Raw genomic sequence first — 54,290 nt, forward strand, 5'->3', positions numbered from 1 at the left:
GATCCTCGTACCGAAAAAGGTGGGTGACGGCAGTCCCGTTGTTCTGCGGCTCGAGAAACTTGGTCTGCGAGCCGACCTGCGCAAAGGCGGCGCGCTTGCCCTTCATGTACTCGGTCACGAAGTCATCGAAGCTGATGCCGTGGGTCGAGTTGCGGGCCTGTTCCTGGCCCGGACGCTGACGGTAGCGATACCACGACCCCAGCCAGTCGAGCGGCTCGCGCATGACCGCCAGCACGTCGAATCCCTCGCCCATGAATTTCTCGATGGCGGGGCGGAAGAAGCGGTTGTAGCGAAAGACCGGCGCGTGTTTCAGCTCGGGCGGCTGGCGCACGACGATGGCCGCGCGGGGCGCAAGGGCAGCCTCATAGGCCGTTGTGCCTGTCTTCGGCACTGACAGGAATACAAGCTTTTCGTTTGAAAACACCAGCATAGAAGATTTCGCCTGTTTGCCTGCCGTTGGTAACCCCTCTTTAACCCATCGCTGCAAACATCGGAAAGGAACAAATTCATTGAAATGTTCCCCTTTTGTCTCCATAACATGCGGAACAAGAGGTGAACGAAAGCAGCGGCCAGACAGCGGGAAGACAGCGATAGACGCCCCGTCTGGCGTGTGAAATAAGGGAAATGACAGGTATGGCAACGGCAGATCTTTTGAACATGGACAGCAAGAAGAAAGAAGACCGCCAGAAGGCGCTGGACAGCGCGCTGGCGCAGATCGAACGGCAGTTCGGCAAAGGGTCGATCATGAAACTGGGCGCCGATAATCCGGCGCAGGACATCGAATCGACGTCGACCGGCTCGCTGGGTCTGGACATCGCGCTTGGCATCGGCGGGCTGCCCAAGGGCCGGATCGTGGAAATCTACGGCCCCGAAAGCTCGGGCAAGACGACGCTGACGCTGCATTGCGTGGCCGAGGAACAGAAAAAGGGCGGCGTCTGCGCCTTTGTCGACGCCGAGCACGCGCTGGACCCGATCTACGCCAAGAAACTGGGCGTGGACCTGGACGAATTGCTGATTTCGCAGCCCGACACGGGCGAGCAGAGCCTGGAGATCGTGGACACGCTGGTGCGCTCGGGCGCGGTCAGCATGGTGGTGGTCGATTCCGTCGCGGCGCTGACGCCGAAATCGGAGCTGGAAGGCGACATGGGCGACAGCAGCGTGGGCGTCCACGCCCGCCTCATGAGCCAGGCCATGCGCAAGTTGACCGGCTCGATCAGCCGCAGCAAGTGCACGGTGATCTTCATCAACCAGATCCGCATGAAGATCGGCGTGATGTTCGGCAGCCCCGAGACGACGACCGGCGGCAACGCGCTGAAATTCTACAGCTCGGTGCGCCTGGACATCCGCCGGATCGGGTCGATCAAGGACCGCGACGAGGTGGTGGGCAACCAGACCCGCGTGAAAGTGGTCAAGAACAAAGTGGCGCCGCCGTTCAAGCAAGTCGAGTTCGACATCATGTATGGCGAGGGTGTGTCCAAGACAGGCGAGCTTCTGGACCTCGGAGTCGCGGCCGGCGTGGTCGAAAAGTCCGGCAGCTGGTTCAGCTATGGCGACGAGCGCATTGGCCAGGGCCGCGAGAATGCCAAGAACTTCCTGAAGGAAAACAAGAAGATCGCCTACGACATCGAGGACAAGATCCGTGGCGCGCATGGCCTTGATTTCAACATTCCGGGCGGCGCGGACGAGGCCGCCGAGGACGTACTGGACGACTGACGGAACGGAGATGGCCCACTCCGGAAAGGGCCCGCGCCACTGACGGGTGGCGGAGAATATCCGGGAAAGGCCATCCGACGGGATGGCCTTTCTTCGTAGGTCAACGCAACCTCGACCTTTGAAGTGCCCGCCTTCTGTGGACAGACAAAAAGCTTGGCGTTACACGGGTTCGACGCAACTTTCTCCTTCGGACCAGACCTTCATGCCCACGCTCAACGAGATCCGCTCGACCTTCCTTAGTTTCTTTGAACGCAACGGCCACGAGGTGGTGCCGAGCAGCCCGCTCGTGCCGCGCAACGACCCGACGCTGATGTTCACCAATTCGGGCATGGTTCAGTTCAAGAACCTGTTCACCGGAGTCGAGAAACGCGACTATTCCCGCGCCACCACCAGCCAGAAATGCGTGCGCGCGGGCGGCAAGCACAATGATCTCGACAACGTGGGCTACACCGCGCGGCACCACACGTTTTTCGAGATGCTGGGGAATTTCAGTTTCGGCGATTACTTCAAGTCCGAGGCGATCCCCTATGCCTGGGACCTGCTGACCAAGGATTTCGGGATCGACAAGTCCAAGCTGCTGGTCACCGTCTATCACACCGATGACGAGGCGGCGGAGATCTGGAAGAAGCATGCGGGCCTGAGCGATGACCGCATCATTCGGATCGCGACGGATGACAATTTCTGGTCGATGGGGGCCACGGGGCCTTGCGGGCCGTGCACCGAGATCTTCTATGACCACGGGCCCGAGATCTGGGGTGGTCCTCCGGGCAGCGCGGAAGAGGATGGCGACCGGTTCATCGAGATCTGGAACCTGGTTTTCATGCAGAACGAGCGGTTCGAGGATGGCAGCCAGGTGGACCTGGACATGCAGTCGATCGACACCGGCATGGGTCTGGAACGGATCGGCGCGCTGTTGCAGGGCAAGCACGACAATTACGACACCGACCTGATGCGCAGCCTGATCGAGGCGAGCGCGCATGTGACGGATGGGGCGCCGGACGGGCTGGGCAACGTGCATCACCGGGTGATCGCGGACCATTTGCGCTCGACCTCGTTCCTGATTGCCGACGGGGTGATGCCGTCGAACGAGGGGCGTGGTTACGTGCTGCGCCGGATCATGCGGCGGGCGATGCGGCACGCGCACCTTCTGGGCGCGCAGGATCCGGTGATGTACCGGCTGGTGCCGAACCTTGTGGGCCTGATGGGGCAGGCCTTCCCCGAGCTGGGCCGGGCGCAGCCGCTGATCGAAGAGACGCTCGAGCTGGAGGAGAAGCGGTTCAAACAGACGCTGGACCGGGGCCTGCGCCTGTTGGACGACGAGCTGGGCAAGCTGGGCGATGGCGCGGCGTTGCCGGGCGAGGCGGCGTTCAAGCTCTATGACACTTACGGCTTTCCGCTGGACCTGACGCAGGATGCGTTGCGCGAGAAGGGCCGCGCGGTGGATGTGGCCGGGTTCGATGCGGCGATGGCGGAACAGAAGGCCAAGGCCCGCGCGGCGTGGTCCGGCAGCGGCGAGGCAGCGGACGCGACCGTATGGTTTGACCTGGCCGAGACGCATAGCGCGACGGATTTTCTTGGCTACGACACCGAGACAGCCGAGGGCGTCGTGCAGGCGATCGTCGTCGACGGCGATGCCGTGGACAAGCTGGGTGCCAACAAGGCCACCGGCTGGGTCGTGGTGAACCAGACGCCGTTCTATGCCGAAGCCGGTGGGCAGGTGGCGGACCATGGCTACCTGCGCAGCCTGGACGGCGCGCGCGAGCCGGGCGAGGCGCGGTTTGCGGGGCATGTGAGCGACGTGCAGAAGCGGGCCGGGGGCCTGTCGGCGCATTTCGTCACTGTCGAGGCGGGCGAACTGGAAGTGGGCGACCCGGTGAAGCTGGAGGTGGATCACGGCCGCCGGACGGCGATCCGGTCGAACCATTCGGCCACGCACCTTTTGCACGAGGCGTTGCGCAAGGCGTTGGGCGATCACGTGGCGCAGCGCGGGAGCCTCAATGCGCCCGACCGGCTGCGGTTCGATTTCAGCCACGCCAAGGGCATGACGCTGGAGGAAATCAAGCAGGTCGAGGAAGAGGTCAACGCCTTCATCCGCCAGAACGGCAAGGTCGAGACCCGGATCATGACGCCGGACGATGCGCGCGCCATCGGGGCGCAGGCGCTGTTTGGCGAGAAATACGGCGACGAGGTGCGCGTGGTGTCGATGGGGTCCGAGGACGGCTCTGGCAAGGGGCTGGACGGGCAGACCTATTCGATCGAGCTGTGCGGCGGCACCCATGTGCGGCAGACCGGCGATATCGGCCTGTTCGTCATGGTGGGCGAAAGCGCGTCCAGTTCCGGCGTGCGGCGGATCGAGGCGCTGACCGGGCCGGAGGCGTTCAAGTACCTGAGCGCGCAGGATCACCGCATGGCGGCATTGGCCTCGGAACTGAAAGCGCAGCCGGACGATGTGCTGGCCCGTGTGCGCGCGCTGATGGACGAGCGCAAGGCGCTGGCCAACGAGGTGACGCAGCTGAAGCGCGAGCTGGCCATGGGCGGCGGCGGTGCCGCAGGGCCGGAGGCCAAGGACGTGAACGGCGTGAAGTTCGTGGCGCAGGTTCTGTCGGGCGTGTCGGGGCGCGACCTGCCGCCCTTGATGGACGAGATGAAGACGCGGATCGGATCGGGCGCGGTGCTGCTGATCGCCGATGCCGATGGCAAGGCCGCCGTGGCCGCAGGCGTGACGCAGGACTTGACCACGACGCTCTCGGCAGTCGATCTTGTCCGCGCCGCCGTGGCGGAACTCGGCGGCAAGGGCGGCGGGGGCCGTCCGGACATGGCGCAGGGTGGCGCGGCGAGCACCGACAATGCCGAGGCCGCCATTGCGGCGGCTGAACAGGTGTTGCAGGGCTGAGGCCCGTCTTGGAAGGGGAACGACATGGCGGCCTACCTGATTGCGCGGATCAACGTGACCGATCCCGAGGATTACAAGGCCTATGCCAGCCAGACCGTGGCGCTGGCCGAGCAATTCGGCGGGCGGTTCCTGGCCAAGGGCGGGCCCCAGACGCAGGTCGAGGGGATCAGCCCCGAGCGGCACGTGATCATCGAGTTCCCCGACCACCAGGCGGCGCTGGATTGGTACAATTCGGATGCGTATCAGCGCATCCTGCCCATCGCGACCTCGTCGAGCGAGCGCGATATCGTCATCGTGGACGGAGTTTGAGGAGGTAAAGACATGCCCGCATTGTGGATTGCCCATGTGACCGTGACCGACGAGGAGGCCTATGGCCGCTATGCGAAGCTGGCGGGGCCCGCGATCGAGGCGCATGGTGGGCATTTCATCGCTCGCGGCGCGCGGTATGTGCAACTGGAAGGCAACGACCGGGCGCGCAACGTGGTGGCCAAGTTCCCGTCGCTGGAGGCGGCGGAGGAGTGCTATCGCTCGGACGCCTACCAAGAGGCGCTGGACCACGCTCGGAACGCGTCGGAACGTGACCTGGTGATCGTGGAAACCTCGGAATAGTGCAGGGCCAGCTGGCCGAGATCATGGCGCGGCACGCGGGCGAGGGCCGCGTGGCGTGGATCGGGCTGCGGCCGGAGCGATTAGCCGATCTGGTGCCGGTCGAGGCAGCGGATCTGGGCGAGGCGGGGCTTGACGGAGACCATGCACGGGCCGGGAAACGCGCGTTGACGCTGATCCAGGCGGAGCATCTACAGGTGATCGCGGCGCTGGCCGGAATCAGCGAGGTACCGCCCGAGTTGTTGCGGCGCAACGTGGTGGTCTCTGGCATCAACCTGACCGCTTTGCGCAATCATCCCGTTCGGATCGGCAAGGCCGTGATCGAGGTCACCGCGCCTTGTGCGCCCTGTACGCGGATGGAAGCCGCGCTTGGGCACGGTGGGTATAACGCCATGCGCGGGCATGGCGGGTGGTGCGCAAGAGTGCTGACACTCGGGCGGATCGCGGTGGGCGATAGCGTCGCACGGGCTGGAAGCGCAGATCGGGCGATCTAGGCTTTCCTTCGATCTGAACGGAGGTGCCGATGCGACTGATTTCCCTGATCCTGATGCTGATCCTGCCCGGAGCCGTGGCCGCGCAGGACTGGAGCCTGCTGAAAGAGCCGGGCACGGTGGCCCTGATGCGCCACGCGCTGGCGCCCGGCGTGGGCGATCCGTCAAATTTCGACCTGGAAGATTGCAGCACGCAACGGAATCTGGATGACCGGGGGCGTGAACAGGCGAGGCAGATCGGCGCGGCGATGCGTGAGGCGGGCGTTCAATTCGATGCCGTATGGACCAGCCAGTGGTGCCGCTGCACCGAGACGGCGGAACTTCTCGACATGGGCACGCCCGAGGAATTCCCCGCGCTCAATTCGCATTTCGCGGGGCAGGGCGACCCCGAGGGGCAGGCGGCGGAGGTCATGGCGCGGATCAAGGACATGCCCCCCGAGGCGCGGCTGCTCTTGGTGACGCACCAAGTGAACGTTTCGGAGTTGACCGGCACAGGCACGACCTCGGGCGAGATTGTCGTCGCGAGGCGTACCGGCACCGGTCTTGACGTTGTCGGGCGGATCTCGGTCGCGCCCTGAGGGCCGGCTTATACGCCGCAGCGCAGGAACACCGCGCCGTCGTTGCCGGAAATGTCGACTCCGCCAAGGGTCACGTCCCGGTCGTCCGAGATGACGGCCATCTTGCCTTCGCCCCGGTTTTCCATCGGAAAGGCGCGATAGGGTTGATCGAACACCGCCGCCGACCCGTTGTCATTAAGCTTTACCCGTCCGGTGCGCGGCGCGCCGTCGAGGCTGGTTTCAATGGTCAGGCGGCCCTGCTGGCCGGTGATGTCAAAATCGGGTTGGGCGCAATTGCCGGCCATGCGCACCCAAGGGCCTTTGACGCCCTCGGCCGTCAGGCTCGATGTGTCATCGGGCAGGTTGCCCGGGGCGCGGACCTCTTCGTAGCTGTCGACCGCGACGGTGCCGACGCCCTGTTGGCAGAACGACATCTCGGCGCGGGTGCCACGGACCTCGGCATACTCACCGGGGGTGAACTCCATGTCGCCGGTCAGGGACCATACGTCGCCGTCGGGCGTGGTCAGCGTGGCGCATTCGACGCCCTGCCGCACGCGACCTTCGAGCGAGACCTGCTTTCCATCGCCATCGCTGGTGTCTTGCGACACCACGTCGAAGGCGCGGGATTTGAGCGTCACGCCGCGGTCGGTATCCACCACGAAGATCAGATTGTCACCGGGCGAGGCCCAGTCGGGAAGGTCGACAGACGCGGAAACCTCGCCGTCCGCGGCGACCTGCGCCTGGTCCACGGCGCGCCATTCCGAGGCCATGCGGCCGACGCCGATGGTCACGTAATCCTCGGGGCGCAGGTTGCTGGCGTTGACGCGCACCTCGGTGCCGGGCGGGCCAGCCAAGGGCTGCACACGCACCGAGGCCGACGGCTCGGACGCGTCGGGAAGGCTCAGCGCGTCACCCACCGCCATGGCCAACGGGTCAAGATCGGGGTTCTCGTTCAGCAATTCCACAACGGAAATGCCAAGTTCCTGCGCAATGGAGAAGGCGGTGTCGCCGTCGCGAACCTCGTAGGTGTCCCGGTCGGGTGCGGCGGTATTTCTGCCGTCGGTATCCGTATCTGATGCGGCAAGGGTGATTGCTTCGCCCACTGGCAGGTCGCGTGGATCGAGGCCGGGGTTGAGATCCATGATCAGGCTCAACGGCACACGACAGCTTTGCGAGACACGGTAGAGCGTGTCACCGGGTTGCAGGCGGTAGGCATCGCCGCAACGGCTTTGGGCCTCTGCTGCGGGGGCGAGAGCAAGACCGGCCGCGCTGGTCGCTGTGGTGAAAATGAGTGTGCGGAGCATCGGGGCCTCCTTTCGGAAATCGCGTTGGTCCATTTGGTAAAAACGCGAACGAGCGGGACGATGTTCCGATGCCGCGCACGGCGCGGGGTAGACAAGGTCACTCCAAGTCGGTCTGGATCCATTCGGGGCTGAGGTGAATATCCGTCGATACCAGCCGTCCCGGGCCGAGGTTGACGAATTTATGTGGCACCTCTGCCGGGGCCAGCAGGACATCGCCCGCTTCGGCCTCGATCACGTCATCGCCGATGCTGTACCGGGCGCGGCCCTCGCGCAGAATGAACACCTCGTCATACGGATGCGTATGCAGGGGCGGGCCCTTGCCCGTTTCTTCGAACTCCACGAAGAGCACGGTGATATCGGTGCCGAGATCCTTGCCCTCGAAGTGACCCGCCCAGCTGTCGGCGTTCTTGGCCCAGTCGGCGCGGGTCAGTTTGCGAGGGGTGTTGGCCATGCGTTACGCGGTCTTGGCGGCGCGCTTGCGTTCATGCGGGTCGAGGTGGCGCTTGCGCAGGCGCAGGGCGTTGGGCGTGACCTCGACCAGTTCGTCGTCGTCGATATAGGCGATGGCCTCTTCCAGCGACATCTGGACATGCGGGGTCAGGCGCACGGCCTCGTCGGTGCCGGACGCGCGGACGTTGGTCAGCTTCTTGCCCTTGAGCGGGTTCACTTCCAGGTCGTTCTCGCGGCTGTGCTCGCCGATGATCATGCCCTGATAGATCTTTTCCTGCGGGCCGATGAACATGCGGCCGCGGTCCTCGAGGTTCCACAGCGCATAGGCCACGGCCTCGCCCGACTCCATGGAGATCAGCACACCGGCGCGGCGGCCCGGGATCGGGCCCTTGTGCGGCGCCCACGAATGGAAGACGCGGTTCAGAACGCCGGTGCCGCGCGTGTCGGTGAGGAATTCGCCGTGATAGCCGATCAGGCCGCGCGACGGGACCAGAGCGATGATGCGGGTCTTGCCGGCACCGGCGGGTTTCATCTCGGTCATCTCGCCCTTGCGCGGGCCGGTCAGTTTCTCGATCACCGCACCGGAATGGTCGTCGTCGACGTCGATGGTGACCTCTTCGATGGGCTCCAGCTGTTCGCCGTTCTCGCCTTCGCGCATCAGGACGCGGGGGCGGGAAATGCTGAGCTCGAAACCCTCGCGGCGCATGTTCTCGATCAGGACGCCCATCTGCAATTCGCCCCGGCCTGCGACGTCGAACGCCTCGCCGCCGGGCGTGTCGGTGACCTTGATGGCGACGTTGGTTTCGGCCTCTTTCATCAGGCGCTCGCGGATGACGCGGGATTGCACCTTCTTGCCGTCGCGGCCCGCGAGCGGGCTGTCGTTGATCCCGAAGGTGACAGAGATCGTGGGCGGGTCGATGGGCTGGGCCGACAGCGGCTCGTCCACTGCCAGCGCGCAGATCGTGTCGGCCACGGTGGCCTTGGACATGCCCGCAAGGCTGACGATATCGCCCGCTGCGGCTTCGTCGATATCCGTCAAGGTCAGGCCGCGGAAGGCCTGAATCTTGGTCACGCGGAACTGTTCGATCTTTTGCCCCACGCGGCTGAGCGCCTGGACCGTCGCGCCGACCTTGAGCCGGCCCGATTCGACGCGGCCGGTCAGCAGACGGCCCACGAAGGGATCGGCACCGAGGGTCACGGCCAGCATCCGGAAATCGTCATCGGCCTTCTTGACCTGTTTTGGGGCCGGCACGTGGTTGACGATCAGATCGAACAGCGCCGAGAGGTCCTTGCGCGGGCCGTCAAGCTCATGATCGGCCCAGCCGGAACGGCCCGAGGCGTACATGTGCGGGAAATCGAGCTGGTCTTCATCGGCATCCAGCGCGGCGAAAAGGTCGAAGCACTCGTCGAGCGCGCGGTCGGGCTCGGCATCGGGCTTGTCGACCTTGTTGAGCACCACGATGGGACGCAGGCCGAGGGCGAGCGCCTTGGAGGTGACGAACTTGGTCTGGGGCATCGGGCCTTCGGCGGCGTCGACCAGCAGGACCACGCCGTCGACCATGCTGAGGATGCGCTCCACCTCGCCGCCGAAATCGGCGTGGCCGGGGGTGTCGACGATGTTGATGCGGGTTTTCTTCCACTCCACGCTGGTGGCCTTGGCCAGGATGGTAATGCCGCGCTCGCGTTCCAGATCGTTGCTGTCCATCGCGCGTTCGGCCACGGCCTGGCCCACGCGGAAGGCGCCCGACTGCTTCAAGAGCTCGTCCACGAGGGTGGTCTTGCCGTGGTCGACGTGGGCGATGATTGCGATATTGCGCAGGTCCATTGGGATATCCTTGGTGGTTTGGAGGTGGCCCTAAGGGCTTTGCGCGTCAATTGCCAGAGGGAAAACGGCGTTACGCGGCGATGGCGGTGCCGCGGTGCGGCAAAAGCCGCAGGAGCGTGGGGCCAAGCGGGCGGGCCGTGGCCCCGGTGCCCAATTTGAAGCGGGCAAGTCCTGGTGCGGCCTCGGTGTCGATGGACCCGAGGTCGAGCCGGGTGACGCCACGCTGGTGCAGATGCGTGATGGCCTGCCACATCAGCAGGGTATGGGCGTGGCCGCGGCGCGCGGCGGGGGCGGCCCAGCCGATATGGTATGTGGCGACGGTCCCGTGCAGCAGGAAAAGCAGGTAGGCCAGCATCCCGGCGCAGTCATGCGCGGTGAAAAGCCGCGTGGCCTGCCGGTGGGTGGAGGCAAAGGCAAGCGTGAAGCCCGGCGGCAGGGCGCGATAGCCGCGGGCGCGTTGCTGGTGCCGGTCGAGGATCAGCAGGTCGGCGTCGCGGTCGGGATCGAACGGGCGATGATGGGTGCGCAGCGGTCCGGCCTGCGCGGCGTGCAGCCGGTTGCGCCACTTGCCGTGCAGACAGGCAAAGAGGGTCTTGGGGTCTGGGGTGAGGTCTAGTTCCGCCACATGCGCCGGGGTAAACAGGGCGCGGTAGCCGCAGCTTTGGTAAAGACGGGCGGTCTCAGGCGTATCGGGCTGAAGAACGGCAGGCCCGGGCAGGGGCATCATCGCATTCGCCGGGTCCACGCCGGGTGCAAGAACCGGACCGCGCGGCAGCCACGTAAGGCGCAGCGGGCCAACGCGGCGGTGCAGAAGTTGCGCGGTGCCATGCGTGTCGGTGCCGTCTTTCAGCGCGCGCCACGCAACCTCGGCCCCGATGGCCCGCATAGCGGCACCATAGCGCGGGTGCTGGTGCAGCGCGCAAGGTCCGGGCGGGTTGGGGGCGGTGTCGCATGGAAGCCAGGCAAGGGACATGCGCCGATTAAGACGATGATAACCTAAGTCATGGTTAATGCCGCCCATGGCAAAGAAGTCCAATCCCGTGCGCGGCGTGACCGCGCCGAGCGTGCGGCCCACGGCCTATGCCGCGTGGCTGGTGGCGGTGGCGCTGTCGGTGCCGGTTTTCGTGGTGCTGAGCGTGATCGACTGGATCTGGTAACGCGTCAGTCCCAGTTCATGCCGTGGCGACGCACGTACCACAGCATCAGCGGTGTCTCGATCACCAGGGCGATCACGATGGTGAAAACGACCCAGTTGGTGTCGAAAAGCCAGAGCGAAAACCGCGTGCCGGTGCCCCAGAAGAGCCAGCCGTTGATCACCAGCATCACGCCCGTGACGCCCAGATCGTAGAGCGCCATGCGCGACACGTGGCGCGGCCGCAGCGCAGGGTAGAGCATGAAGTAGGCCACCGCCAGGCAGGCGATCACCGTGACCAAAGCCTGTCCCTCGGGTGAAAGAGTGGACAGCATCGGTCAGCCCCCGATCAGAACGGGATCTCGTCGTCGTAATCGCGCGAGGGCGAAGGTTGCGAGCGGCCCTGGTCGGACGGACCCGAAGAGCCGCCGCCGTAATCCTGGTCATAGCCGCCGCCGCTGCCGCCGCCATAGTTGCCACCACCGCCGCCGCCGCTGTCGCGGCCGTCGAGGAAGGTCATCTCGCCCGCATAGGGACGCAGAACCACCTCGGTCGAATAGCGGTCCTGGCCGGACTGGTCCTGCCATTTGCGGGTTTCCAGCTTGCCCTCGATATAGACCTTGGAGCCTTTTTTCAGGTATTGCTCGGCCAGCCGCACCAGCGCCTCGTTGAAGATGGCGACCGTGTGCCATTCGGTGCGTTCGCGCCGTTCGCCGGTGTTGCGGTCCTTCCAGTTCTCGGAGGTGGCGATGCGCAGGTTGCACACCTTTCCGCCGTTCTGGAACGTGCGCACCTCGGGGTCGCGGCCCAGGTTGCCAATGAGAATGACTTTGTTGACGGAACCGGCCATGGCGCCCTCCTGCTGCTGTCTCTTGATTAACGTTCACCTTACATCACCCCGAAGGGATGAAGAAAAGCCTAAAATTCGAGGAAAACCGGGCGAACCGGGGTGCCGGACGGAATGCGCGCCGCGAGTCTGGCATTTTGACACGAGTTCGGTATAGTGCGCCGCAAGACGGTTCAGCCGGGGCCAGGCAAATGGCGTGCAGGCGAACCGCAGTGGGACAGTCAAGGGGCGGTGTTCAGTATGCGGAAGCTCGCGATTGCGGTGACGTGCGTGTCACTGGCCTGGCCGATGGCGGCCACGGCGGATATTCTCTCGACCCAGGGCAAGAAAAGGATCTTCAGCTCTCAGACGCGGGTGCTGGATAGCCGGGCCAAGCAGCAATACAACGCCTCTGTGCGGCTTCAGCCGCAGAAGGTGCACACGCCCAGCAAGTGGGACGAGGCCGCGCCCGCGATCGGCTACAGCGGCAAGTACAAGGGCCAGTACCTGAACGTCGCCAAGGAGTCGGCGCGGCGGCATGGCATCCCGGAAACCCTGTTCCTGCGGCTGGTGCAGCAGGAATCGGGCTGGAACCCGCGGGCCGTGTCGCACAAGGGCGCGATCGGGCTAGCGCAGCTGATGCCGGGCACGGCGAACTATCTGGGGGTCGATCCCAACGATCCGCACCAGAACCTGGACGGCGGGGCGCGGTACCTGGCCGAGCAGTACCGCACGTTCAAGTCCTGGCGGCTGGCGCTGGCGGCATACAACGCGGGACCGAAGGCGGTGCAGAAATACAATGGCATTCCGCCCTACAAGGAAACCCGCAACTACGTGAAGATCATCTACGGGCAGTAGGCGGCGCCGCGCCTCTCAGCCCTCGTAATCTTCGTCCATAACTTTTTCCATCCACGTCACGGCACTGCCGTCGATCTTTTCCTGAATGGCGATATGGCTCATGCCCGTGTCGGGCGCGGCCCCGTGCCAGTGCTTTTCGCCCGCCGCAAACCACACCACGTCGCCTTGCCGGATCTCCTCGACCGGGCCGCCCTCGCGCTGGACAAGGCCCCGCCCGAAGGTGACGATCAAGGTCTGGCCCGCCGGATGGGTGTGCCACGCGGTGCGCGCGCCCGGCTCGAACGTGACATGAAGGCCGACGGCGCGGCCCGGCTCCTCGGCGGTGAACAGCGGATCCAGCCGCACGGCGCCGGTAAAATACTCGGCAGGGCCGGGGGAGGATGGAGTGGCACCAGGGCGGGTGATCTTCATGGGCTGCTCTTTCGCGATATCGTGGCGGTTGGTCTGCGCCGTGCTCAGCCAGTAAAGCCGATCTTGTGCAGGTGAATTTCGTTCGACGGGTGTTTTTCGGCCCCGACCAGCCGGCCGTTGTGATGGTTGTAGAGCGTGCGCCAGTAGGGCTGGATGATCACGCCTTCCTCGCGCAGGATGGATTGCAGGCGTTCCATCGTCTGCCGCCGCGTGTCGACATCGGTGATCGACAGGGCGCGGTCCAGCAGGCGGTCGAATTCCTCGTTGGCAAAGCCGGTCTCGTTCCACACCGCATCCGAGCGATAGGCCAGGTCCAGGATCTGCACACCGAGAGGGCGGTGATTCCACTGGGTGGCCGAGAAGGGATAATCGCGCCAGTTCTGCCAGAAGGTGGCGCCGGGCTGCACCGTGCGGCGCACGTTGAGGCCCGCGTCGCGCAGTTGGGCCGCCACGGCATCGGCGGTGTTGCGCTGCCATTCGTCGTCGACGGTGATCAGCTCGTGCTCGAAGCCAAGCATCCCGATCTCTTCCAGGTCGGCGCGGGCCTGGGCGGCGTCGAACGGTGCGGGTCCCAGATCGGCATGGGCGGGATGGATCGGGCTGACATGATCGTTGGCCGCCACGGTGCCATAGCCGGAATAGCCCAGTTCCAAACAGGTTTCGTTGCGCACGGCCAGCGCCAGCGCCCGGCGCAGGGTGGCGTCGGCATAGGGGCGCGCGCCCTCCAGCTCTGCCTTGGCGTTGCCGCGGATGACGATGGTCGCGGCGCTTTCGGTTTCGGTGCGAGTCCAGCCGACGGTGTCCAGCACCTCGATGAAATTGCCGACGGATTCGTAAAGCAGGTCAATGTTGCCCGCCTCGGCCGCGGCGATCCAGCGCGCGGGATCGGTGCCGAGGTCGATGAACTCCACCCGGTCCACGTAAGGTCCGCCCAGCACGTCCGTGCCCCACCAGGTATGATCTGTGTTGCGCTCCAGCACGCAGCGCTGGCCGACGTTCAGTTCGACCGGGCGGAAAGGGCCGGTACCGATGCCATGCTCGAACGGATCACCGCCGTCGTAGCTGGAATGCATCACCGCCGCGGGATAGTCCGACAGGTTGGCCATCAGCGCGATATCGGGGCTGGCGAGGGTCAGCACCAGCGCGGCGTCGTCGACGACGCGGATCGCGTCCTCGCGGATCTGGCCCGAGGCCGGATCGCAAAGGCTCTTGAGGCGCGAGGCCATGGAATTGCCCTCGACGCTGGCGTCGCACCAGCGTTCGAGGTTGCGCGCCACGTCGCGGGCGGTGAAGGGATCGCCGTTGTTCCAAGTCACGCCAGCGCGCACGTTCAGGCGGTATTCGGTGGCATCCGCATTCACGTCCCAGTTTTCCAACAGCATTCCGCGCACGGTGCCGTCGCGGCCGTATTCCACCAAGTACTCCAGGAAACCACGGGTCTGATTGCCCATCTCGCTCCAGTCATATGTGCGCGGGTCGCGCAGCGCCTTGACGTTCTGCTGAATGCGCAGCGTGCCGCCGGGGACGATGTCGGCCTGCGCCTGCGCCGGGCCGGGCAGGCCGGCCAGCGACAGGGCCAGCGGTGCGGTGACGCCCAGGCCACAGGCGCGGGTCAGGAACTCGCGCCGGTCCATCGCGCCGCGCCTGAATGCGCGGTTCAGCGCGGGCAGGGCGGGATGCGGCGGGACGTCGGGGCGAGAGGACATGGGCGCGGGCCTTGAAACGAGCGGTGTGAATAGAAATGAGGCGGCAGGTCTCACTTTCCATACCGGCCGCGTGGAAATCAACCGGGTGGCGCTGAAATACGTGTGAGCGGCGCGTCTCAGGCGGCCTTTCGCGGCGCGGCGCGGCGCAGGTCCGAGGGTGACTTGCCGGTATGGCGAAGAATGAAGCGCGAGAAATAGGCCGCACTGCTGAAGCCCAACTCGGCGGCAACCTGGTTGGCCGGTATATGGGAGGTTTCCAGCATGTCGCGGGCGGCGTGCAGAACCCGGCCCGTCAGCATGGCCGAGGCGGTCAGACCCGAGGTGGACTTGCACACCCGGCTAAGATGGGTGGGCGTGACGCCGAGGTGCCGGGCGAAATCCTGCATCGAGGCGCCGGTGCGGTAGTCGCGCTCGATCAGCGCGGCATAGGCCTGAACCAACCGGTGCGCCGCGGTCGGATCGGCGGCCTCGTCATGTGTGGTCAGCATGGCACGGCGCAGCCAGACCGTCAGAAGCTGGGCATGGGCGGTCATCGCCTCGTCCATGAAATCGCGCGCCTCGTTCTGTTCGCGCTGCATGGTTTCCAAGAGGGTGGTCAGATCGGCCTGCGCACGCGGATCGCGGACGCGCAGCAGGACGGGTTCGTCGGGCATCAGGATGCCGGTGCGGGGCGGGATGCGGCAGGCCAGGCCAAAGCTTTGCGCGCCGGGATCGAGCGCGAAAAGCGCGCCCGCGGGCAGCACCAGGGCAGTATGCACCGCCAGCCCGCGCCGCCGCCCGCCCACCAGGCAGCGGCCCTGACCGCGCGTGATCCACAGAAACACATGATGCGGGTCGCTGTGCGGCAGGCTGGCCCGCCATGCGCCCGGCCCGATCCATTGCGCGAGCGTCTGGAGTTGCGGATGGGATGTCACTGTCCGGGGCCTCGATTGTCGTGATTCTGCACGGATCGCGCAGGGATTGCATCGAATTGAGGTCAGGAATGTCCGATTCTGTACAGGGCTGACAAGGTCAAATCCCGGTCAGAGCGTGGCGGCGGCGAGGGTTTGCCAGTTTTTCATGCGGGCGCGGAACCAGCTGCGCTGACGCTTGGCATATTGCCGCGTGGCGATGATGGCGGCGGCGCGGGCCGCGTCTAGCGTGATTTCGCCATTGAGATGGGCAATAAGTTCGGGGGCGCCAATGGCCTTGGAAGATTGATGCGCAGGCGACCAGGTTGCGAGGTTGTCGCGCGCCTCGTCCAGCGCGCCCGCGTCGAGCATCGCATCGAAGCGGCGCTCGATTCGCGGGGTCAGCCAGTCCTTGGGCGCGTCGATCAGAATGCGCGTCGCGCCATCGGGTGGCAAAAGCGGGGCAGGGGTGGCGTCCTGCCACTGGGCCAGGGGTTTGCCGGTGGCGCACTGCACTTCCCAGGCGCGTTGCACGCGCATCGGGTTGGCGGTGTCGATGCGCGACCGTGTCTCGGGGTCGAGATCGTCGAGCAAGTTTTTCAGGCCTTGGCGTGCCAGCCGCGCGTCGGCCTCGGCGCGGATCTCGGGCGGGGTGGCGGGGATCTCGGCCAACCCTTCGGTCAGCGCCGAAAAGTAAAGCCCGGTGCCGCCGACGATGATCGGACGGGGGCCGTCGCGCAGCAATGGTGCCAGATCGCGCAGCCAGTGGCCCACGGAATAGGCCGCGTCGCCCGGCACGTGACCATAAAGCGCGTGGGGCGCGCGGGCCTCTTCCTCGGGCGAGGGGCGCGCGGTCAGCACGCGCCAGTTGGCAAAGACCTGCAGCGCGTCGACATTGATGATCCGCCCGCCATCGCGTTCTGCCAGCGCCATGGCCAGCGCCGACTTGCCCGAGGCGGTCGGCCCCGCGATCAGTACGGGCCGGTCAGGGGGAATGCCGGGCGGGATATCGGGCAGGGCTGTCATCGCCCCGGTTTAGGACGTTTCCGCGCCGGTTTTAAGCGTCTTCGGCGGAAATCGCGCGTGTCCACTCCGCCCGGTCCGGTTTGGCGATTGAACCCCGGGACGTTTTCCCTCATTTTGCGCGCCAAGAGACGACCCGCACCGGGACCGTTCCAAGACCGCGCCAAAGGAGCCGCCCCATGCCCGACACAGCCGCCCCCGAAACCACGTTCAAGCGGGTCTTGCTGAAGATCTCCGGCGAGGCGCTGATGGGCGACGCGAGCTATGGTCTGAACCCGCCCACGGTCGAGCGCATCGCGCGCGAGGTGAAATCGGTCCACGACATGGGGGTCGAGATCTGTATGGTGATCGGCGGCGGCAACATCTTTCGCGGGCTGCAAGGCAGCGCGCAGGGGATGGAGCGGACGACCGCCGATTACATGGGGATGCTGGCCACGGTGATGAACGCGCTGGCGATGCAGAGCGCGCTGGAAAAGCTGGGCGTCTTCTGCCGGGTGATCACGGCCATCCGCATGGACGAGGTCGCGGAGCCCTATATTCGCCGCCGCGCGGTGCGGCACCTCGAGAAAAAGCGGGTGTGCATTTTCGCCGCCGGCACCGGCAACCCCTATTTCACCACCGACACGGCCGCCACGCTGCGCGCCAACGAGATGGCCTGCGAGGCGATTTTCAAGGGCACCAAGGTGGATGGGGTCTATGACAAGGACCCGATGAAACACGACGATGCCAAGCGGTTCGACGAGGTGAGCTATGACGAGGTGCTGGCCAAGCATCTGGGCGTGATGGACGCCAGCGCCATCGCCCTGGCGCGCGACAACAGCCTGCCGATCATCGTCTTCAGCCTGGACGAGCCGGGCGGCTTCCGCTCGATCCTCGACGGGACGGGCACCTACACACGGGTCGGCGGCTAGGGTCGGCTGCACGCAAACTGCACGGAACATGGAGGTTTCCTGCCGGACAGGGGCCTATACATTGGGCGCGACTTGCCGGTATAGAGTCCCAACCACCGTCCGGCAGAACAAGGGATGTAATATGAGCGACGACTTCGAACTGGACACCAAGGACCTGGAGCGGCGCATGGACGGCGCGATGACCAGCCTGCGCACGGAATTCGCCTCCTTGCGGACGGGCCGCGCCTCGGCCTCGATGCTGGAGCCGGTGATGGTGGACGCCTATGGCGCGATGACGCCGATCAACCAGGTGGGCACCGTCAACGTGCCCGAGCCGCGCATGGTGACGATCAATGTCTGGGACAAGGGCCTTGTGAACAAGGTGGAAAAGGCCATCCGTGAAAGCGGGCTGGGCATCAACCCGCAGATGAACGGCACGATCATCATGCTGCCCATCCCCGAGTTGAACGAGGAGCGCCGCAAGGAGCTGACGAAAGTGGCCGCGCAATATGCCGAGAACGCCCGCGTCGCCATCCGCAACGTGCGCCGCGACGGCATGGACCAGATCAAGAAGGCCAAGGCCGACGGCATGTCCGAGGATGACCAGAAATTCTGGGAAACCGAGGTGCAGGAGATGACCAACCTGCACATCAAGTCCGTGGACGACGCGCTGGAGGCCAAGCAGGCCGAAATCATGCAGGTCTGAAATGGCAGAGGCGCGCGACATGCAGGAGCAATCCGCCGGGCGTGGCCCGCGCCATGTGGCGATCATCATGGACGGCAACGGCCGCTGGGCGCAAAAGCGCGGGCGGCCGCGTCTTTTCGGGCACCATGCGGGCGCGCGCCGGGTCAAGGAGATAGTCACCGCCTGTCCCGATTTCGGGGTGGAGTACGTTACGATCTTCGCCTTTTCGACCGAGAACTGGAAACGCACCCAGACCGAGGTCGCCGGGCTGATGAGCCTCTTTCGCCGCTACATCATTAAGGAAATGCAGGAATTCGTGCGCGAGAACGTGCGCGTGCGCTTCATCGGCGACCGGCCACGGCTGGACGCCAAGTTGCGCCAGCTGATGGACGATGCCGAAGCGATGACCCAGGCCTGCACCGGCACGAACCTGACCATCGCGCTGAACTATGGCGGGCGCGACGAGGTCAGCCGTGCCACCCAACGTCTGGCCCATGACGTGGCCGAGGGCCGGCTGCGCCCCGAAGACGTGAACGAGGAAACCCTGCCCAAGTATCTCGACACCTGCGTGCTGCCCGATCCCGATCTGGTGATCCGAACCTCGGGCGAGGCGCGGATCTCGAACTTTCTGCTGTGGCAGTCGGCCTATGCGGAATACGAGTTCATCGACACGCTTTGGCCCGATTTCACGCCCGAGATCTTTGGCGAGTTGTTGCGCGGTTATGGCGCGCGCGACCGGCGCTTCGGGGCCGTGACCGCATGAGCGCAGGCGGCGCGAAGTGGTCCGACCTGCGCCGGCGGGCGCTGTCTGGCGTGCTGCTGCTGGTGCTGGGGGCCTTTGGCGTCTACCAGGGCGGGCTGTTCTTTGTCGTGCTGATCTGCATCATATGCGGCGTCATGGTGTGGGAGACCGCGCGCATGTTCGAAACCCGCCAGGCCGTGGGCCTGGGCATTGCCGCCACGGTGGTGATGGTCGCGCTGAACTTTTTGCCCGGCACCTTCGCGCTGCCTTTGATGCTGGGGCTGGCGCTGGTGGCGGCCAGCCAGACCGAGCATGACGGGCCGCTGTCCTTCGTTGTCGTCGCCTGGGTGCTTCTGGCCTGCTTTGCGCTGCTCTGGCTGCGCGCGGGCCATGAAACGCTGTGGATCCTGTGGCTGATCCTGGTCGTCATCGCCTCGGACGTGGCGGGGTATTTCGCCGGGCGGATGCTGGGCGGGCCGAAATTCTGGCCCCGCATCAGCCCCAAGAAAACCTGGTCGGGCACCATCGCGGGCTGGCTTCTGGCCGGGATCGTGGGGCTGTTCTTTCTGCAACCCCTGGGCATGGGCCTGGAACTGGTGCCGATGTCGATGGTCGTGGGCTTTGCCGGGCAGATGGGGGACATCGCCGAAAGTGCTGTGAAGCGCCGCAAGGGAATCAAGGACAGCTCCAGCCTCATCCCCGGTCATGGCGGCGTCTTCGACCGGTTCGACGCCATGCTGGGCAGCAGCGCCGCGGCGCTGCTGTTCTGGGCCGTGGGCCTGATGCCGGGCGCGGGCGCGTGAAGCGTGTGAGCATCCTGGGCGCTACCGGCTCGATCGGGCAAAACACGCTGGACCTGGTGCGGCGCGACCGCAGCGCGTTCCAGGTCGTCGCCCTGACCGGCGGGCGCAACATCGCGAAACTGGCGCAGGATGCCATCGCGTGCGACGCCGAGATTGCCGTCACCGCGCATGACAGCCTGCTGGAGGATCTGCGCGCGGCCTTGCGCGGCACGGGGATCGAGGCCGCCGCGGGCGCGACCGCGCTGACCGAAGCGGGCGCGCGGCCCGCAGACTGGGTGATGTCGGCCATCGTGGGCTTTGCCGGGCTGGCGCCGGGGCTGGCGGCGCTGCGCACGGGCGCGACGCTGGCGCTGGCCAACAAGGAATCGCTGGTCGCCGCCGGGCAGCTTCTGATGGGCACCGCCCGGCGGGCGGGCGCGCGCATCCTGCCCGTGGACAGCGAGCATTCCGGGATCTTCCAGGCGCTGGTGGGCGAAGACGCCGCCGCCGTGCAGCGCATCATCATCACCGCCAGCGGCGGCGCGTTCCGCGACTGGCCGATGGATCAGTTAATCCACGCTACCCCCGCCGAGGCCGCGACCCACCCCAACTGGGACATGGGCCAGCGGATCACCATCGACAGCGCCTCGATGTTCAACAAGGCGATGGAGATGATCGAGACGCGCGAGTTTTTCGGCGTACGGCCCGACCAGATCGAGGTGCTGATCCATCCCGAATCCCTGGTGCACGCCATGATCCATTACGTCGACGGCGCGATGATGGCGCATATGGGCCCGCACGACATGCGCCACGCCATCGGCTATGCGCTGAACTGGCCCGAACGGCGCGACCTGCCGGTCGCCCCGCTGGACCTTGCCCGGGTGGGACAGCTGACCTTCGAGGCACCGGACCCGGACCGTTTTCCCGCCCTGCGGCTGGCGCGCGACGTGATGGAGGCGCGGGGCCTGATGGGCGCGGTGTTCAACGGCGCCAAGGAGCGGGCACTGGACCATTTCATCGCCGGCAAGATCGGATTCATGCAGATGAACACCATCGTCGAAGAGGTGTTGGCCCGCCTGGAGGGGCATGACAAGATCGCCCAAAGGCCGATGACCCTTGATACAACAGCCCGCGCGGACCATCTGGCAAGGATGTACGTCGACAGCGTGGCAAAAGAGCAGAACGGATAACAGACCTTGGACGGATTAAACTTTCTCCCGCAATTCGGCGGCCTTGCACTGACGCTTCTGGCCTTTTTCGCCGCGCTTTCGGTGATCGTGGCGATCCACGAATACGGCCATTACATCGTCGGGCGCTGGTGCGGGATCAAGGCGGACGTGTTCTCGCTGGGGTTCGGGCCGGTCCTGTTCAGCCGGGTGGACAAACATGGCACGCGCTGGCAATTGGCGGCCCTTCCGTTCGGCGGCTACGTCAAGTTCATGGGCGATGCCAACGCCGCCAGCGGCACCAGCGACGGCACGGTCGAGGAAATGCCGCCCGAGATGAAGCGCAAGACCATGCTGGGCGCGCCGCTATGGGCGCGGACGCTGACCGTGGCGGCGGGGCCGGTCTTCAATTTCATCCTGTCGATCCTTGTCTTCGGCGCGATCATCATGAGCCAGGGCAAGGTCACCGAGCCCTATGTGATCGACAACCTGCGCCCGCTGCCGTTCGACGGTGTCACCCTGCAGGAGGGCGACGAGCTGCTGGCGATCGAAGGGCAGGACATTCCAACGCTGATCAACATGGACGAGGAAGACCAAGAGGTCTTCCAGGCCTTCATCGACGCGCTGCCGCGGGAACCGCTGCTGGATTACGAAGTGCGCCGCGACGGCGAGGTTGTCACCGCGACCGGACCGCACCCGCAGCCGCCGCTGGTGACCCAGCTGTCGCCCCGCTCGGCGGCGTTCGAATCGGGCCTGAAACAGGAAGACGTGATCGTCGGGCTGGACGGCGAGAGGATCTATGCGTTCGACCAGCTCAAGGACGTGGTCGAAGGCTCAGACGGCGCCACCGTGGCGCTGGACGTGTGGCGCGATGGCGACCTGATGGAATTCGACCTGACGCCGCGCCGGGTGGACGAACCTCAGGAAGATGGCGGGTTCGAGACCAACTGGCGGATCGGCATCGTGGGCGGTCTGCCCTATGAATTGCAGACCGGGCCGCGCAGCGTTGGCGAATCCCTGTCGGGGGCTGTCAGCCAGACCTGGGCGGTCATCTCGGGCTCGATCTCGGGGCTGTACCACATGGTCACGGGGGCCATCAGCAGCTGCAACATGTCGGGGCCCATAGGCATCGCCGAGGTGTCGGGGGCAATGGCCAGCCAGGGGGTGGACAGCTTCATCTGGTTCATTGCCGTGCTGTCGACCGCCGTGGGCCTGCTAAACTTGTTTCCGATCCCGGTTCTGGATGGCGGACACCTGGTGTTCTATGCCTACGAGGCCGTGGCGGGCCGCCCGCCCAGCGACCGCGCGCTGCGGATCATGATGACCGTGGGCCTGACGCTGGTATTGGGGGTAATGCTGTTCGCCTTGTTCAACGACATTTTCTGTCCCTGAACACGGCGCGAGGCAGGATCGGGCAGGGCAGGGGCAGGGCGGGCGATGGCCCGCCGCCATGAAATTGCCACACTTCCCGCCCGACTATCGTCATAATGAAATCGGAATACTTCGGGTAACGTCTGACTGCTTACGAATCGAAAGCCCGGAATCACATGCAACACGTTCTGAACGGATATCGCGGGATGACCCTGTTGGTGAACCTCAACTGGGACCGCATCCTGTATCTTGCGACCATCGCGGTCGCCCTTTGGGCAGGCGCCTTCGTCGGCTCGCTCTGAGGTCTGACGATCCGGGTGCGGCCCTTGGGTCGCATTTGCCCAAGAATATCCCACACTCGTTTTGACAACCCCCAACGGAGACGGTAGTGCTTTTGGCTATTGGGATGGCTGATTGGGTTTGCTGATGAAACTGTCGATCGGGTTGGGGACGAAGCGCTTCTCTGGGCTCTTTTCAACGCACCGTTTTCTTTCGCTGCTTTTCGCGGTCGGCCTGCTGGCCACCGCCATGTCCGCCGCCAGCGAGGCGCAGGCACAAAGCTATCGTTTCACCAACGTGTCCATCGAGGGCAACCAGCGGATCGAGGGGGCCACGATTCTCAGCCAGGCGGGCATCGCCCGCGGCGAGACGGTCAGCGCCGGTCAGCTGAACGACGCCGCGCAGCGCATTCGCGCCAGCGGCCTGTTCGAAGACGTCCAGGTGGTGCCGCAAGGCAACACGCTGGTGATCCGGGTCATCGAGTATCCGACGATCAACCGCGTCGTGTTCGAGGGCAACCGCCGCCTGAAGGACCCCGATCTTCAGGGCTTTATCGAAAGCGCCCCGCGCCAGGTGTTCAGCCCCACCCGCGTGGACCGCGACGTGGCGACCCTGACCGAGGCCTATGAACAGAATGGCCGCGTGTCGGCCCGCATTCAGCCCAAGGTGATCCGCCGCAGCGACAACCGCATCGACCTTGTCTTCGAGATTTTCGAAGGCGGGGCGATCGAGGTGAACCGCGTCAGCTTTGTCGGCAACCGCGCCTATTCGGACCGCCGCCTGCGCCGCGTCGTCGACAGCAAGCAGGCCGGTATCCTGCGCGCCATCGTCTCGCGCGACACGTTCAATGCCGAGCGGCTGGAATTCGACAAGCAGGTGCTGCGCGATTTCTACCTGTCGCGGGGCTATGTCGATTTCCGCGTGACCGGCACCAATGCCGAGCTGGCGCAGGAACGTGACGGCTATTTCGTGACCTTCAATGTGCAGGAAGGGCAGCAATTCCGCTTTGGCCGGATCACCACCACCAGCGAGATCCCCGAGGCCAATGCCGCCGAGTACCAGGACGTGCTGCGGATCCGGTCGGGCGTGGTCTATTCGCCGACGCTGGTCGAGAACTCGATCGCGCGGATGGAACGCCTGGCGATCCGCCAGGGCGTCGATTTCCTGCGGGTCGAGCCAGTGATCACCCGCAACGAGCGCGACCTGACGCTGGACGTGGAATTCATGCTGGTGCGCGGGCCGCGCGTGTTCGTGGAACGCATCGACATCGAGGGCAACACCACCACGCTGGACCGCGTCATCCGCCGCCAGTTCACCCCGGTCGAGGGCGACCCGTTCAACCCGCGCCAGATCCGCGAAGCCGCCGAGCGCATTCGCGCCCTGCGCTATTTCGAGGATGTGGACGTGAATGCCCGCGAGGGGTCGGACCCCAATCAGGTCGTGGTCGACGTGGATGTCGAGGAAACCACCACCGGTACACTGTCTTTCGGGGGCAGCTACAGCTCGGACGGCGGTTTCGGCCTGACGCTGGGCTTTTCCGAGCGCAATTTCCTCGGCCGCGGCCAGCGCGTGACCGCTCAGATCTCGGCCTCTGCGGACACGGCGAACTACAACCTGGCCTTTGCCGAACCGGCCTTCCTGGGCCGGGATGTGGAATTCGCGATCCAGACCTCGCTCTTGGAAACCGACAGCAACAACAGCCTTTATGATACCATCCAAGGTGTGTTTCAGCCCAGCCTGACGTTCCCGGTGGCCGAAAACAGCCGTCTGTCGCTGTATTACCGCGCCGGATATTCGGAGATGGACGACTATGTTGGTGCGTCGCCGACACTGGCGGCAGAAGCGACCCAGGGCGGCCTTTTCAGCAGCGGTATCGGCGCGCGAATCGTGTTCGACACGCGCCGCACGGGCCTAAACCCGAATGCCGGCGTGTTGCTCGATGCGGGGCTGGAATACAACGGCCTCGGCGGCGATCAGGAATACATGAAGTATTCCATGCGCCTGGCCGGCCAAACGCTGGTCTTCAACGAAGAGGTCACCCTGCGGGCCTCGCTCGAGGCGGGCGCACTGGACTTCATGGGCGGTGACCGCTCGCGCGCCGTGGACCGCTATACCGGGCAGGTGATGCGCGGCTTCGACTCCAACGGCATGGGCCCGATCCAGAACAACGAGATCCTGGGCGGCAACCTCTTTGCCGTGGCCAAGTTCGACGTGGAATTCCCCCTGGGCACGCCCGAGGAATTCGGCCTGTCGGGTGGTGCTTTCTACGATGTCGGCGCGATCTGGAACGTCGACACGATCGGCGCGGCGCAATCCACCGGGTTCAAACCGCGCCACGTGGTCGGCCTGTCGCTGTTCTGGGAATCGCCCTTTGGCCCGCTGCGGCTCAACTTCTCGAAGGCGCTCAAGAAGGAACCGGGCGACATCGAGCGCGAGTTCGACGTGACAGTCCGCACGGAATTTTGAGGTGACGCCGCTGCGGGCCCTTCTGACAGGGGCGGCCCTGCTGACAGCGCCACTGATCGCTGTCGGCGGCGCGGCGCCCGTGCAGGCACAAAGCGTCGGCGTGGTGCAAAGCGACATCCTGGTGGTTGACCCCGAGCGGCTCTACGAGGAAACGCGGCTGGGCCAGGCGATCACCGCGCAGCTTCAGCAAGAGCGCGAGGACCTGATCGCGCTCAACCGCAAGCTGGAGGCCGAACTGGAAGCCGAGGAGCTGGCCCTGACCGAACAGCGCGACACGACTTCGCCCGAAGAGTTCCGCGACCTGGCCGACGCCTTTGACGAGCGGGTGCAGCGCATCCGCGCCGACAGCCAGCGCCGGGTGCGCGAGCACGAGCGCAACCGCGAACGCGCGCCGCTGGATTTCATGCGCCAGGTCGAGCCGGTGCTGGTCGAGCTGATGCGCGAGGCCGGGGCGGCGGTGGTGATGGACCGCCGCACGGTGCTGCTTCAGGCCGATGTGGTCGACATCACCAGCGCCGCGGTGCAACGGATCGACGCCACGCTGGGCCCCGCCGCGCCCGACGAGGGCAACGCTGACGGGACCGAGGCAACACCCGAGACCGCGGATCCGGCGCCCGATCCCGAGCCCGAAACCTCCCCCGCCGAATAGCCGCCCGGCACCGCCGCCGCGCTTGCCCCGCTGAGCCCAACTTGCTAAGCGGAGACACCGGGGACAGGCCCTGTCCGCGGCCAAAGGCAGAAGGAAGACGAAGCCCATGACAACGTCCCTCGACAGCGCCGATATCGGCCGCATCCAACGGCTGATCCCGCACCGCTATCCGTTCCTGCTGGTGGACAAGGTCGTGGACATGGACGGCATCGCCTCGGCCCGCGGCATCAAGAACGTGACCATGAACGAGCCGCATTTCCAGGGGCACTTCCCGGCCAAGCCGATCATGCCCGGAGTCACCATCGTCGAGGCGATGGCACAGACCGCCGCCGTCATGGTGGGCGCCGCGCTGGAGATGGAGGACAAGCACCTGCTGGTCTATTTCATGTCCATCGAGGGCTGCAAATTCCGCCGCATGGTGGTGCCCGGCGACGTGCTGGAGCTGAAGGTGTCAACCACGCGCGGCAAGCCCGGCGGCAAGGTCTGGCGCTTTCACGGCGAGGCCTCGGTCGGGGACGAACTGGCCTGCGAGGCCGACTTCACCGCGATGATGGACCTGCCCAAGGAGTAACCCCCATGGCCGAGACGCGCATCCATCCCAGTGCGGTCGTCGAGGACGGCGCAAAGATCGGCGCGGAGGTCGAGATCGGCCCGTTCTGCCATGTCGGCCCCGAGGTGCGGCTGGGCGACGGCGTGGTGCTGAAATCCCATGTGGTCGTCACCGGCGATACCGAGGTGGGTGCCGAGACGGTCATCTTTCCCTTCGCCTGCATCGGAGAGATCCCGCAGGACCTGAAATTCGCCGGCGAGAAAACCCGGCTGGTCATCGGCCAGCGCAACCGCATCCGCGAGCATGTGACGATGAATTCCGGCACCGAAGGCGGCGGCGGCATCACCCGCGTGGGCGATGACGGGCTTTTCATGGCCGGCTGTCACGTGGCGCATGACGTGCAGGTGGGCAACCGGGTGATCATCGTCAACAACGCCGCCCTTGCCGGGCATTGCGTGGTCGAGGACGACGTGATCATCGGCGGGCTTTCGGGTGTGCATCAATGGGTGCGCATCGGGCAGGGCGCCATCATCGGCGCGGTCACGATGGTGACCAACGACGTCATACCATACGGTCTGGTCCAGGCGCCCCGCGGGCATCTGGACGGGCTGAACCTGGTGGGGCTCAAGCGGCGCGGCGTGGCGCGCAAGGACATCACCGCGCTGCGTGCCGCGTTCCAGATGCTGGCGCAGGGCGAAGGCGCGTTCCAGGACCGCGCCCGCCGGCTGGGCCAGGAGACCGAAAGCGATTATGTCCGCCAGATCGTGAATTTCGTGCTGGCCGACAGTGATCGGTCCTTCCTGACCCCGGGCGCGGGATGAGGCGCCCGTGACGCTGGCGCTGATCGCCGGGCAGGGCGGCCTGCCACCACAGCTGGTGCGGGTCATGCTGGCCCGCGGCGAGGTGCCGGTCGTCTGCGAGATCGAGCAGTTCCCGTCGGACGTGAAAGGCGAGCTGCCGCGGCTTGGCTTTCGGCTGGAAACGCTGGGAACCTTCATTGCCACCGCCAAGGAGATCGGCGTCACCCGGATCTGCATGGCCGGGGCCATGCGCCGCCCGCCCATCGACCCGTCGAAAATCGACGCGGCCACGCTGCCGCTGGTGCCCAAGGTGCAGGCCGCTTTGACCAATTCGGGCGACGACAGCACGCTGCGCATTTTCACCGAGATTTTCGAGGAGGCGGGGCTGGAGGTGATCGGCGCGGCCGAGATCGACCCGTCGCTGCTGCCGCCGGAGGGTGTGACCGGCAACTTGCCGGACGACGTGGAACAGGACATCGCCGTGGCCGAGGCGGCCCTGGCCGATCTGGCTGCCAAAGATGCAGGCCAGGCCGTGGTGGTGCGCGGCGGCACGGTGATCGCCCGCGAAGACGCCCGCGGCACCGACGCCATGCTGAGCGATCTATGCCCCGAGACGCCGGACCACGGCATCTCGCACGACCCGTTTGAGATGATGGGCGACATGCTGGACAGCGTCGCCGATTGGCTGAGCGGCCCGGTGGCCGAGGCGCGGGCGGCCGAAGACACCAGCGAGGGCGGCATCCTCTTCAAGGCGCCGAAGCCGGGGCAGGAGCTGCGCGTGGACATGCCGCTCATTGGCCTCGGCACCGTCATGCGCGCCGCCGAGGCGGGGCTGGCCGGCATCGTGATCGAGGCCGGGGGCGTGATGCTGCTCGATCCCGACGGCGTGGCAGAGGTGTTGCGCGCACAAGGGATGTTCCTTTGGGTCCGGCCACGGACAGCGTCATGAAGGTGTTCGTCATCGCCGGCGAGGCGTCGGGCGACCGGCTGGGGGCCGCGCTGATGGCGGGCCTCAAGTCTCTGACCGAGGTGGAATTCGCCGGGGTGGGCGGCGACCAGATGCAAGCCGAGGGGTTTACGTCGCTCTTTCCAATGGAAGAGCTGAGCGTCATGGGGCTGGTCGAGATCCTGCCCAAGTATTTCCCCCTCAAGCGCCGGATCCGGGAGACGGCCCAGGCGGCGATCGACTATGCCCCAGACGTGGTGATCGGCATAGACAGCCCCGATTTCTGCCTGCGGGTCGCGAAGATCATCAAGGACCGCAGCGACCTGCGCACCGTGCATTACGTCGCCCCCTCGGTCTGGGCGTGGCGGCCCAAGCGCGCCGTCAGGATGGCACAGGTGATCGATCAGGTGCTGGCGCTCTTGCCGTTCGAGCCGCCCTATCTGGAGGCCGCAGGCGTGGACTGCGATTTCGTCGGGCACCCTGTGGTGAATGATGAACCCGCGTCCGAAGCGGAAATCGCGGAGTTCCGCGCCGATCACGGCCTTGGCGACGCGCCGGTGCTCCTGGTGCTGCCCGGCTCGCGCGGCAGCGAGGTGGCGCGGCTGGGCCCGATCTTTGGCGAAGCTGTCCGCGAGGTCTGCGCGGAACGGCCCGATCTGCGTCTGGTGATCCCGACCGTGACCACCCGCGCGCAACAGGTGACGGACCTGGTGGCCGACTGGCCCGGCACCCCGGTGGTCGTCGCGTCCACGGGGCAGAGCGACCGCGACAAGCGGACCAAGGCGGCAGCATTCGGCGCGGCGCAAGGGGCACTGGCGGCGTCGGGCACCGTCTCGCTGGAACTGGCCGCCGCCGACACGCCCATGGTCATCGCCTATGACACCAACTGGATCACGCGCGAGATCATCCGCCGGATGCTGATCATCGACACGCTGACGCTGGTAAATCTCGTCTCCGAGACCCGCGCGATCCCCGAATTCAACGGCGAGCGCTGCCGCGCGGACCTGATTGCACCGGGGGTTCTGGACATGCTGGACAATCCCGGCACGCAGCGTGACGCGATGCGCCTGACGATGGAGCGTCTGGGCCGGGGCGGCGAGGATCCGGGCCTGCGCGCCGCCCGCGCGGTGCTGGACCGGATGCCGAAAGCGTCCTGCCTTTAACCTGAGACATCTATAAAGGCAGGGCGCGTGCAATCCTTGCTCGTCGAGAAGCGCACGGCCGCAAGCTGTGATCCAGGTTTTGGTCGCACGCCTTGGCTGACGCGCCGCGCGCCCACGTCAATCGCACGTTAACGGGAATCACCCATGCTTCGAGACATGGTACAGCTTCTTCCTCTTCGCCGCCGGGGCGCGACGCTATTCGTCTCGCTTTCCCTGGCCGAGCCCGATGCAACCACGCTGGTGGATGAAATCGACCAACTGCAAGCCACGGTGCGCATGGTCCGGGACCTCTGGCCGTTCGAGCTGGACGCCTGGGTGGTCCTGCCCGACCACCTGCACGCAGTCCTGACCTTGCCATTCCGAGACGACGACCTTGCCATTCGGCTCAACACGATCAAGGCCCGGTTCGCCGCGCGCGTCTCGAAACGGGCGATGACACCCAGCCAGATCGCGGCCGGCGGGACGCATCTGTGGTCCGCGCAGGACAAGGTCGCGCCGATCCGCTCCCGGGCCGATATGGAAATATTTCGCCGCCAATGCTGGACCGACCCGGTGCGCCACGGCTTCGTCGGCGATCCGCATGACTGGCCGTACTCGTCCTATCACCGCAACAGCCGGACCGATCCGCGGCGCGCGGCCCCGGACATCCGCGCCTCGGCCTGAAACGCGCCGCTCAGCCTTTCCAGATCCAGCCGCCACCCAGGATCCGGCTGCCCTCGGTCTGGTAGAACACGCAGGCCTGACCGGGCGAGACGCCTTCCTCGGCCACCATCAGCTCGACTTGGGCCGTGTCCGGCCCGGTGGGGCGAATGACCGCCTCGCGCGGGGGGCGGGTGGAGCGGACCTTGACCGAGACGTGCCACTCGGGACGGCTCTGAAACTCCTGGTCACCCAGCCAGTTGATCTCGCGCACCGGTACGGTGCGCGTGGCCAGCATTTCCTTGGGCCCCACGATGACGCGCTGCGACTCGACATCCAGCTTGACCACGTAAAGCGGTTCGTCCAGGCCGCCGATACCAAGCCCCCGGCGCTGGCCGATGGTGTAATGGATCACGCCGTCATGCTGCCCCAGGACGCGACCATCGGCATGGACGATCTCGCCCGGCTCGGCCGCGCCGGGGCGCAGCTTTTCGATGACGCTGGCATAGTTGCCACCCGGCACAAAGCAGATGTCCTGGCTGTCGGGCTTGTCCGCGACGGGCAACCCATAGCGCGCCGCCAGTTGCCGCGTCGCGTCCTTCGACGGCAGGTGCCCCAGCGGAAAACGCAGGAACTCCAGCTGTTCCGGCGTGGTCGAGAACAGGAAATAGCTCTGGTCGCGGTTCGCGTCCGCCGCGCAGTGCAGCTCCGCCCCCCGGTCGCCCAGCTTGCGCTGGATGTAATGGCCCGTCGCCATGCAATCGGCGTCAAGATCCTTGGCCGTTTCCAGCAGATCCTTGAACTTCACCCGCTCGTTGCAGCGGATGCAGGGCACCGGCGTGGCACCGGCCAGATAGCTGTCGGCAAACTCGTCGATCACCGCGTCCTTGAAGATGTTCTCGTAGTCCAGGACGTAATGCGGAAAACCCATCTCCTCGGCCACGCGGCGCGCGTCGTGAATGTCGACACCGGCACAGCAGGCGCCTTTCTTGGCCAGCGCCGCGCCATGATCGTAAAGCTGCAGCGTCACGCCCACCACGTCATAGCCTTCCTCGGCCAGTTGCGCCGCCACGACCGAGCTGTCGACGCCGCCCGACATGGCGACGACGACCCGCGTGTCGGCGGGCGCCTTGGGAAATCCGAGAGAGTTCAGTTCAGGATCGAGCGGCATGGCGTGTCTCCGGGGTTTGCCGGAATATAAGGGCGATCGCGCCCATGTTAAGAGCGCGCGGTGTGGCCTGTCGTGGCGGCGCTGTCAACCCGTCCGCGCCGGCCCGAGCGATAGGGCACGCCGATCCGATCTTGGCGCAAGCAGAATTTGCGTAAATTCTGCCTTGGAAAATACGTATTTTCCAAGGCATTTTCTTCGAAGAAAATGCTCTCTCCCGGCGTCAAAAACGCGCGCACCGTGCCGGATGCCTGCCCGGTCGCCTACCGCTTTAGGAAAATCCGACGCATTCACGCCTCCCGCGTTTCATCCGGCGTTAAGGACAAATCCCCGATCCTGCCGGGGTTGTATCTTAAGGGGTGAACCAGGATGTATCTCAAGAAGGTCGAAGGCCTCCGCGCCGTGACGCTGCCCGACGGGTCGGTCATGACGCGCGCGGACCTGCCGCCGCCCGACACGCAGCGATGGGTGGCGTCTCGTAAACTTCAGGTTGTCCGGGCCGTGGCGCACGGTCTGATCGCCAGGGCCGAGGCCGAGGCGATGTACCAGCTCAGCGCCGAGGAGTTTCAGGAATGGCTTGACGCCGTATCGCGTCACGGCGCGGACGGATTGAAGGTCACGGTGTCGAAATGAATCGACAACCTGAGGTGGAAAACGCTATTTGTTCTCTTGGAGTAACCAGCGGTTAACCAATTTTCGGGAAGGTTGGACGAGACAAAGCTACCAGCGGAGATGGAACATGCGCGTCCTTTTGGTCGAAGACGACCCGAACACCTCGAAAAGCATCGAGTTGATGCTGACCCATGCCAACCTCAACGTGTACAGCACGGACCTTGGCGAGGAAGGGATCGATCTGGCCAAGCTTTACGATTACGACCTGATCCTTCTCGATCTGGGCCTGCCGGACATGAACGGGCACGAGGTGCTGCGGCAACTCAGGCTTGCGCGGATCGACACGCCGATCCTGATCCTGTCGGGGGCCGACGACACCGAGAACAAGATCAAGGGCTTCGGCTTTGGCGCCGACGACTATCTGACCAAGCCGTTCCACCGCGAGGAGCTGGTGGCGCGGATCCACGCGATCATCCGCCGCTCCAAGGGGCATTCGCAGTCGATGATCCGCACCGGCAAGGTGAACGTGAACCTCGACGCAAAGACGGTAGATGTGGCTGGCAAGACCGTGCACCTGACGGGCAAGGAATACCAGATGCTGGAACTACTGAGCCTGCGCAAGGGCACGACGCTGACGAAAGAAATGTTCCTTAACCATTTGTACGGCGGCATGGACGAGCCGGAGCTGAAGATCATCGACGTGTTCATCTGCAAGCTGCGCAAGAAGCTGGCCGAGGCGACGGGCGGCGACAATTACATCGAAACAGTCTGGGGCCGCGGCTATGTGCTGCGCGATCCGGACCCGACCGAGGGGAAAGGCGACGGCCCGCGGCTCGCCGTAGGCGCGTGAGCGCCGGTTGGCAATAGTGATCAGGCCGTTCCGATGCGGCAGGCGTGTCGCATCACACCGGGCACATACGCTTGGCCTGACGCAACTTCGGGCTTTATCTCTGCACGTTTCCTGACCGGGTCCGGCATCAGCGCCGGGCCCGTTTCCTTTGCGAGCACGAGGTCGGAATATCGGGCATTCAAGACGGCAGCGGCGTAGCGGTACCAGGGATCGGCTGCGCCTGCTCGACCATCAAGTGAAATCGGCAATTCAGCTTCGGTGCGAAAGGCTTTAACACGTCCCATAAGAAGTTCACTGTCAGACGCACAAAGGACAGGGCATGACCGCCGACACCCCCGTAGACACGCTGACCGAAGAGGACGCCCGCGCCGAACTGGCACGGCTGGCCGGGCTGCTGGCCGAGGCCAATACCGCCTATCACCAGAATGACGCGCCCGAGATCACCGATGCCGAGTACGACCGGCTGAAAGCCCGCAACGCCGCCATCGAGGCGCGGTTCCCCGAGTTGAAACGCGACGACAGCCCAAGCGAGCAGGTCGGCGCCGCCCCGGCCGACGGCTTTGCCAAGGTGACCCATGCGGTGCGGATGCTGAGCCTGTCGAACGTGTTCGACGACGCCGAGGTCATCGAATTCGACGACCGCATCCGCCGCTATCTTGGTCTCAAGTCCGATGCACCGCTCACATACACGGCCGAGCCCAAGATCGACGGCCTCAGCCTCAGCCTGCGCTACGAGGGGGGCAAACTGGTGCAGGCCGCCACGCGCGGCGACGGCGCGGTGGGCGAGAACGTCACCGCCAACGCGCGGACCATCGACGATATCCCCGTGACGCTGAAAGACGCGCCCGACGTGCTGGAAGTGCGCGGCGAGGTCTACATGAGCCATGCCGATTTCGAGGCGCTGAACGCGCGGCAGGCCGAGGCCGGCGCCAAGACCTTTGCCAACCCGCGCAACGCCGCCGCGGGCTCGTTGCGCCAGCTCGACAGCAGCATCACCAAGGCGCGGCCCTTGCGGTTCTTCGCCTATGCCTGGGGCGAGGTGAGCGAGGCCCTGGCGGAAACGCAAAAGGCCGCGATCGACCGGCTGGCCGACCTGGGGTTCCAGACCAACCCGCTGACCGCGCTCTGCGACGGCCCGGCCGAGATGCAGGCGCATTACGACAAGATCGAACAGCAGCGCGCCAGCCTGGGCTATGACATCGACGGCGTGGTCTACAAGGTGAACGACCTTGACCTGCAACGCCGGCTCGGCTTTCGCAGCACCACGCCCCGCTGGGCGACGGCGCACAAGTTCCCCGCCGAGCTGGCCTGGACCACGCTAGAAAAGATCGAGATCCAGGTGGGCCGCACGGGCGCGCTGTCGCCCGTGGCGCGGCTGACCCCGGTCACCGTGGGCGGCGTAGTGGTCAGCAACGCCACCCTGCACAACGAGGATTACATCAAGGGCCTCGACAGCAAGGGTCAGGAGATTCGCGGCGGCAAGGACATCCGCGAGGGCGACTGGGTGCAGGTCTACCGCGCCGGCGACGTGATCCCGAAAGTGGCGGATGTGGACCTGGAAAAGCGGCCCGAGGGGGCAAAGCCCTACGACTTCCCGAGGATCTGCCCCGAATGCGGCTCCGAGGCGATCCGCGAGGATGGCGACGCGGTGCGGCGCTGCTCCGGCGGTCTGATCTGTCCCGCGCAGGCCGTCGAAAAGCTGAAACATTTCGTCTCGCGCGCGGCGTTCGATATCGAGGGGCTGGGCGCGAAGCAGGTCGAACAGTTCTATCACGATGGCTGGATCAACGAACCGGCCGATATCTTCACCTTGCAAGACCGTTACGGGTCGGGCGTGAAGCAGCTGAAGAACCGCGAAGGCTGGGGCGAGAAAAGCGCCGAGAACCTGTTCCAGGCCATCGAGGACAAGCGCACGATTCCCTTTGGCCGCGTCCTTTTTGCGCTTGGTATCCGCCACGTGGGCGAGCAGGCCAGCAACCTGATCGCCCGCAGCTATGGAAGCTGGGAGGTGTTTACCGAGGCGATGGACGCCGCGAAAGACTGCGAAGGCCCGGAATGGGAGAACCTTCTGTCCATCGACGGGGTGGGCGAGGTCATGGCCCGCAGCCTGGTGACCGCCTTCGCCCAGGAACACGAGCGCGAGAGCATCGACCGGCTGACCGCGCACCTGACGATTCAGGAGGCCGCGGCCCCGGCCACCGATGGCAGCCCCGTTGCGGGCAAGACGGTCGTCTTCACCGGCACGCTGGAAAAAATGACCCGCGCCGAGGCCAAGGCGCGGGCAGAGGCTTTGGGCGCCAAGGTCTCGGGCTCGGTGTCGGCCAAGACCGACCTGCTGGTCGCCGGGCCGGGGGCGGGCAGCAAGGCCAAGAAGGCCGAGGAGCTGGGCATCGAGACCATCGACGAGGATGGCTGGCTGGAGCTGATCGGCGACGCATGACGACACGGCCCGAAATCCTCTTTCCGCTTTTCGCGGAGCTGGAAACGCTGGAAGGCGTGGGGCCCAAGACCGCCAAGTCGCTGGAGGCGCTGCACGTCACAAAGCCCCGCGACCTGTTGTTCACGCTGCCCCATTCCGGCATCGACCGGCGCAAGCGCGACACGGTGCAGGGCGCGGACCTGCCCGGCACGGTCACGGTCGAGGTCTTGGTGGGCCGGCACGACCCGCCGCGGTCGCGCGGGCGGCCTTACCGGATTCAGGTCGAGGATGCCCGGGTGGCCTTTCAACTGGTGTTCTTCAACGGGCGCGACGACTACCTCAATCGCGTGCTGCCCACCGGCGCGCGGCGGGTGGTGTCGGGCAAGGTGGAGCTGTTCGACGGGATGGCGCAGATGGTGCATCCCGACCATATCCTGCCCGTGGAAGAGGCAGGCGAGATCCCCGATTTCGAGCCGGTCTACCCGCTGACCGCCGGGGTGACGCAAAAGACGATGGCCAAGGCCGTTCGCTCGGCGCTGGCCCGTGCGCCGCATCTGGCCGAATGGATCGATGCGTCGCAAAAGGCCAAAGAGACCTGGCCGGACTGGCACGCGGCGCTGGACCACGCCCATAGCCCCAACAACATGGGCGACCTTGCGGCGACCGATCCGGCCCGCACGCGGCTGGCCTATGACGAGTTCATGGCCCATCAGCTGACCCTGGCACTCGCCCGCGCCAGGATGCGCCGCGGCAAGGGGCGGGTCAGCGAGGCCACTGGCGCGCTGCAAGACAAGGTGCGTGCCGCCTTGCCCTATACCCCCACCGGCGCGCAGAGCCGCGCGATTACCGATATCAGTGCAGACATGGCCAAGCCCTTGCGCATGAACCGCCTGCTGCAAGGCGATGTCGGCGCGGGCAAGACGCTGGTCGCGCTCATGGCGCTCCTGGTCGCGGTCGAGGCGGGCGGGCAGGGGGTGATGATGGCCCCCACCGAGATCCTGGCGCGGCAACACCTGGAAGGGTTGCGCCCCCTGGCCGGGTCGGCGGGCGTGGTGCTGGAACTGCTGACCGGCCGCGACAAGGGGGCGGAGCGGCGCGCCAAGCTGGAGGCGCTCAAGCGCGGCGATATCCAGATCCTCGTGGGCACCCACGCCGTGTTCCAGAAGGACGTAGAATTTCACGATCTGCGGCTGGCGGTGGTCGATGAACAGCACCGCTTTGGCGTGCGCCAACGGCTGGAGCTGGGGCGCAAGGGCACCGCCGTCGATGTGCTGGTGATGACCGCCACGCCCATTCCGCGCAGCCTGGCTCTGGCGCAATATGGCGACATGGATGTCAGCATCCTGGATGAAAAACCGCCGGGCCGGAAACCGATCAAGACCGCGCTCGTCAACATGGCGCGGATGCAGGAGGTGGTCGATCACCTGAAGGGCGCCATCGCCGAGGGGCGGCAGGCCTATTGGGTCTGCCCGCTGGTCGAAGATTCTGAAGTTATGGACCTCACGAGTGCCGAGGAACGCTTCAAGCACCTGCGCGCCGCTCTGGGAGAGGGCCGCGTCGGGCTGGTGCACGGCCAGATGCCTCCCGCCGACAAGGACGCGGCGATGGCGGCCTTCCAGTCGGGCAAGACCAGCGTGCTTGTCTCCACCACAGTGATCGAGGTGGGCGTGGACGTGCCCAACGCCTCGATCATGGTGATCGAACGGGCCGAGCATTTCGGGCTGGCGCAACTGCACCAGCTGCGCGGCCGGGTAGGGCGGGGCGAGGCGCAGTCGACCTGCCTGTTGATGTATCTGGCGCCCTTGTCCGAAGGCGGCCAGCGCCGGATGGACACCATGCGCGAGACCGAGGACGGGTTTCGCATCGCCGAGGTCGATCTTGAAATGCGCGGCGTGGGCGACCTCATCGGCACCGCGCAATCGGGGCTGCCGCGGTTCCGCGTCGCGGATATGGAGGCCCAGGCGGGGCTGATGGCCACGGCCCAGACCGATGCGCGCAAGCTTCTGACGGACGACCCCGAGTTGACGTCTGAGCGCGGGCAGGCCGCCCGCGTGCTGCTGTGGCTGATGGGCCAGGACGAGGCGATCCGCCTGTTGTCGGTTGGCTGAGGCCGCCGCGCCGCTCAGAAGAAATCGAAATGATCGGTCATCGTGAAATCCGAGACCGGCTCAGGCTCTGGCGCCACGTCCATATCGTCGCTGCCTGACCCGCCTGTCTGATAGCTGCTTATCAGGATATCTGACAACTCGTACGCGGTTTCATCGGTGGGCTCCGAAGCCTTGAAATCGAAACTGTCACGCACGTCCTCGCGCTGAACCGGGGTGCCGAAAGAAACGAGGTCGCTCCACTTCTTGTGATCCTTGTCCGCCATTTTCCATGTCCTCTTGCGTTGAAATTTGTAACTGGAAGTCGCCGCCGGCCTGCGAAAGGTTCAAAGAAAAATTGCAGCCAGATAAGCGCTATTTATCAAAGGCTTGAGCGCTTAATTCCACAAAAGTTCGCAAATGTTCTTATAAAGTTCTTTACAAATGGTTTCCAAAATGAGAACAAAGGGGCAACAGAAGTTCACGGCACCAAGGAGCCAACCGATGCTGACCCAGATCAAGACCGCTGCCAAACGCTCTGCCGACACTCTGCTCGGTGATTTCATCGGCGGTGCGGCGCTGGTCGTCACGCTGGTGGGCGGGCTCTACCTTCCGGGACTGATGTAACCGTTTCTGCCTGCGTATATCCCTTGCGCGTCGCGCTTGCGTCTCCTGTCCCCTGACGCGGCCTGATACTGTCCCCTTTGTCCGGGGTGTTGCCTCTTCCCCGGACACGACGCGCCAAAGCGGATCACGCATTCCTTCCGCCGCCGCTGTTCCAGCGTGCGGCGGTTTTTTTTTGCGTGCGTCCCGCCCCAGATTATTCGTACGAAGTATCTGGGGCACGCTTGATTGCGGGCACGTGCGCCACGTGACAGGTTGCGCGCACAAGGAGACCGCAATGCACGACCACGCCCACGGGCACAGCCACGTTCCGAAGAAGGAACGCACCATCGCCATCGCGGCAGCCCTGACAGGGGGCTTCATGCTGGCCGAACTCGTGGGCGGGATCCTATCGGGCTCGCTGGCACTCTTGGCCGATGCGGGGCACATGCTGACCGATTTCGCCTCGCTGATGCTGGCCTGGTTCGCCTTTCGCATCGCCCGGCGGCCGGCAGACTGGAAGCGGACCTATGGATATGACCGGTTCTCGGTGCTGGCGGCCTTCGTCAACGGCCTGACGCTGTTCGCAATCGCGCTCTGGATCGTGATCGAGGCGGTGCGGCGGCTGGCGCAACCGGTCGAGGTGCTGGGCGGGCTGATGCTGTGGGTGGCGCTGGCGGGGCTGGTGGTGAATATCGTCAGCTTCTGGGTGCTGACGCGCGAGGACAGTGACAACCTGAACATCCGCGCCGCAGCATTGCACGTGGCGGGGGACCTGCTGGGCTCCGTCGCGGCTATCGTCGCCTCGCTGGTGATCCTGTGGACAGGCTGGATGCCCATCGACCCGATCCTTTCGGTGCTGGTGGCGGTGATCATCCTGCGCTCGGCGCTGAAAGTGGTGCGTGAAAGCGGGCACATCCTGCTCGAGGGCGCGCCCGGCGGGTTCGACCGGCGCGAGGTGGCCGAGGCACTGACGCGCGACGTGCCGGGCGTGGCCGAGGTCAGCCACGTTCATGCCTGGCAGGTTACGCAGGAGCGCCCCATGGCGACGCTGGACCTGTCGGTGAGCGACGGGCACGATGCCGAGACGGTCAAACAGGCGGTGCGTGACAGGCTGCGCGAAGACTACGGCGTGGATCACGCGACGATCGAAGTGGTGCGCTGACAAGAGTCTTCGTACGAAGACTCTCAGGCGGTGGCGCGGGCCTCTTCCATCGCCTCGGTCGCGGCCTCGAGCGTCAGCAGAATGGACGCATGGCGGTTCTTGTAATCCTGCGCCGGGCGCAGCACTTCCAGCCCGTCAAAGGGTGACGGAGGCGTCGGTCCGTCGGATTTCAGCATGGCCTTCAGCGCGTCGCGCGCCTCGACCACCTGGGGATAGGTGCAGCCGATGATCGCGCCGCCCACCACGCTGGCCGCCGCTTGCCCCAGCGCACAGGCCTTGACCTCGGCGGCATAGTCGGTGATCCGGTCGCCGTCGGTTTTCAGGTCCACCGTCACGGTCGAGCCACACAGCGGCGCGCGGCGCTTGACCGTCGCCTCCGGCGCATCCAGCCGCCCGTGATGCGGGATGTCGGCGGCCAGTTCCAGGATCCGCGCGGAGTAAAGCTTGATCAGGTCGGTCTCGCCGCTCATGGCTTTCCCTTTCGTCGTTGACCCCATAGATAAGGGCTGACACCGTCAAGGCAAAAGGTTTTCTGACATGGAGTTCGATGTTTCCAGCTTGCGCTTCAACGACCAGGGCCTGATCCCGGCCATCGCGCAAGATGCGGCCAGCGGCGAGGTCTTGATGATGGCGTGGATGAATGCCGAGGCCGTGGCCCGAACGCTGGAGACGGGCCGCGTCACCTATTGGAGCCGTTCGCGCCAAGCCTTCTGGGTCAAGGGAGAGACGTCGGGGCACATACAGAAACTGGTGGACTTCCGGGTGGATTGCGACCGCGACTGCCTGCTGGTGTTGGTCGACCAGACAGGGCCGGCTTGTCACACCAACCGGCGCAGCTGTTTCTATACCGGCGTGCAGGACGGATTGGAGGTCGAGCTTATGGAACCCGTCACGCCGTGAGTATTTTTGGAACAGAAGCATTTCGCCTTTAACCTGGGCCATCAGCTAAAGGCGAAATGCGTGCAACGATTGTGTGCTGCGAGGCGTCTCGCGACAAGCTGCACATCAGGTTTATCGCGAAACGCTTTAGTGAAGGTTTAGGCGCGTCACAGCCCGACCATGGCGCGAATATCCGCCGGGGTCTTTCCGGCCGCGCGATAGGTGGCGATGCTGCGCGCGTCGTCGCGCTTGGCCAGGCGTTTGCCATGCTCGTTGCGGATCAGCCGGTGGTGGTGATACCGCGGGATCGCGTGGCCCAGAAGGCTCAGCAGGATGACCTGTATCGGCGTGAACCCGAACAGGTCTTCGCCGCGTACGACATCGGTGATCTTCTGGCTGATATCGTCCAGCGCCGAGGCCAGGAAATAGGCCACGATATCCTCGCCCTTGCGGCTGAGGACGATGTCGCCGATCTCGGCCAGCGCATGGTCAGGGTCGATCCGGTGCGTGCCGACATGGGCCGGGCCGGTTTCCTCGAACTCTGGGTAGATCCCGACGAACTGCGCCAGTGCCCGGTCCAGGTGCAGGCGCAGCGCGTCGCCGGGCTGGCGGCTGGTCATGTCGCGGCGCTTGCAGGTGCCGGGATAGACCTCGTGGGTGACACCCTCCTGCGGCGCGGCGAGCGCGGCCTGGATCTGGCTGCGGGAACACGAGCAGGGATAGAGCAGGCCCATCGCCTCTAACCGCTCAAGCGCCGGGTCATAGCTGCGCAGCTGCTCGGATTGGCGCAAGACGGGCTCATCCCAGGTCAGGCCCAGCCACGTGAGGTCGTCAAGGATCTGCGCATCCCATTCCGGCTTGCTGCGTTGCAGGTCTGTGTCTTCCATCCGCAAGAGAAACGCGCCGTCGCGGGCGCGCGCCATGTCGTGCCCCAAGATCGCCGAGTAGGCGTGACCCAGGTGCAGCGGGCCCGTGGGAGATGGCGCAAATCTTGTTCTGAAAGTCACGCTTTTTCAATGATATAGACGGTGGACTTTATGTTCTGTCCGGGCAGGTGCGGCCCGTGTTCGCGAAACAAGAGGCGCGCCGCGCCACAATCGAGCCAGCCGTTCAACGCGCCCTCGTACTGCCGGTCGGCCAGCGCGTGGTCGTTCAGGCTGAACCCCAGCAAGCCGCCCTTGGGCAGCGCGTGCATCACCAGGTCGAGGGTCGAGGCCGGGGCCGCGCCTGTGCCGATCACGCCGATGCAGGTGATGGCCTCGTAAGCGCCCGCCGGGATCGGATCGGGGTCCGACAAGTCGATGGTTGTGAGGGTGCGATAGACGGCTTTGCGCCTTGCGCCGTCCAGCATCTCGTGGCTGGGATCCATGCCGTCGATGGTCGTGAACCCGGCCAGTTTCAACGCCAGACCGGACAGGCCCGTGCCACAGCCGTAATCTAGCAGGGGCGCCTCGGGCGACTTGTGAAACCGGAACATGGCATCGGCCACGCGGCCCGGCGTGGCATAGCCGTTCGCGGCGATTTCGGCGTCGTAACTGGCCGCCCACGCGTCATAAAGCGCGCGGGTCTCGTCGGGGTCTGCCGTGGCATAGGCCTTGTCGAAAAAGCTGTCCTGCATGAGCGCAGAAAATCACACGGTTTCGGCGGCGTCCACTTCTGTTTCGGCCAGCCAGCCCGTCCAGGCCGCCTTGGCCCGGTCGGTATAGGCCTTGTAGCGGTCGCGCCGGCCCCGGCGTCCGCCCTTGAGCCCGTCGACAGGGCGGAACAGGCCGAAATTGACGTTCATCGGCTGGAACGTCTTGGCCTCGGCCCCGCCTGTGATGTGGTGGATCAGCGCGCCCATCGCCGTGTCCTGCGGCGGCGCGGGCAGGGGGCGGCCCAGGATCTCTGAGGCGGCCAGCCGCCCGGCCAGAAGGCCCATCGCGGCGGATTCGACATAGCCCTCGACGCCCGTGATCTGGCCGGCAAAGCGGATATGCGGCTTGCCGCGCAGGCGCATCTGGTCGTCCAGCAGCGTAGGCGAGTTCAGGAACGTGTTGCGGTGAATGCCCCCCAGGCGCGCGAAGCTGGCATTCTCCAGCCCGGGAATCATTTTGAAAACATCTGTTTGCGCGCCGTACTTCATCTTGGTCTGAAAGCCGACGATGTTGTAGAGCGTGCCAAGCGCGTTGTCCCGCCGCAGCTGGACCACCGCCCACGGCTTCACGTCGGGCTGGTGCGGATTGGTCAGGCCCACGGGCTTCATCGGCCCGTGCCGCAGCGTTTCGCGGCCGCGTTCGGCCATAACCTCGATGGGCAGGCAGCCATCGAAATAGGTCGCCGTCTCGCCTTCGTGAAACTCGGTCTTGTCGGCGGCCAACAGGGCGTCGATGAAGGCCTCGTACTGGTCCTTCGTCATCGGGCAGTTGAGATAGGCGGTGCGCTCTTCCTCGGTCGCGCCCTTGTCATAGCGCGACTGCATCCACGCCTGGGACATGTCGATCGTGTCGTGATAGACGATGGGCGCGATGGCGTCGAAAAAGGCCAGCCGGTCGGTGCCCGTCTCGGCGGCGATGGCCGCTCCCAGCCCTTGCGAGGTCAGCGGCCCGGTGGCGAAAATCCAGCGGCCATCGTCGGGCAGGGCGGTCACTTCGCCTTTCTCGATGCTGACGTTGGGATGGTCGCTCAGCCGCGCGGTGACGCCTTGGGAAAACGCCTCGCGGTCCACGGCCAGCGCGCCGCCGGCGGGCAGGCGGTGGGTCTCGGCCATTTCCATGATCAGCCCGCCCGCGGCCCGCATTTCCCAATGCAGCAGGCCCACGGCGTTCTGCTCGTCATCGTCCGACCGGAAGGAATTGGAGCAGACCATCTCGGCCAAGTCGCCGGTCTGGTGCGCGAAGGTGCCGACCTTGGGACGCATCTCGTGGATGACCACGCGCACGCCCATGTTGGCGGCCTGCCACGCGGCCTCGGACCCGGCCATGCCGCCGCCGACGATATGAAGTGTCTCTGTCATGGCCCCGCATTTAAGCGGTCGCGGCCCGTTTGGAAAGGGTCAGCTGTCGCCCGGCAGGCCTGCGACGGGCAGGCCCGAGGGCACGGCGTCGGGCACGCCAAGGCGGCCCGCGCGCGACACCGGGTCGGTCAACGCATCCAGGAAATCGACCAGCGCGGTGATCTCCATATCCGTCAGCGGCGTGCGGGGCAGGGTGGCGGCGGCGTATATGTTCAGCATCTCGTCCTCATCCGACAGCGCCCCCTCCAGCCCGGCCTCGTCCGCACCCACATCCGGCAGATAGGCCGCGGACAGGCCGGGATACTGCGCCAGCCCCGCGCCAGGGTCGGCATGATGCCGGATCATCGCCGCAAGGTCGCGATAGGCGCCGTTGTGACCATAAGGCGCGGTCAGCGCCACGTTGCGCAAGGACGGCGTGCGGAACTTGTAGGCATCGCCCGGATCGCCGGTGATCGCGCCAAGCCCGATATCGGAATTGCCGTTGGCCCCGTGCCCCTTGCCAGGGCCGATCTGGGGCAGGCCGATGGCGTGAAAGTCGTGATCGGTCTGGAAGGTGCCGGAATGGCAGCCGGCACAGCCCGCCTTGCCGTAAAACAGCGCCATGCCCCGGATCTGTGCGTTGCTCAGCGCCTCGTCCTGCCCGGCGAGGAACGCATCGAACGGGCTGTCGGTGGCGCGGAATTCGTAGGTGACGAAATCGGCCAGCACGGCGGCGATATGGGTGATGTGCAAGGGCTCGTCCGGGCCGATCAGCCACTCGAAACGACGCCGATAGTCGGGAATGTCCCAGACCCGCTCGGCAATCTTCTGCCACGCGCCGTCATAGCCCGCGATCCGGCCCTGCGCCACGGCGTCGGCGATGATGTTCTCGCCCGGGTGGCCGGCCATTTCATCCGCCCCCACAATCGTCAGCAGCGCCTGCGCAGCCAGGGGGCTGACAGGACGCTCGAGCAGGAATGCGTCGGGAACGGCAATGCCGAAACGCTCGGTCTCGCGGGTGGTTACGCGGCCATCATGTGTCAGCGCAGTGAACTCGGCCGCGCCCAGATTGAAAAGCGGCGGCGCATTGCGGGCCAGACGCGCGGGCGGATTTTTACTGGCCCGCGTCCGCGCCGGGCCCAGCCCACGCCCGCCTTCGCCCAGGCTGAGCGACACGCCGTCGCCGCTGCCCAAGTCGGGATGGTGACAGGTGCCGCAGGCGATGTTGCGATTGCCCGACAGTATAGGATCGAAGAAGAGATCGCGGCCCAGCAGAACCGCCGTGGCTCCCGGTGTGGGAAACGCCGCGCGGTCTGCCGGGTCGGGAAGGTCCGAGGCCTCCGAAACAGTGGCCAGAGAGAGGCTGGCCAGGAGGGACCAGATGCCGAAGACCGCCACCCGATATGTCATAGCGCCGTGATCATAGCGTCGTGCAAACCCCACACGATGCCCCCGCCATTGGGTGTAGCGGATGGATTGTGGCGACAAAACGGCAAATGTGGAAATAGTGTGGCGCGGCTTTGGAAACACTCCCGGACGTCTTCACGCCCGTGCGCGAAGCCAGTTTCTATGGTGAATCGTGAGGCCGGCGCGACGAATATTGATGAGATGCTGAAAAACGGATCGTATGATCCAACTTTGTGCCGCACCAGCCTCGGGCATATGATGACGAAAATGGGGCAGCTATAAACCGGCTTTTCCGGAACACACCTGCCGCGATTCGTTAACAATAGGTTAACTGTTTCCCTGCACACGAAAATTTAGGGTCACGAGCGCGGGATAGAATGCATCCAGCCCGCGCTCGAACGCCGCGCGACACGCTTTGCGTGTGTTGCGTTAGTCTTGTTTCCACTCTGGCGTGCGCTTTTCGATGAAGGCGCTGATGCCTTCCTCGGTGTCGCGCCACATCATGTTCTCGACCATGACCTCGCCGGTAAAGGCATAGGCGTCGTCCAGCCCCATCTCCAGCTGCTTGTAGAAGGCCTGCTTGCCGATCTTCACCGCCGCGCCCAGCTTGGCCGCGATGGTATGGGCCAGATCGTCGCCCGCCGCGTGCAGCCCGTCATGGGGTACGGCGCGGTTGATCAGGCCCAGCTCGATCGCGCGGTCGGTCTCGATGAACTCGCCTGTTGTCAGCATCTCGAAGGCCTGCTTGCGCGGGATGTTGCGGCTGAGCGCGACCATGGGCGTGGAACAGAAAAGCCCGATATTCACCCCGTTCACGCCGAACCTTGTGCCCGTGGCGGCCACCGCCAAATCGCAGGTCGCCACCAGCTGGCAACCCGCGGCGGTGGCGATGCCGTGGGGCAGGGCGATCACCGGCTGGGGTAGGTCGCGGATCGTGCGCATCAGCTTGCTGCACCGCGAGAAGAGATCGGCGAAATAGGCCTTGCCGCCATCCTCGGCCTGTCGCCCTTGGGTCATTTCCTTCAGGTCGTGGCCCGCGCAGAACGCCTTGCCTTCCCCGGCCAGGGTCACGACGCGAGTCGAATTGTCTTCCGCGATCTCGTCCAGCGTGGTCTGCAGCGCGTCCAGCATCCCGTCGCTCAGCGCGTTCAGTTTTTCGGGCTGGTTCATCGTCAGACGGGCGATGGCGCCGTCATCTTGGCGTTCCAGGATTGTCATCTTGATCCTCCTCGGGGCTTGTGCCTTCTTACGCCGGCACGCGCACGGAGGAAAGCATGGCCCTGAAACTGAATGCAACCGATCTGATGGCCTATATCGACGAGGTCTTTCCGCAGGTGAAGGGCGATTTCACCATCGACAGCCTGGAGGAAATGGCGCTGCGCGTGCGCCTGAACGTCGACGACCGCCACCTGCGCCCCGGCGGGACGGTGTCCGGCCCGTCGATCTTTGCGCTGGCGGACGTGGCCGTCTACATGGCGGTGCTCAGCATGACGGGGCGCGAGGCGCTGGCAGTCACTACCAGTTGTTCCATCGACTTCATGCGCAAGCCCGCCGCCAATACCGACCTGATCGCCGATTGCCGCCTGCTGAAGCTGGGCCGCGTTCTGGCCGTGGGCGACGTGCTGATCTACTCGGACGGGATGGACACCCCCGTGGCGCGGGCCAGCCTGACCTACTCGATACCGCCCAAGCCATGAAAAAAGGGCCGGGATTGTACCCGGCCCAGTTGGAAGAGATCCGTATCGGGGACGATTACGGCCTCCAAAAGGGTTTGCGCATCTCGATGTCGGCCTCTCGCGGGCTGAGGCCGATATCGCGCAGCATGTGATCGTCAAGCCGCGACAGGTGCACCCGCGTCTTTCGGCGTTGCGTCCACAGGACATAGGCCCAGGCCAGTCGTACCGCGATCAGCGACAGGGCGGGCAGGGTGGTGCGGGCCGAAAGCCCTTCAAGTGCCGTGCGGTCGGTGCGGGTGAAACTGGTCATGGCGTGTCCTTTCCTGATTAATTGTATTGACACAATGTTGTGCGATTGCCACAATTAAGGGATACATTGCGAGATTGTTGGAATCCACGGAAATATTGTCATGGGTACAAATTGGCAGCCGCAGCTGTCCGACACCGGCACGCCCAAGTACAAGGCGCTGATGCACGCGATCCGCAGCGGCATCGACAACCAAAGCCTTGCACCGGGCGACAAGCTGCCGCCTGTCCGCGATCTTGCCTGGCGGCTGGGGATCACGCCGGGCACCGTTGCGCGGGCCTATTCCGGGCTGACCGACGACGGCACGCTGGTGGCCGAAGTCGGGCGCGGCACCTTCGTGGCCGAGCCCAAAGCGATCCCCCCGGATTACTTTCCGATCGAGGCCGACAGTGTCGAACACAACGCCGGCGGTGACGGCTATGCCGTCAACATGATCTCGCCGCACCTGCCCAGCGTCGGGCAGGCCCGGTTGATCCGCCAACTTCTGGCGCAGATTGCCGAGGATCCGCCGTCGGGCATCATGCATTACCCCAGCCGCCAGAACATGCAGCCCGCCCGTGCCGCGGCGGCGCGGTTCCTGTCCCAGGCGCCACTGGGGCGGTTCACGGAAGAGGACGTGGTGCTGGCCCATGGCGGGCAGAACGCCATCATCCTGATCATGCAGACCGTCCTTTGCGGGCGCCGCCCCACCGTGCTGGTCGAGGAACTGTGCTATCCGGGGTTCCGGCGGGCCGCCGACCTGATGCGGGCCGAGGTGATCCCGGTGGCGATGGACGCCCACGGATTGCGCCCCGACGCGCTGGAGGCGGCGGCGCAAAGGCACCAGGCACAGATGCTGTTCACCTCCGCCGAGGTGCATAACCCCACGTGCCTCTTTACCCCCGCCGAACGCCGCGCCGAGATCGTCGAGGTCGCCCGCCGTTGCGACCTGCAGATTCTCGAGGACGATTGTTACCGCATCGGCCCGTCGCAGGCCCCGGCCTACCGGATGCTGGCCCCCGAACGCGGCTGGTACGTGGCCTCGCTGTCGAAATCGGTGACGCCCGCCTTGCGCGTGGGCTTTGCGCTGGCGCCCGAGGAACAGTCCATGGCGCTGCGCCGCGCGGCGGAATCCTCGTTCTTCGGCCTTGCCACGCCGATCTCGGACCTCGTGGCGGCGCTGTTGTCGCATCCCGGTCTGGACGAACTGATGGACAAGGTGCGCCGGCAGTCCGGCGACTATATCCAGGCCGCGCTGAACGTGCTGGGCGGGCATGACGTGAAATGGCGCCAGGACGTGCCGTTCCTGTGGCTGACCCTGCCGCCGGGCTGGCGCACCTCCGCCTTTTGCCAGGCGGCGGCAAAGCAGGGCGTGCAGGTCCGCTCGGCCGAGGATTTCGCCAGCCGCGACGCCGCCTCGCCCCACGCGGTGCGCCTGGCGGTGAACGCGGGCGTCAGCCTGGCCAGCTTCGAGGCGGCGATGCAGCGCCTGCGCCGCCTGCTGGACAACCCGCCCGAGGGTATAGGGGTTTAGGCGCGCGGCTAGAGCAGCCCGCCCGCGCCCCAGGCCAGCCCGAACGCGATCACCACCGCGCTCAGCGCCGCGGCATAGGCCATGACCTTCAGCCGCGACAGGGGCCGCTCGCCAAAGGTGCGCCCGTCGATGCCCGAAACGACGATCTTTTTCGGCGTGCCGTCATAGGCGTAATGCAAAATCCAAACCGGCAGCAGGATGCGCCGGTAATGGATGCCCGTCGTGTCGGTGCGATAGGTGATGTCATGCACGCCGCGCTTGTCGATGTGTTTCTTGATCCGGTTGCGGATCAGCAGCCGCTTGTCGCTGGCGTTGGCCTCCAGCCCCTCGGCCACGGTCTGGTGATGCCGCTCGGCGGCGAACCCCGCCAGATAGGCCGCGCGGTAGGGGCGCAGGCGCAGAGGGTAGAAATCGTGCAGGATACCGTCGCGGATCAGCGGCGTGACATGGGGCGACGCCGGCACCAGCAGGTCGTCGAAATGGATCTTCATCGACCCGCTGGTCGACCGGGTGCGCCGGTGCTTGCCCGAACCGGTCACGTACTTGGCCCAGTACTCCAGCGCCTCCTTGCTGTCGAAGGTCCAGAACGGCGCGTAAAGCCCGCTGAAATGTCCGTCCTCCACCTGTGCCCACAAGTCCGACGGCGCCGCGATCCGGGCGCGCACCCAGTCCTGCGCTCTGGCCTTCGCCGTCTCAAGCGTCACCCGGAAGGGGATCAGCGCCATCGTGTCGAACCCCTTGTCGGGGTCGGCCAGAACCACCGGACCGTCGCAATAGGGGCAGCGCTCGGACAGGGCAGGGCCGGTGAAGATCACCCGCCCGCCGCAGGCCTCACAGCCATGTTCCATCAGGTCGGGGCGGCTTTGCGGCTCCTCGGCGGGCAGATCGGGGTCATAGCCGTACTCGGTGCGCGCCAGGTGATCGTCCGGCGTCTCCAGCCGCTGCACCGCGCCGCAACTGTCGCAGGCCAGCCCCTCGGCCTCGGGGCTGTAGCGGCATTGCCCGGCGCAATTGGGACATCGCAGCGCGGCCTGCACCGCCTGTGCGCCGGGCACCGGGCCCGCCATCAGTCGCTGTCCCCCAGCGCCGCCGCAATCTCCAGCAGGATCCGCAGCCTAAGCCACGCGCGGTCCATCGCGCCGGCCAGGTCGTCGCTGACCCACCAGTCGCCGATCACCGTGGCCACGAACCACACCGCCATGGCCCAGAACGCCACCAGCGACCAGCCGGAAATCGACCGGATGAACCCCGCCGAGCCGTGCTTCAGCTCGTGCCTGGCTTCATAGACCTTGATGATCTTGGCCACCTGCGCCATGCCAAGCACCGTGGACAGCGCCAGAAGCACCAGGGTCGCAAGCGGCGGGCCGGGGGTGTGAATCAGGCTTTCCATATGGGGTAAAATAATACCTAAATCGCAAGTGCTTGTTTTAGCTTAAAAATAACGCGCACTTCCCGCTTGAACTGTGCACCGGAGCCTATATAACCCCGCAATCCGAATTATGACCCTCTGACCCTTGGGGACAAGACCATGAAAACCTTTTCTGCAACACCGGCAGATATCGACAAGAAGTGGATCGTGATCGATGCCGACGGCATCGTTCTGGGCCGCCTTGCCTCGATCGTCGCCACGCGCCTGCGTGGCAAGCACAAGCCCAGCTTCACACCGAGCCAGGACATGGGTGACAACGTCATCGTCATCAATGCCGACAAGGTGCAGCTGACCGGCAAGAAGCGCGAGAAACCCAACTACTGGCACACCGGCCACCCGGGCGGGATCAAGTCGCGCACCACCGCCGAGATCCTGGAAGGCGCGCACCCCGAGCGCGTCGTCATGCAGGCCGTCAAGCGGATGCTGCCGTCGAACCGCCTTGCGCGCCGCCAGATGACCAATCTGCGCGTCTACGCCGGCACCGAGCATCCGCACGAGGCGCAAAGCCCCGAAGTGCTGGATGTGAAATCCATGAACAAGAAAAACACGCGGGTGTAAGACAGATGGCTGACGAAATCAAAACACTCGACGGTCTGGAAGCAGCCGTCACCGACGATATCGGCGGTGTCCAGGGCACGCCCGAGGAAGCACCCCGCGAGCCCGTCCGCGACGACCTGGGCCGCTCCTACGCCACCGGCAAGCGCAAGGATGCGGTCGCCCGCGTCTGGATCAAGCCCGGCTCGGGCAAGGTCTCGGTCAACGGCAAGGAAATGAACAAGTACTTCGCCCGTCCGGTGCTGCAGATGATCCTGCGCCAGCCGTTCACGGTGGCCGGTGTCGAAGACCAGTTCGACGTGCAAGCCACCGTCAAGGGCGGCGGTCTGTCGGGCCAGGCCGGGGCTGTCAAGCACGGCATCTCGAAGGCGCTGCAACTGTACGATCCCAGCTTGCGCGGTGCGCTGAAAGCGGCAGGCTTCCTGACCCGTGACAGCCGCGTCGTGGAACGCAAGAAATACGGCCGCGCCAAGGCCCGCAAGAGCTTCCAGTTCTCCAAGCGTTAAGCCTTGGGTTCGGAATTTCGGAAAGGGCCGTCCGGTTGGGCGGCCCTTTTTGATGCGAGCCACATCCTTTCAGAATGAGCGCCTGCGGCGCGCCGGATTTGTATTGTTTGGGGGCCAGCCCCCTACGTCGAAACCAGAGGTTTCGACGCTCCCCCGGGATATTTTCAGCCAGAAGAAGAGGGGGCAGGGCCTATTGGTCCGGCGGCAAGAGGCCCAGGCCCCGAAGATAGATGCCTATTCCTGACTCCAGCAGGTCTTCGGGCGGGAAGGGGCTTTGGGTGCCCGGCGAGTTGCGGGCGAAAAGCTCCACCACGCCGTGGCTGAGCGCCCAGACATGGGCCGAGACCATCGCGGTGGGTGGGCGCTTGTCGGGCGGGATATGGGCCGAGAGGCCCTCGGCCGCGCGTTCCAGCACGGCGCGGGCGCGGCCCGACACGGCGGCCAGATCGGCAGTGCGATTGACCGAGATGCCGCTTTCGAACATCGCGATGTAATGGCCGGGATATTTCCGCGCGAAGGCCAGATAGGCGCGGCCCGTGGCCGAAAACGCGCTTAGCGCGGTCTCGCCGGTGCCGTAGGCGTACTCGATCACGTCTGCGAAAATCTCGTAGCCCTGGCGCGCCGCCTCGGCAATGAGATCCTCGCGCCCGCCGAAATGGCGATAGACCGCCGCCGGGGTCACGCCCGCCTGCTTGGCGGCCTCCGAGAGGGTAAAGCCGGTGGGCCCCTTTTCCTCGATCAGCGTCAGCGCGGCATCGACCAGCGCCTGGCGCAGGTTGCCGTGGTGATAGCCGCGTTTAGGCATCCCAGATCTCGGGCCCGCCGCAGACGGACCCGTCCGCGCTGCCCAGGGATTTCGGCAGTTTCCGGTCATAGTCGATATTGAGCAGAACGTGCCGGATCGCCTCGGTCCGGGCGCGCCGCTTGTCGTCCGAGCGCACCACCGTCCAGGGCGCATGGGTGCTGTGCGAGCGCGCCAGCGTCTCGGAAATCGCCTGAGAATAGGCGTCCCATTTCTTTAGGCCTTCCACATCGATCCAGCTCAGCTTCCACTGTTTCAGCGGGTCGCTTTCGCGCTTCATGAACCGGCGAAGCTGTTCGGCGCGGCCCACGTTCAGCCAGAACTTGAAGAGGTGAATGCCCTCGTCCGCCAGCATCTTCTCGAAATCGCCGACCTGGTGAAAGAAATGCTCGCGCTGGTCGTCGGTGCAAAAGCCGAAGACCTTTTCCACCACGCCGCGATTGTACCACGAGCGGTCGAAGAACACGATTTCACCCCCCGCCGGCAGGTGGTCGATATAGCGCTGGAAATACCATTGCGTGGCTTCCGTCTCGGTCGGCTTGGGAAGGGCGACCACGCGGGCACCGCGGGGATTGAGGTTTTCGCGGAACCGCTTGATCGTGCCACCCTTGCCGGCGGCATCGCGCCCCTCGAAGACACAGACCACCCGCGCGCCGCTTTCCTTGACCCAGGCTTGCAGCTTGACCAGCTCGATCTGAAGCCGGTGCAGATCCTGCTCGTACGCCTTGCGCGGCATCCGGTCGGAATGCGGATAATCGGACGACAGGATATCGCCCTTGTCGGCCCGCCGGATGGCGTTGCGCACCTCCTCGGGGGCCTCGGTCTTGAAATAGGTGCTGATCGCGCCGTCAAATGGCAGGTCCATGCAGCCACTCCCTTGATTTTCGGGCGACTATGGAATGTTAAGCGGCTTAACGCAATCCGGCGCGAGAGGCCGCGCGGTCGATGGCCGCGACCGTGGCCTGGGGCCGCACGTGATGGGGCATGTGGCCCACACCATCCAGCACCGTCAGGTTGCCGCGCCTCAACTGTTTCGACAGCGGGATCGAATGCACGTCCAGCGGCACGGTGGTGTCCGCATCGCCATGCACGATCTCGACCGGCATCCGCAGCGTGTCACGGTATTGCTGCGACATCGCCACGATATGCGGGCGCAGACCCAGCACCTGCTGACCGTTGGCGCGCAAGGTCTCGCGCCGCAGGGTCAGGCCGGGGCCCAGGTATTCGGAATACCCCGCGGGCGCGCTTTGCGGGGCGAACGTCGCCTCGACGCTTTGCTCCACCCGCTCCTCCGAGGCCAGCGCGGTGATCAGCGGCACCGCCGCCGCGCCGCCAAGTGCCGTGCCGGTAACGTTGTAGAACGTGCCCAGCTCGCCGGGCCAGGGGTTCGACACGCCCGCCAGCAGAACCAGCGCCGCGGTGTCCCGCGGCGCGTTCAGACCCCAGGCCAGCGCCACGGCCCCGCCGAAACTGTGGCCGACCACCACGGGCCGCCGCACACCGATCTGCGCCGCGGCCTGCTGCAAAAGCGCCGCCTGTTCGCGCGGGGACTCGCCCTTGGTGCTGCCCACACCGCCATAGCCCGGCAGCCGCTCGGTATAGCCCAGACCGGGCCGGTCAAAGGCGATGACGCGATAGCGCGGCGTCAGGCGTTTCGCCAGGTCAAACGTGAAATCCCGCAGGTTGCCGCCCGCGCCGTGGATCAGCACCACGTCGGGCCCCGAGCCCTCGACCCAGACATGCACGCGAGTGCCGTCCACCTCGACAAAGCGACCGAGGGGCGGGTGGGTTTGCTCGGCAGTGCGTTCCTTGACACCCGCCAGCCCCGCACAGCTTGACAACAACGCGACGGCGCCAAGCGCCGCCCAGATCAGCCTGCGTTTCATCGCCCCGGAAACCCCTTTGATCGTTACCACCGCGAACCTAGCCCGACCGTGGCCATATCAAAGGGTGTCGTCTGGTAAATCTCGTTGATCCAGTTGCCGTAAAGCAGGTGCGCATGGCTGCGCCAGCGGTTCTGCGGCGGGCGGCCGGGGTCATCGTCGGGATAGTAATTGCACGGCACGTTGATCGGCGTGCCCTGTGCGATGTCGCGGTCATATTCCTGTTTCAGCGTGTCGCTGTCATATTCCAGGTGGTTGAAGATATAAAGCGCGCGCGCCGTGTCGTCCCGCACCAGGCAGGGGCCGACCTCGTCACTGTCCAGCAGGACGTCCAGCCCCGGCACCGCCTCGATCTCGTCGCGGCGCATCTCGGTCCAGCGGCTGACCGGGATCACGCAATCGTCGGAAAACCCCCGCAAAAAGGGCGAGGCGGGCGCCATGTTGCGATGCCGGAAACAACCGAACGCCTTGGCGTCCAGGAGGTGTTTCTTGACCCCGTGGAAATGATTGATCATCGCCATCCCGCCCCAGCAGACGCCGAAGGTGGAATGCACATGGGTCGTCGTCCATTCGAACACCCGCACCAGCTCGTCCCAATAGGTGACGTCGCTGAACTCCAGGTGCTCGATCGGGGCGCCGGTGATGATCAGCCCGTCGAATTTCTCGCCCGTCGCCTCGACCTCGGTGAAGGGGCGATAGAAGCTTTCCATGTGATCCGCGGCGGTGTTCTTGGTGCGATGCTCGGACATGCGGATCAGGCTCAGGTCGATCTGCAGCGGCGTCGCGCCGATCAGGCGGGCGAACTGGTTCTCGGTCTGGATCTTCTTGGGCATCAGGTTCAGAAGGCCGATCCGCAAGGGCCGGATATCCTGCCGCGATGCCGCGTCCTCGTCCATCACCATCACGCCCTCGCGGGTGAGGACGTCAAAGGCGGGCAGGCTGGCGGGGATCTTTATGGGCATGTGAAAACCTGGTTGCGGCGGTCCGGCCTAGATAGCGGTTTATCCCGTACGCTCAAGGGCTGCGGCCACAAGCGCCTTGAACCCGTCGGCGGATGTGACCTGCGAAACCTCGTCATGCTCCAGCGTGATGCCCCATTTTTCCATCGCCGCATAGCGCGGCGCGCGGTGCGCCAGCGCGCGGGCATAGGTCCAGCGGATGAAGTGATCGGGTTCAACGTCGCCCTCTTCGACGTTGTTTTCGCTCAGGTATTCCGCCCAGGCCGCCGTCAGGAATTCGGGCTGATAACACATCGGCTTGGGCGCGCGATCAAACCGCCGGATCAGTTCCTGCCGGTGCGCGTCGTTGCCCTTCAGCCCGATCAAAAGACAGTGAGACGCCAGCTCCGTCAGGATCGGATCGTCCGGATCGTCGCCATCCACCCATTCACAGATCGACCCGCCGGTATCGCAGACGAAATGCGGATAGCCGTAAAGCCGTTCGGCGCGGTCGATGAAATGGCCGGTGTCCATCAGCGCGTTCACTTCGGCCCGGCGAAACTGCTCCTGCCGCACGCGGTATTCGTCAATCGGCAGCCCGCCCTTGTCCGGATCGCCCGGCTTGCCCAGATAGGTCGAGACCGGAGACAGGTTCTCGAACGTGATGTTCGACCCGATATAGATCGAATCCGTCATCAGCAGGTTGC

61 protein-coding genes (1 of these 61 running past the window's edge) are annotated in these 54,290 nt (G+C 65.4%); 33 read left to right on the forward strand and 28 right to left on the reverse strand.

Going from position 1 to position 54,290, the window contains the following annotated elements; translation table 11 throughout:
• A partial coding sequence (locus XM53_RS00245; protein WP_057789175.1) for a sulfotransferase family protein occupies window positions 1–430 on the reverse strand: 430 nt, incomplete at its 3' end.
• A gap of 203 nt (window positions 431–633) precedes the next feature.
• Here XM53_RS00245 and recA point away from each other — a divergent pair.
• From recA to XM53_RS00275, 6 genes are all read left to right on the forward strand, one after another.
• Window positions 634–1,713, forward strand: a complete 1,080-nt coding sequence (gene recA, locus XM53_RS00250; RefSeq protein ID WP_057789176.1) for a recombinase RecA — start codon at window positions 634–636, stop codon at window positions 1,711–1,713.
• Between the two features lie 202 nt (window positions 1,714–1,915).
• On the forward strand, window positions 1,916–4,606 hold the full coding sequence (alaS, locus tag XM53_RS00255; RefSeq protein WP_057789177.1) for an alanine--tRNA ligase: 2,691 nt from the start codon (window positions 1,916–1,918) through the stop codon (window positions 4,604–4,606).
• Between the two features lie 24 nt (window positions 4,607–4,630).
• Window positions 4,631–4,915, forward strand: coding sequence for a DUF1330 domain-containing protein (locus XM53_RS00260; RefSeq protein ID WP_057789178.1), 285 nt, complete (start codon window positions 4,631–4,633; stop codon window positions 4,913–4,915).
• Window positions 4,916–4,927: 12 nt separating this feature from the next.
• Window positions 4,928–5,215, forward strand: coding sequence for a DUF1330 domain-containing protein (locus XM53_RS00265; RefSeq protein WP_057789179.1), 288 nt, complete (start codon window positions 4,928–4,930; stop codon window positions 5,213–5,215).
• A complete protein-coding gene (locus XM53_RS00270) occupies window positions 5,215–5,706 on the forward strand; it encodes an MOSC domain-containing protein (RefSeq protein ID WP_408006035.1) in 492 nt (163 codons plus the stop codon). The genes XM53_RS00265 and XM53_RS00270 overlap by 1 nt, the downstream gene beginning before the upstream one ends.
• Window positions 5,707–5,735: 29 nt before the next feature.
• Window positions 5,736–6,281 carry a histidine phosphatase family protein gene (locus tag XM53_RS00275; RefSeq protein ID WP_057789180.1) on the forward strand — a complete coding sequence of 182 codons (546 nt, stop codon included), beginning with the start codon at window positions 5,736–5,738 and terminating at the stop codon, window positions 6,279–6,281.
• Window positions 6,282–6,289: 8 nt separating this feature from the next.
• Here XM53_RS00275 and XM53_RS00280 read toward each other — a convergent pair whose 3' ends face one another.
• The 4 genes from XM53_RS00280 to XM53_RS00295 form a co-directional block, all read right to left on the reverse strand.
• Entirely contained in the window at window positions 6,290–7,564 is a 1,275-nt protein-coding gene (locus tag XM53_RS00280) for a LysM peptidoglycan-binding domain-containing protein (RefSeq protein WP_057789181.1), read from the reverse strand.
• A 97-nt stretch (window positions 7,565–7,661) separates the two neighbouring features.
• Window positions 7,662–8,015: a cupin domain-containing protein gene (locus XM53_RS00285; RefSeq protein WP_057789182.1), complete on the reverse strand. Its 354-nt coding sequence runs from the start codon at window positions 8,013–8,015 to the stop codon at window positions 7,662–7,664.
• A 3-nt stretch (window positions 8,016–8,018) separates the two neighbouring features.
• Entirely contained in the window at window positions 8,019–9,839 is a 1,821-nt protein-coding gene (typA, locus tag XM53_RS00290) for a translational GTPase TypA (RefSeq protein WP_057789183.1), read from the reverse strand.
• A gap of 70 nt (window positions 9,840–9,909) precedes the next feature.
• Window positions 9,910–10,725 carry a GNAT family N-acetyltransferase gene (locus tag XM53_RS00295; RefSeq protein ID WP_057789184.1) on the reverse strand — a complete coding sequence of 272 codons (816 nt, stop codon included), beginning with the start codon at window positions 10,723–10,725 and terminating at the stop codon, window positions 9,910–9,912.
• A gap of 133 nt (window positions 10,726–10,858) precedes the next feature.
• On the opposite strand from XM53_RS00295, the gene XM53_RS23500 reads away from it, so the two are divergent.
• Window positions 10,859–10,996, forward strand: coding sequence for a hypothetical protein (locus XM53_RS23500; RefSeq protein WP_201455359.1), 138 nt, complete (start codon window positions 10,859–10,861; stop codon window positions 10,994–10,996).
• A 4-nt stretch (window positions 10,997–11,000) separates the two neighbouring features.
• On the opposite strand, the gene XM53_RS00300 is transcribed toward XM53_RS23500, so the two are convergent.
• Together XM53_RS00300 and ssb are read right to left on the reverse strand one after the other, a co-directional pair.
• Entirely contained in the window at window positions 11,001–11,306 is a 306-nt protein-coding gene (locus XM53_RS00300) for a hypothetical protein (RefSeq protein ID WP_144435399.1), read from the reverse strand.
• A gap of 14 nt (window positions 11,307–11,320) precedes the next feature.
• Window positions 11,321–11,821 carry a single-stranded DNA-binding protein gene (gene ssb / locus XM53_RS00305; protein ID WP_057789186.1) on the reverse strand — a complete coding sequence of 167 codons (501 nt, stop codon included), beginning with the start codon at window positions 11,819–11,821 and terminating at the stop codon, window positions 11,321–11,323.
• A 237-nt stretch (window positions 11,822–12,058) separates the two neighbouring features.
• Between ssb and XM53_RS00310 the strand changes: the two genes are divergently transcribed.
• Window positions 12,059–12,655 carry a lytic transglycosylase domain-containing protein gene (locus tag XM53_RS00310; RefSeq protein WP_057789187.1) on the forward strand — a complete coding sequence of 199 codons (597 nt, stop codon included), beginning with the start codon at window positions 12,059–12,061 and terminating at the stop codon, window positions 12,653–12,655.
• 15 nt (window positions 12,656–12,670) lie between these two features.
• Here the strand turns inward: XM53_RS00310 and XM53_RS00315 are convergent, their stop codons facing one another.
• The 4 genes from XM53_RS00315 to miaA all read right to left on the reverse strand — a co-directional run bounded on the left by XM53_RS00315 (window position 12,671) and on the right by miaA (window position 16,688).
• Complete coding sequence (locus XM53_RS00315) at window positions 12,671–13,066, reverse strand: (R)-mandelonitrile lyase (RefSeq protein WP_057789188.1); 396 nt, start codon at window positions 13,064–13,066, stop codon at window positions 12,671–12,673.
• Between the two features lie 44 nt (window positions 13,067–13,110).
• Window positions 13,111–14,772 carry an ABC transporter substrate-binding protein gene (locus XM53_RS00320; RefSeq protein WP_057789189.1) on the reverse strand — a complete coding sequence of 554 codons (1,662 nt, stop codon included), beginning with the start codon at window positions 14,770–14,772 and terminating at the stop codon, window positions 13,111–13,113.
• 116 nt (window positions 14,773–14,888) lie between these two features.
• Window positions 14,889–15,686 (reverse strand): helix-turn-helix transcriptional regulator, encoded by a 798-nt coding sequence (locus XM53_RS00325; RefSeq protein WP_057789190.1) that lies wholly within the window; start codon window positions 15,684–15,686, stop codon window positions 14,889–14,891.
• Between the two features lie 108 nt (window positions 15,687–15,794).
• Window positions 15,795–16,688 (reverse strand): tRNA (adenosine(37)-N6)-dimethylallyltransferase MiaA, encoded by an 894-nt coding sequence (gene miaA / locus XM53_RS00330; protein ID WP_057789191.1) that lies wholly within the window; start codon window positions 16,686–16,688, stop codon window positions 15,795–15,797.
• A 176-nt stretch (window positions 16,689–16,864) separates the two neighbouring features.
• Here miaA and pyrH point away from each other — a divergent pair, with 176 nt between their 5' ends.
• The 14 genes from pyrH (at window position 16,865) to XM53_RS00395 (ending at window position 29,837) form a co-directional block, all read left to right on the forward strand.
• The gene (gene pyrH, locus XM53_RS00335; RefSeq protein ID WP_057789192.1) at window positions 16,865–17,596 is read left to right on the forward strand and encodes a UMP kinase; all 732 of its coding nucleotides are present in this window, start codon (window positions 16,865–16,867) and stop codon (window positions 17,594–17,596) included.
• A gap of 121 nt (window positions 17,597–17,717) precedes the next feature.
• On the forward strand, window positions 17,718–18,281 hold the full coding sequence (frr, locus tag XM53_RS00340) for a ribosome recycling factor (protein ID WP_057789193.1): 564 nt from the start codon (window positions 17,718–17,720) through the stop codon (window positions 18,279–18,281).
• A 1-nt stretch (window position 18,282) separates the two neighbouring features.
• On the forward strand, window positions 18,283–19,023 hold the full coding sequence (locus XM53_RS00345) for an isoprenyl transferase (protein WP_201455360.1): 741 nt from the start codon (window positions 18,283–18,285) through the stop codon (window positions 19,021–19,023).
• Window positions 19,020–19,805, forward strand: a complete 786-nt coding sequence (locus XM53_RS00350) for a phosphatidate cytidylyltransferase (protein WP_057789194.1) — start codon at window positions 19,020–19,022, stop codon at window positions 19,803–19,805. Before XM53_RS00345 ends, XM53_RS00350 begins: the two co-directional genes overlap by 4 nt.
• Window positions 19,802–20,974: a 1-deoxy-D-xylulose-5-phosphate reductoisomerase gene (gene dxr, locus XM53_RS00355; protein WP_057789195.1), complete on the forward strand. Its 1,173-nt coding sequence runs from the start codon at window positions 19,802–19,804 to the stop codon at window positions 20,972–20,974. Before XM53_RS00350 ends, dxr begins: the two co-directional genes overlap by 4 nt.
• A 6-nt stretch (window positions 20,975–20,980) precedes the next feature.
• Window positions 20,981–22,342, forward strand: coding sequence for an RIP metalloprotease RseP (rseP, locus tag XM53_RS00360; RefSeq protein ID WP_057789196.1), 1,362 nt, complete (start codon window positions 20,981–20,983; stop codon window positions 22,340–22,342).
• Between the two features lie 155 nt (window positions 22,343–22,497).
• Window positions 22,498–22,623, forward strand: coding sequence for a hypothetical protein (locus tag XM53_RS23875; protein ID WP_261391182.1), 126 nt, complete (start codon window positions 22,498–22,500; stop codon window positions 22,621–22,623).
• A 124-nt stretch (window positions 22,624–22,747) separates the two neighbouring features.
• Window positions 22,748–25,066, forward strand: a complete 2,319-nt coding sequence (bamA, locus tag XM53_RS00365; protein ID WP_082630708.1) for an outer membrane protein assembly factor BamA — start codon at window positions 22,748–22,750, stop codon at window positions 25,064–25,066.
• Between the two features lies 1 nt (window position 25,067).
• Window positions 25,068–25,715, forward strand: coding sequence for an OmpH family outer membrane protein (locus XM53_RS00370; protein WP_236544387.1), 648 nt, complete (start codon window positions 25,068–25,070; stop codon window positions 25,713–25,715).
• 106 nt (window positions 25,716–25,821) lie between these two features.
• Window positions 25,822–26,286 carry a 3-hydroxyacyl-ACP dehydratase FabZ gene (gene fabZ, locus XM53_RS00375; protein WP_057789197.1) on the forward strand — a complete coding sequence of 155 codons (465 nt, stop codon included), beginning with the start codon at window positions 25,822–25,824 and terminating at the stop codon, window positions 26,284–26,286.
• Between the two features lie 5 nt (window positions 26,287–26,291).
• Entirely contained in the window at window positions 26,292–27,086 is a 795-nt protein-coding gene (gene lpxA / locus XM53_RS00380; RefSeq protein WP_057789198.1) for an acyl-ACP--UDP-N-acetylglucosamine O-acyltransferase, read from the forward strand.
• Between the two features lie 7 nt (window positions 27,087–27,093).
• Window positions 27,094–28,014 (forward strand): LpxI family protein, encoded by a 921-nt coding sequence (locus XM53_RS00385; protein ID WP_057789199.1) that lies wholly within the window; start codon window positions 27,094–27,096, stop codon window positions 28,012–28,014.
• The gene (gene lpxB / locus XM53_RS00390) at window positions 28,011–29,174 is read left to right on the forward strand and encodes a lipid-A-disaccharide synthase (protein ID WP_057789200.1); all 1,164 of its coding nucleotides are present in this window, start codon (window positions 28,011–28,013) and stop codon (window positions 29,172–29,174) included. Before XM53_RS00385 ends, lpxB begins: the two co-directional genes overlap by 4 nt.
• Window positions 29,175–29,318: 144 nt before the next feature.
• On the forward strand, window positions 29,319–29,837 hold the full coding sequence (locus XM53_RS00395; protein ID WP_057789201.1) for an REP-associated tyrosine transposase: 519 nt from the start codon (window positions 29,319–29,321) through the stop codon (window positions 29,835–29,837).
• Window positions 29,838–29,847: 10 nt separating this feature from the next.
• Here XM53_RS00395 and mnmA read toward each other — a convergent pair whose 3' ends face one another.
• Complete coding sequence (gene mnmA / locus XM53_RS00400; protein ID WP_057789202.1) at window positions 29,848–30,984, reverse strand: tRNA 2-thiouridine(34) synthase MnmA; 1,137 nt, start codon at window positions 30,982–30,984, stop codon at window positions 29,848–29,850.
• A gap of 366 nt (window positions 30,985–31,350) precedes the next feature.
• Here mnmA and sciP point away from each other — a divergent pair, with 366 nt between their 5' ends.
• Together sciP and ctrA are read left to right on the forward strand one after the other, a co-directional pair.
• Complete coding sequence (sciP, locus tag XM53_RS00405) at window positions 31,351–31,614, forward strand: CtrA inhibitor SciP (protein ID WP_057789203.1); 264 nt, start codon at window positions 31,351–31,353, stop codon at window positions 31,612–31,614.
• 106 nt (window positions 31,615–31,720) lie between these two features.
• A complete protein-coding gene (gene ctrA, locus XM53_RS00410; protein ID WP_057789204.1) occupies window positions 31,721–32,443 on the forward strand; it encodes a response regulator transcription factor CtrA in 723 nt (240 codons plus the stop codon).
• Between the two features lie 20 nt (window positions 32,444–32,463).
• Here the strand turns inward: ctrA and XM53_RS22905 are convergent, their stop codons facing one another.
• Window positions 32,464–32,727 (reverse strand): hypothetical protein, encoded by a 264-nt coding sequence (locus XM53_RS22905; protein ID WP_144435401.1) that lies wholly within the window; start codon window positions 32,725–32,727, stop codon window positions 32,464–32,466.
• Window positions 32,728–32,762: 35 nt separating this feature from the next.
• Here XM53_RS22905 and ligA point away from each other — a divergent pair, with 35 nt between their 5' ends.
• Entirely contained in the window at window positions 32,763–34,883 is a 2,121-nt protein-coding gene (ligA, locus tag XM53_RS00415; protein ID WP_057789205.1) for an NAD-dependent DNA ligase LigA, read from the forward strand.
• Window positions 34,880–36,970, forward strand: a complete 2,091-nt coding sequence (gene recG, locus XM53_RS00420) for an ATP-dependent DNA helicase RecG (RefSeq protein ID WP_057789206.1) — start codon at window positions 34,880–34,882, stop codon at window positions 36,968–36,970. The genes ligA and recG overlap by 4 nt, the downstream gene beginning before the upstream one ends.
• Before the next feature lie 14 nt (window positions 36,971–36,984).
• On the opposite strand, the gene XM53_RS00425 is transcribed toward recG, so the two are convergent.
• The gene (locus XM53_RS00425) at window positions 36,985–37,233 is read right to left on the reverse strand and encodes a hypothetical protein (protein WP_057789207.1); all 249 of its coding nucleotides are present in this window, start codon (window positions 37,231–37,233) and stop codon (window positions 36,985–36,987) included.
• Window positions 37,234–37,450: 217 nt separating this feature from the next.
• Between XM53_RS00425 and XM53_RS23880 the strand changes: the two genes are divergently transcribed.
• A complete protein-coding gene (locus XM53_RS23880) occupies window positions 37,451–37,573 on the forward strand; it encodes a hypothetical protein (RefSeq protein ID WP_268873912.1) in 123 nt (40 codons plus the stop codon).
• A gap of 274 nt (window positions 37,574–37,847) precedes the next feature.
• Complete coding sequence (locus tag XM53_RS00430; protein WP_057789208.1) at window positions 37,848–38,714, forward strand: cation diffusion facilitator family transporter; 867 nt, start codon at window positions 37,848–37,850, stop codon at window positions 38,712–38,714.
• A 23-nt stretch (window positions 38,715–38,737) separates the two neighbouring features.
• On the opposite strand, the gene XM53_RS00435 is transcribed toward XM53_RS00430, so the two are convergent.
• On the reverse strand, window positions 38,738–39,184 hold the full coding sequence (locus XM53_RS00435) for an iron-sulfur cluster assembly scaffold protein (protein WP_057789209.1): 447 nt from the start codon (window positions 39,182–39,184) through the stop codon (window positions 38,738–38,740).
• Between the two features lie 67 nt (window positions 39,185–39,251).
• Between XM53_RS00435 and hisI the strand changes: the two genes are divergently transcribed.
• A complete protein-coding gene (gene hisI / locus XM53_RS00440) occupies window positions 39,252–39,614 on the forward strand; it encodes a phosphoribosyl-AMP cyclohydrolase (protein WP_057789210.1) in 363 nt (120 codons plus the stop codon).
• A gap of 146 nt (window positions 39,615–39,760) precedes the next feature.
• On the opposite strand, the gene gluQRS is transcribed toward hisI, so the two are convergent.
• The 5 genes from gluQRS to XM53_RS00465 form a co-directional block, all read right to left on the reverse strand.
• Complete coding sequence (gene gluQRS, locus XM53_RS00445; protein ID WP_057789211.1) at window positions 39,761–40,600, reverse strand: tRNA glutamyl-Q(34) synthetase GluQRS; 840 nt, start codon at window positions 40,598–40,600, stop codon at window positions 39,761–39,763.
• A complete protein-coding gene (locus tag XM53_RS00450; protein ID WP_057789212.1) occupies window positions 40,597–41,211 on the reverse strand; it encodes a class I SAM-dependent DNA methyltransferase in 615 nt (204 codons plus the stop codon). Before XM53_RS00450 ends, gluQRS begins: the two co-directional genes overlap by 4 nt.
• 12 nt (window positions 41,212–41,223) lie before the next feature.
• Window positions 41,224–42,588, reverse strand: coding sequence for a methylenetetrahydrofolate--tRNA-(uracil(54)-C(5))-methyltransferase (FADH(2)-oxidizing) TrmFO (gene trmFO, locus XM53_RS00455; RefSeq protein ID WP_057789213.1), 1,365 nt, complete (start codon window positions 42,586–42,588; stop codon window positions 41,224–41,226).
• Between the two features lie 39 nt (window positions 42,589–42,627).
• Entirely contained in the window at window positions 42,628–43,977 is a 1,350-nt protein-coding gene (locus XM53_RS00460) for a cytochrome-c peroxidase (protein ID WP_057789214.1), read from the reverse strand.
• Between the two features lie 426 nt (window positions 43,978–44,403).
• The gene (locus XM53_RS00465; RefSeq protein ID WP_057789215.1) at window positions 44,404–45,192 is read right to left on the reverse strand and encodes an enoyl-CoA hydratase; all 789 of its coding nucleotides are present in this window, start codon (window positions 45,190–45,192) and stop codon (window positions 44,404–44,406) included.
• A gap of 56 nt (window positions 45,193–45,248) precedes the next feature.
• On the opposite strand from XM53_RS00465, the gene XM53_RS00470 reads away from it, so the two are divergent.
• Window positions 45,249–45,671, forward strand: coding sequence for a PaaI family thioesterase (locus XM53_RS00470; RefSeq protein ID WP_057789216.1), 423 nt, complete (start codon window positions 45,249–45,251; stop codon window positions 45,669–45,671).
• A gap of 55 nt (window positions 45,672–45,726) precedes the next feature.
• On the opposite strand, the gene XM53_RS00475 is transcribed toward XM53_RS00470, so the two are convergent.
• On the reverse strand, window positions 45,727–45,960 hold the full coding sequence (locus XM53_RS00475) for a DUF1127 domain-containing protein (protein ID WP_057789217.1): 234 nt from the start codon (window positions 45,958–45,960) through the stop codon (window positions 45,727–45,729).
• A gap of 100 nt (window positions 45,961–46,060) precedes the next feature.
• On the opposite strand from XM53_RS00475, the gene XM53_RS00480 reads away from it, so the two are divergent.
• Window positions 46,061–47,470 (forward strand): aminotransferase-like domain-containing protein, encoded by a 1,410-nt coding sequence (locus tag XM53_RS00480; RefSeq protein ID WP_057789218.1) that lies wholly within the window; start codon window positions 46,061–46,063, stop codon window positions 47,468–47,470.
• 8 nt (window positions 47,471–47,478) lie between these two features.
• Here XM53_RS00480 and XM53_RS00485 read toward each other — a convergent pair whose 3' ends face one another.
• Window positions 47,479–48,537 (reverse strand): hypothetical protein, encoded by a 1,059-nt coding sequence (locus XM53_RS00485; RefSeq protein WP_057789219.1) that lies wholly within the window; start codon window positions 48,535–48,537, stop codon window positions 47,479–47,481.
• Complete coding sequence (locus XM53_RS00490) at window positions 48,537–48,860, reverse strand: hypothetical protein (RefSeq protein WP_057789220.1); 324 nt, start codon at window positions 48,858–48,860, stop codon at window positions 48,537–48,539. The genes XM53_RS00485 and XM53_RS00490 overlap by 1 nt, the downstream gene beginning before the upstream one ends.
• Before the next feature lie 138 nt (window positions 48,861–48,998).
• Here XM53_RS00490 and rplM point away from each other — a divergent pair, with 138 nt between their 5' ends.
• The gene (gene rplM / locus XM53_RS00495) at window positions 48,999–49,457 is read left to right on the forward strand and encodes a 50S ribosomal protein L13 (protein WP_057789221.1); all 459 of its coding nucleotides are present in this window, start codon (window positions 48,999–49,001) and stop codon (window positions 49,455–49,457) included.
• 5 nt (window positions 49,458–49,462) lie between these two features.
• The gene (gene rpsI, locus XM53_RS00500) at window positions 49,463–49,960 is read left to right on the forward strand and encodes a 30S ribosomal protein S9 (RefSeq protein WP_057789222.1); all 498 of its coding nucleotides are present in this window, start codon (window positions 49,463–49,465) and stop codon (window positions 49,958–49,960) included.
• 190 nt (window positions 49,961–50,150) lie between these two features.
• Here the strand turns inward: rpsI and XM53_RS00505 are convergent, their stop codons facing one another.
• The 5 genes in view from XM53_RS00505 to XM53_RS00525 are tightly spaced (at most 46 nt apart) and all read right to left on the reverse strand, a layout consistent with a single transcriptional unit that may run on beyond the window.
• Entirely contained in the window at window positions 50,151–50,765 is a 615-nt protein-coding gene (locus tag XM53_RS00505) for a TetR/AcrR family transcriptional regulator (RefSeq protein WP_057789223.1), read from the reverse strand.
• Window positions 50,758–51,627: a polyphosphate kinase 2 gene (ppk2, locus tag XM53_RS00510; RefSeq protein ID WP_057789224.1), complete on the reverse strand. Its 870-nt coding sequence runs from the start codon at window positions 51,625–51,627 to the stop codon at window positions 50,758–50,760. The genes XM53_RS00505 and ppk2 overlap by 8 nt, the downstream gene beginning before the upstream one ends.
• A 46-nt stretch (window positions 51,628–51,673) precedes the next feature.
• Entirely contained in the window at window positions 51,674–52,648 is a 975-nt protein-coding gene (locus XM53_RS00515) for an alpha/beta fold hydrolase (RefSeq protein WP_057789226.1), read from the reverse strand.
• Between the two features lie 23 nt (window positions 52,649–52,671).
• On the reverse strand, window positions 52,672–53,607 hold the full coding sequence (gene metA / locus XM53_RS00520) for a homoserine O-acetyltransferase MetA (RefSeq protein ID WP_057789229.1): 936 nt from the start codon (window positions 53,605–53,607) through the stop codon (window positions 52,672–52,674).
• Window positions 53,608–53,646: 39 nt separating this feature from the next.
• A protein-coding gene (locus XM53_RS00525) for a hypothetical protein (protein ID WP_057789231.1) crosses the window boundary here: on the reverse strand, window positions 53,647–54,290 show its 3' portion. 217 nt of this gene lie beyond the right edge of the window; only the last 644 of its 861 coding nucleotides appear in the window; its start codon lies beyond the right edge, outside the window — the gene reads right to left on this strand; it ends in the stop codon at window positions 53,647–53,649.

The sequence above is a fragment of the Roseovarius atlanticus genome, from assembly GCF_001441615.1.
GTDB classification, from domain to species: Bacteria; Pseudomonadota; Alphaproteobacteria; order Rhodobacterales; family Rhodobacteraceae; genus Roseovarius; species Roseovarius atlanticus.

What these genes read in the sequence shown, in the direction of transcription:
- recA (WP_057789176.1), top strand. Translation starts at nt 634, where the DNA reads ATGGCAACGGCAGATCTTTTGAACATGGACAGCAAGAAGAAAGAAGAC.
- hisI (WP_057789210.1), top strand. Translation starts at nt 39,252, where the DNA reads ATGGAGTTCGATGTTTCCAGCTTGCGCTTCAACGACCAGGGCCTGATC.
- XM53_RS23880 (WP_268873912.1), top strand. Translation starts at nt 37,451, where the DNA reads ATGCTGACCCAGATCAAGACCGCTGCCAAACGCTCTGCCGACACTCTG.
- XM53_RS00490 (WP_057789220.1), bottom strand. Translation starts at nt 48,860, where the DNA reads ATGGAAAGCCTGATTCACACCCCCGGCCCGCCGCTTGCGACCCTGGTG.
- ligA (WP_057789205.1), top strand. Translation starts at nt 32,763, where the DNA reads ATGACCGCCGACACCCCCGTAGACACGCTGACCGAAGAGGACGCCCGC.
- bamA (WP_082630708.1), top strand. Translation starts at nt 22,748, where the DNA reads ATGAAACTGTCGATCGGGTTGGGGACGAAGCGCTTCTCTGGGCTCTTT.
- alaS (WP_057789177.1), top strand. Translation starts at nt 1,916, where the DNA reads ATGCCCACGCTCAACGAGATCCGCTCGACCTTCCTTAGTTTCTTTGAA.
- rpsI (WP_057789222.1), top strand. Translation starts at nt 49,463, where the DNA reads ATGGCTGACGAAATCAAAACACTCGACGGTCTGGAAGCAGCCGTCACC.
- rplM (WP_057789221.1), top strand. Translation starts at nt 48,999, where the DNA reads ATGAAAACCTTTTCTGCAACACCGGCAGATATCGACAAGAAGTGGATC.
- sciP (WP_057789203.1), top strand. Translation starts at nt 31,351, where the DNA reads ATGTATCTCAAGAAGGTCGAAGGCCTCCGCGCCGTGACGCTGCCCGAC.
- XM53_RS22905 (WP_144435401.1), bottom strand. Translation starts at nt 32,727, where the DNA reads ATGGGACGTGTTAAAGCCTTTCGCACCGAAGCTGAATTGCCGATTTCA.
- recG (WP_057789206.1), top strand. Translation starts at nt 34,880, where the DNA reads ATGACGACACGGCCCGAAATCCTCTTTCCGCTTTTCGCGGAGCTGGAA.
- XM53_RS00285 (WP_057789182.1), bottom strand. Translation starts at nt 8,015, where the DNA reads ATGGCCAACACCCCTCGCAAACTGACCCGCGCCGACTGGGCCAAGAAC.
- XM53_RS00425 (WP_057789207.1), bottom strand. Translation starts at nt 37,233, where the DNA reads ATGGCGGACAAGGATCACAAGAAGTGGAGCGACCTCGTTTCTTTCGGC.
- typA (WP_057789183.1), bottom strand. Translation starts at nt 9,839, where the DNA reads ATGGACCTGCGCAATATCGCAATCATCGCCCACGTCGACCACGGCAAG.
- frr (WP_057789193.1), top strand. Translation starts at nt 17,718, where the DNA reads ATGAGCGACGACTTCGAACTGGACACCAAGGACCTGGAGCGGCGCATG.
- XM53_RS00265 (WP_057789179.1), top strand. Translation starts at nt 4,928, where the DNA reads ATGCCCGCATTGTGGATTGCCCATGTGACCGTGACCGACGAGGAGGCC.
- XM53_RS00280 (WP_057789181.1), bottom strand. Translation starts at nt 7,564, where the DNA reads ATGCTCCGCACACTCATTTTCACCACAGCGACCAGCGCGGCCGGTCTT.
- XM53_RS00480 (WP_057789218.1), top strand. Translation starts at nt 46,061, where the DNA reads ATGGGTACAAATTGGCAGCCGCAGCTGTCCGACACCGGCACGCCCAAG.
- XM53_RS00320 (WP_057789189.1), bottom strand. Translation starts at nt 14,772, where the DNA reads ATGTCCTCTCGCCCCGACGTCCCGCCGCATCCCGCCCTGCCCGCGCTG.
- XM53_RS00295 (WP_057789184.1), bottom strand. Translation starts at nt 10,725, where the DNA reads ATGCGGGCCATCGGGGCCGAGGTTGCGTGGCGCGCGCTGAAAGACGGC.
- lpxB (WP_057789200.1), top strand. Translation starts at nt 28,011, where the DNA reads ATGAAGGTGTTCGTCATCGCCGGCGAGGCGTCGGGCGACCGGCTGGGG.
- XM53_RS23500 (WP_201455359.1), top strand. Translation starts at nt 10,859, where the DNA reads ATGGCAAAGAAGTCCAATCCCGTGCGCGGCGTGACCGCGCCGAGCGTG.
- XM53_RS00310 (WP_057789187.1), top strand. Translation starts at nt 12,059, where the DNA reads ATGCGGAAGCTCGCGATTGCGGTGACGTGCGTGTCACTGGCCTGGCCG.
- ctrA (WP_057789204.1), top strand. Translation starts at nt 31,721, where the DNA reads ATGCGCGTCCTTTTGGTCGAAGACGACCCGAACACCTCGAAAAGCATC.
- XM53_RS00475 (WP_057789217.1), bottom strand. Translation starts at nt 45,960, where the DNA reads ATGACCAGTTTCACCCGCACCGACCGCACGGCACTTGAAGGGCTTTCG.
- XM53_RS00260 (WP_057789178.1), top strand. Translation starts at nt 4,631, where the DNA reads ATGGCGGCCTACCTGATTGCGCGGATCAACGTGACCGATCCCGAGGAT.
- XM53_RS00505 (WP_057789223.1), bottom strand. Translation starts at nt 50,765, where the DNA reads ATGCCTAAACGCGGCTATCACCACGGCAACCTGCGCCAGGCGCTGGTC.
- metA (WP_057789229.1), bottom strand. Translation starts at nt 53,607, where the DNA reads ATGCCCATAAAGATCCCCGCCAGCCTGCCCGCCTTTGACGTCCTCACC.
- trmFO (WP_057789213.1), bottom strand. Translation starts at nt 42,588, where the DNA reads ATGACAGAGACACTTCATATCGTCGGCGGCGGCATGGCCGGGTCCGAG.
- XM53_RS00300 (WP_144435399.1), bottom strand. Translation starts at nt 11,306, where the DNA reads ATGCTGTCCACTCTTTCACCCGAGGGACAGGCTTTGGTCACGGTGATC.
- XM53_RS00450 (WP_057789212.1), bottom strand. Translation starts at nt 41,211, where the DNA reads ATGCAGGACAGCTTTTTCGACAAGGCCTATGCCACGGCAGACCCCGAC.
- mnmA (WP_057789202.1), bottom strand. Translation starts at nt 30,984, where the DNA reads ATGCCGCTCGATCCTGAACTGAACTCTCTCGGATTTCCCAAGGCGCCC.
- lpxA (WP_057789198.1), top strand. Translation starts at nt 26,292, where the DNA reads ATGGCCGAGACGCGCATCCATCCCAGTGCGGTCGTCGAGGACGGCGCA.
- ssb (WP_057789186.1), bottom strand. Translation starts at nt 11,821, where the DNA reads ATGGCCGGTTCCGTCAACAAAGTCATTCTCATTGGCAACCTGGGCCGC.
- XM53_RS00485 (WP_057789219.1), bottom strand. Translation starts at nt 48,537, where the DNA reads ATGGCGGGCCCGGTGCCCGGCGCACAGGCGGTGCAGGCCGCGCTGCGA.
- XM53_RS00345 (WP_201455360.1), top strand. Translation starts at nt 18,283, where the DNA reads ATGGCAGAGGCGCGCGACATGCAGGAGCAATCCGCCGGGCGTGGCCCG.
- XM53_RS00395 (WP_057789201.1), top strand. Translation starts at nt 29,319, where the DNA reads ATGCTTCGAGACATGGTACAGCTTCTTCCTCTTCGCCGCCGGGGCGCG.
- XM53_RS00350 (WP_057789194.1), top strand. Translation starts at nt 19,020, where the DNA reads ATGAGCGCAGGCGGCGCGAAGTGGTCCGACCTGCGCCGGCGGGCGCTG.
- XM53_RS00315 (WP_057789188.1), bottom strand. Translation starts at nt 13,066, where the DNA reads ATGAAGATCACCCGCCCTGGTGCCACTCCATCCTCCCCCGGCCCTGCC.
- XM53_RS00430 (WP_057789208.1), top strand. Translation starts at nt 37,848, where the DNA reads ATGCACGACCACGCCCACGGGCACAGCCACGTTCCGAAGAAGGAACGC.
- XM53_RS00470 (WP_057789216.1), top strand. Translation starts at nt 45,249, where the DNA reads ATGGCCCTGAAACTGAATGCAACCGATCTGATGGCCTATATCGACGAG.
- XM53_RS00435 (WP_057789209.1), bottom strand. Translation starts at nt 39,184, where the DNA reads ATGAGCGGCGAGACCGACCTGATCAAGCTTTACTCCGCGCGGATCCTG.
- fabZ (WP_057789197.1), top strand. Translation starts at nt 25,822, where the DNA reads ATGACAACGTCCCTCGACAGCGCCGATATCGGCCGCATCCAACGGCTG.
- XM53_RS00275 (WP_057789180.1), top strand. Translation starts at nt 5,736, where the DNA reads ATGCGACTGATTTCCCTGATCCTGATGCTGATCCTGCCCGGAGCCGTG.
- miaA (WP_057789191.1), bottom strand. Translation starts at nt 16,688, where the DNA reads ATGACAGCCCTGCCCGATATCCCGCCCGGCATTCCCCCTGACCGGCCC.
- XM53_RS00465 (WP_057789215.1), bottom strand. Translation starts at nt 45,192, where the DNA reads ATGACAATCCTGGAACGCCAAGATGACGGCGCCATCGCCCGTCTGACG.
- ppk2 (WP_057789224.1), bottom strand. Translation starts at nt 51,627, where the DNA reads ATGGACCTGCCATTTGACGGCGCGATCAGCACCTATTTCAAGACCGAG.
- XM53_RS23875 (WP_261391182.1), top strand. Translation starts at nt 22,498, where the DNA reads ATGCAACACGTTCTGAACGGATATCGCGGGATGACCCTGTTGGTGAAC.
- XM53_RS00515 (WP_057789226.1), bottom strand. Translation starts at nt 52,648, where the DNA reads ATGAAACGCAGGCTGATCTGGGCGGCGCTTGGCGCCGTCGCGTTGTTG.
- pyrH (WP_057789192.1), top strand. Translation starts at nt 16,865, where the DNA reads ATGCCCGACACAGCCGCCCCCGAAACCACGTTCAAGCGGGTCTTGCTG.
- XM53_RS00460 (WP_057789214.1), bottom strand. Translation starts at nt 43,977, where the DNA reads ATGACATATCGGGTGGCGGTCTTCGGCATCTGGTCCCTCCTGGCCAGC.